General features: G+C 67.7%; 51 protein-coding genes (2 of these 51 only partly in view). 32 read left to right on the plus strand and 19 right to left on the minus strand.

Annotation, left to right across the window (positions count from 1 at the left end):
• From U4Y91_RS10355 to U4Y91_RS10375, 5 genes are all read left to right on the plus strand, one after another.
• Positions 1 to 638 carry the 3' portion of a sugar phosphate isomerase/epimerase gene (locus tag U4Y91_RS10355; protein WP_321804985.1) on the plus strand. It extends 277 nt beyond the left edge of the window, so 638 of the gene's 915 nt are visible here — the last part of the coding sequence; its start codon lies off the left edge, out of view; its stop codon occupies positions 636 to 638.
• Positions 639 to 712: 74 nt separating this feature from the next.
• Positions 713 to 1,726, plus strand: coding sequence for a Gfo/Idh/MocA family oxidoreductase (locus tag U4Y91_RS10360; protein WP_321804986.1), 1,014 nt, complete (start codon positions 713 to 715; stop codon positions 1,724 to 1,726).
• Between the two features lie 89 nt (positions 1,727 to 1,815).
• On the plus strand, positions 1,816 to 2,742 hold the full coding sequence (locus tag U4Y91_RS10365) for a TIM barrel protein (RefSeq protein ID WP_321804987.1): 927 nt from the start codon (positions 1,816 to 1,818) through the stop codon (positions 2,740 to 2,742).
• Positions 2,743 to 2,808: 66 nt separating this feature from the next.
• A complete protein-coding gene (locus U4Y91_RS10370) occupies positions 2,809 to 3,981 on the plus strand; it encodes a Gfo/Idh/MocA family oxidoreductase (RefSeq protein ID WP_321804988.1) in 1,173 nt (390 codons plus the stop codon).
• A 318-nt stretch (positions 3,982 to 4,299) separates the two neighbouring features.
• Entirely contained in the window at positions 4,300 to 5,184 is an 885-nt protein-coding gene (locus U4Y91_RS10375) for a MurR/RpiR family transcriptional regulator (protein ID WP_321804989.1), read from the plus strand.
• Positions 5,185 to 5,246: 62 nt separating this feature from the next.
• On the opposite strand, the gene U4Y91_RS10380 is transcribed toward U4Y91_RS10375, so the two are convergent.
• A complete protein-coding gene (locus U4Y91_RS10380; RefSeq protein ID WP_321804990.1) occupies positions 5,247 to 6,767 on the minus strand; it encodes a CoA-acylating methylmalonate-semialdehyde dehydrogenase in 1,521 nt (506 codons plus the stop codon).
• Positions 6,768 to 6,882: 115 nt separating this feature from the next.
• Here U4Y91_RS10380 and U4Y91_RS10385 point away from each other — a divergent pair, with 115 nt between their 5' ends.
• The 7 genes from U4Y91_RS10385 to U4Y91_RS10415 all read left to right on the plus strand — a co-directional run bounded on the left by U4Y91_RS10385 (position 6,883) and on the right by U4Y91_RS10415 (position 14,311).
• Entirely contained in the window at positions 6,883 to 7,818 is a 936-nt protein-coding gene (locus tag U4Y91_RS10385; protein WP_321804991.1) for a LysR family transcriptional regulator, read from the plus strand.
• A gap of 190 nt (positions 7,819 to 8,008) precedes the next feature.
• Positions 8,009 to 8,236 (plus strand): sulfurtransferase TusA family protein, encoded by a 228-nt coding sequence (locus tag U4Y91_RS10390; protein ID WP_006753156.1) that lies wholly within the window; start codon positions 8,009 to 8,011, stop codon positions 8,234 to 8,236.
• A 292-nt stretch (positions 8,237 to 8,528) separates the two neighbouring features.
• Positions 8,529 to 8,969 (plus strand): peptidase, encoded by a 441-nt coding sequence (locus U4Y91_RS10395; RefSeq protein WP_321804992.1) that lies wholly within the window; start codon positions 8,529 to 8,531, stop codon positions 8,967 to 8,969.
• Positions 8,970 to 9,198: 229 nt separating this feature from the next.
• Entirely contained in the window at positions 9,199 to 9,903 is a 705-nt protein-coding gene (locus U4Y91_RS10400) for a response regulator transcription factor (protein WP_027784223.1), read from the plus strand.
• Positions 9,900 to 11,261, plus strand: a complete 1,362-nt coding sequence (locus U4Y91_RS10405) for a FecR domain-containing protein (protein WP_321804993.1) — start codon at positions 9,900 to 9,902, stop codon at positions 11,259 to 11,261. Before U4Y91_RS10400 ends, U4Y91_RS10405 begins: the two co-directional genes overlap by 4 nt.
• Before the next feature lie 10 nt (positions 11,262 to 11,271).
• Positions 11,272 to 13,659, plus strand: coding sequence for a CHASE2 domain-containing protein (locus tag U4Y91_RS10410; protein WP_321804994.1), 2,388 nt, complete (start codon positions 11,272 to 11,274; stop codon positions 13,657 to 13,659).
• Between the two features lie 37 nt (positions 13,660 to 13,696).
• Complete coding sequence (locus U4Y91_RS10415; protein WP_321804995.1) at positions 13,697 to 14,311, plus strand: DUF4136 domain-containing protein; 615 nt, start codon at positions 13,697 to 13,699, stop codon at positions 14,309 to 14,311.
• 59 nt (positions 14,312 to 14,370) lie between these two features.
• On the opposite strand, the gene galU is transcribed toward U4Y91_RS10415, so the two are convergent.
• Entirely contained in the window at positions 14,371 to 15,255 is an 885-nt protein-coding gene (gene galU / locus U4Y91_RS10420; RefSeq protein WP_044846083.1) for a UTP--glucose-1-phosphate uridylyltransferase GalU, read from the minus strand.
• Positions 15,256 to 15,342: 87 nt separating this feature from the next.
• The gene (locus U4Y91_RS10425) at positions 15,343 to 18,210 is read right to left on the minus strand and encodes a valine--tRNA ligase (RefSeq protein WP_321804996.1); all 2,868 of its coding nucleotides are present in this window, start codon (positions 18,208 to 18,210) and stop codon (positions 15,343 to 15,345) included.
• Between the two features lie 214 nt (positions 18,211 to 18,424).
• Here U4Y91_RS10425 and U4Y91_RS10430 point away from each other — a divergent pair, with 214 nt between their 5' ends.
• The 4 genes from U4Y91_RS10430 to U4Y91_RS10445 all read left to right on the plus strand — a co-directional run bounded on the left by U4Y91_RS10430 (position 18,425) and on the right by U4Y91_RS10445 (position 22,490).
• Positions 18,425 to 20,788: a UvrD-helicase domain-containing protein gene (locus tag U4Y91_RS10430; protein ID WP_321804997.1), complete on the plus strand. Its 2,364-nt coding sequence runs from the start codon at positions 18,425 to 18,427 to the stop codon at positions 20,786 to 20,788.
• Complete coding sequence (locus U4Y91_RS10435; RefSeq protein ID WP_321804998.1) at positions 20,785 to 21,594, plus strand: 5'-methylthioadenosine/adenosylhomocysteine nucleosidase; 810 nt, start codon at positions 20,785 to 20,787, stop codon at positions 21,592 to 21,594. Before U4Y91_RS10430 ends, U4Y91_RS10435 begins: the two co-directional genes overlap by 4 nt.
• A gap of 144 nt (positions 21,595 to 21,738) precedes the next feature.
• A complete protein-coding gene (locus U4Y91_RS10440) occupies positions 21,739 to 22,221 on the plus strand; it encodes a DUF2778 domain-containing protein (protein WP_321804999.1) in 483 nt (160 codons plus the stop codon).
• Positions 22,218 to 22,490 (plus strand): hypothetical protein, encoded by a 273-nt coding sequence (locus U4Y91_RS10445; protein ID WP_321805000.1) that lies wholly within the window; start codon positions 22,218 to 22,220, stop codon positions 22,488 to 22,490. Before U4Y91_RS10440 ends, U4Y91_RS10445 begins: the two co-directional genes overlap by 4 nt.
• A 71-nt stretch (positions 22,491 to 22,561) precedes the next feature.
• Here U4Y91_RS10445 and U4Y91_RS10450 read toward each other — a convergent pair whose 3' ends face one another.
• Positions 22,562 to 23,800 (minus strand): MFS transporter, encoded by a 1,239-nt coding sequence (locus U4Y91_RS10450; protein ID WP_321805001.1) that lies wholly within the window; start codon positions 23,798 to 23,800, stop codon positions 22,562 to 22,564.
• A 410-nt stretch (positions 23,801 to 24,210) separates the two neighbouring features.
• Here U4Y91_RS10450 and U4Y91_RS10455 point away from each other — a divergent pair, with 410 nt between their 5' ends.
• Entirely contained in the window at positions 24,211 to 25,884 is a 1,674-nt protein-coding gene (locus tag U4Y91_RS10455) for a methyl-accepting chemotaxis protein (RefSeq protein ID WP_321805002.1), read from the plus strand.
• Positions 25,885 to 25,902: 18 nt separating this feature from the next.
• Here U4Y91_RS10455 and U4Y91_RS10460 read toward each other — a convergent pair whose 3' ends face one another.
• The 4 genes from U4Y91_RS10460 to U4Y91_RS10475 are packed head-to-tail and all read right to left on the minus strand — an operon-like array spanning position 25,903 to position 30,821.
• Positions 25,903 to 26,778 carry an HlyD family secretion protein gene (locus U4Y91_RS10460; RefSeq protein WP_321805003.1) on the minus strand — a complete coding sequence of 292 codons (876 nt, stop codon included), beginning with the start codon at positions 26,776 to 26,778 and terminating at the stop codon, positions 25,903 to 25,905.
• A 12-nt stretch (positions 26,779 to 26,790) separates the two neighbouring features.
• On the minus strand, positions 26,791 to 26,994 hold the full coding sequence (locus U4Y91_RS10465) for a DUF1656 domain-containing protein (protein WP_011351756.1): 204 nt from the start codon (positions 26,992 to 26,994) through the stop codon (positions 26,791 to 26,793).
• A complete protein-coding gene (locus U4Y91_RS10470) occupies positions 26,991 to 29,192 on the minus strand; it encodes an FUSC family protein (RefSeq protein WP_321805004.1) in 2,202 nt (733 codons plus the stop codon). The genes U4Y91_RS10465 and U4Y91_RS10470 overlap by 4 nt, the downstream gene beginning before the upstream one ends.
• Before the next feature lie 15 nt (positions 29,193 to 29,207).
• On the minus strand, positions 29,208 to 30,821 hold the full coding sequence (locus tag U4Y91_RS10475; RefSeq protein WP_321805005.1) for an efflux transporter outer membrane subunit: 1,614 nt from the start codon (positions 30,819 to 30,821) through the stop codon (positions 29,208 to 29,210).
• 157 nt (positions 30,822 to 30,978) lie between these two features.
• On the opposite strand from U4Y91_RS10475, the gene U4Y91_RS10480 reads away from it, so the two are divergent.
• A complete protein-coding gene (locus tag U4Y91_RS10480; protein ID WP_321805006.1) occupies positions 30,979 to 31,920 on the plus strand; it encodes a LysR family transcriptional regulator in 942 nt (313 codons plus the stop codon).
• A 125-nt stretch (positions 31,921 to 32,045) separates the two neighbouring features.
• Entirely contained in the window at positions 32,046 to 32,210 is a 165-nt protein-coding gene (locus U4Y91_RS10485) for a hypothetical protein (protein WP_321805007.1), read from the plus strand.
• A gap of 56 nt (positions 32,211 to 32,266) precedes the next feature.
• Here the strand turns inward: U4Y91_RS10485 and U4Y91_RS10490 are convergent, their stop codons facing one another.
• Genes U4Y91_RS10490 through wrbA form a run of 4 tightly spaced genes read right to left on the minus strand, consistent with a single transcriptional unit; the run spans position 32,267 to position 35,579 of the window.
• Positions 32,267 to 33,094, minus strand: a complete 828-nt coding sequence (locus U4Y91_RS10490; protein ID WP_321805008.1) for a metallophosphoesterase — start codon at positions 33,092 to 33,094, stop codon at positions 32,267 to 32,269.
• Positions 33,095 to 33,118: 24 nt separating this feature from the next.
• Complete coding sequence (locus U4Y91_RS10495; RefSeq protein ID WP_321805090.1) at positions 33,119 to 34,540, minus strand: FAD-binding oxidoreductase; 1,422 nt, start codon at positions 34,538 to 34,540, stop codon at positions 33,119 to 33,121.
• Between the two features lie 20 nt (positions 34,541 to 34,560).
• Positions 34,561 to 34,962: a DUF2069 domain-containing protein gene (locus U4Y91_RS10500; RefSeq protein ID WP_321805009.1), complete on the minus strand. Its 402-nt coding sequence runs from the start codon at positions 34,960 to 34,962 to the stop codon at positions 34,561 to 34,563.
• On the minus strand, positions 34,959 to 35,579 hold the full coding sequence (gene wrbA / locus U4Y91_RS10505) for an NAD(P)H:quinone oxidoreductase (protein WP_321805010.1): 621 nt from the start codon (positions 35,577 to 35,579) through the stop codon (positions 34,959 to 34,961). Before wrbA ends, U4Y91_RS10500 begins: the two co-directional genes overlap by 4 nt.
• A 148-nt stretch (positions 35,580 to 35,727) precedes the next feature.
• On the opposite strand from wrbA, the gene U4Y91_RS10510 reads away from it, so the two are divergent.
• Positions 35,728 to 37,056: a YihY family inner membrane protein gene (locus tag U4Y91_RS10510; protein ID WP_321805011.1), complete on the plus strand. Its 1,329-nt coding sequence runs from the start codon at positions 35,728 to 35,730 to the stop codon at positions 37,054 to 37,056.
• A gap of 18 nt (positions 37,057 to 37,074) precedes the next feature.
• Here the strand turns inward: U4Y91_RS10510 and U4Y91_RS10515 are convergent, their stop codons facing one another.
• Positions 37,075 to 37,392, minus strand: a complete 318-nt coding sequence (locus tag U4Y91_RS10515; RefSeq protein ID WP_321805012.1) for an Mpo1-like protein — start codon at positions 37,390 to 37,392, stop codon at positions 37,075 to 37,077.
• Between the two features lie 158 nt (positions 37,393 to 37,550).
• On the opposite strand from U4Y91_RS10515, the gene U4Y91_RS10520 reads away from it, so the two are divergent.
• From U4Y91_RS10520 to aroC, 3 genes are all read left to right on the plus strand, one after another.
• On the plus strand, positions 37,551 to 38,006 hold the full coding sequence (locus tag U4Y91_RS10520) for a CBS domain-containing protein (RefSeq protein WP_044846066.1): 456 nt from the start codon (positions 37,551 to 37,553) through the stop codon (positions 38,004 to 38,006).
• Positions 38,007 to 38,145: 139 nt separating this feature from the next.
• On the plus strand, positions 38,146 to 40,080 hold the full coding sequence (locus tag U4Y91_RS10525; protein ID WP_321805013.1) for an MFS transporter: 1,935 nt from the start codon (positions 38,146 to 38,148) through the stop codon (positions 40,078 to 40,080).
• A 262-nt stretch (positions 40,081 to 40,342) separates the two neighbouring features.
• A complete protein-coding gene (gene aroC, locus U4Y91_RS10530; protein ID WP_321805014.1) occupies positions 40,343 to 41,443 on the plus strand; it encodes a chorismate synthase in 1,101 nt (366 codons plus the stop codon).
• Between the two features lie 69 nt (positions 41,444 to 41,512).
• Here the strand turns inward: aroC and U4Y91_RS10535 are convergent, their stop codons facing one another.
• Positions 41,513 to 42,583: a LacI family DNA-binding transcriptional regulator gene (locus tag U4Y91_RS10535; RefSeq protein WP_321805015.1), complete on the minus strand. Its 1,071-nt coding sequence runs from the start codon at positions 42,581 to 42,583 to the stop codon at positions 41,513 to 41,515.
• 238 nt (positions 42,584 to 42,821) lie between these two features.
• On the opposite strand from U4Y91_RS10535, the gene rbsK reads away from it, so the two are divergent.
• The 3 genes from rbsK (at position 42,822) to U4Y91_RS10550 (ending at position 46,125) form a co-directional block, all read left to right on the plus strand.
• Positions 42,822 to 43,751 (plus strand): ribokinase, encoded by a 930-nt coding sequence (gene rbsK, locus U4Y91_RS10540; protein ID WP_321805016.1) that lies wholly within the window; start codon positions 42,822 to 42,824, stop codon positions 43,749 to 43,751.
• Between the two features lie 61 nt (positions 43,752 to 43,812).
• Entirely contained in the window at positions 43,813 to 45,132 is a 1,320-nt protein-coding gene (locus tag U4Y91_RS10545) for an MFS transporter (protein ID WP_321805017.1), read from the plus strand.
• Positions 45,133 to 45,177: 45 nt separating this feature from the next.
• The gene (locus tag U4Y91_RS10550) at positions 45,178 to 46,125 is read left to right on the plus strand and encodes a dihydrodipicolinate synthase family protein (protein WP_321805018.1); all 948 of its coding nucleotides are present in this window, start codon (positions 45,178 to 45,180) and stop codon (positions 46,123 to 46,125) included.
• Between the two features lie 125 nt (positions 46,126 to 46,250).
• Here U4Y91_RS10550 and U4Y91_RS10555 read toward each other — a convergent pair whose 3' ends face one another.
• Complete coding sequence (locus tag U4Y91_RS10555) at positions 46,251 to 47,924, minus strand: electron transfer flavoprotein-ubiquinone oxidoreductase (RefSeq protein ID WP_321805019.1); 1,674 nt, start codon at positions 47,922 to 47,924, stop codon at positions 46,251 to 46,253.
• 178 nt (positions 47,925 to 48,102) lie between these two features.
• Between U4Y91_RS10555 and U4Y91_RS10560 the strand changes: the two genes are divergently transcribed.
• The gene (locus U4Y91_RS10560) at positions 48,103 to 48,879 is read left to right on the plus strand and encodes an SDR family oxidoreductase (protein ID WP_044846058.1); all 777 of its coding nucleotides are present in this window, start codon (positions 48,103 to 48,105) and stop codon (positions 48,877 to 48,879) included.
• A gap of 32 nt (positions 48,880 to 48,911) precedes the next feature.
• Positions 48,912 to 49,343, plus strand: coding sequence for an acyl-CoA thioesterase (locus tag U4Y91_RS10565; RefSeq protein WP_105785343.1), 432 nt, complete (start codon positions 48,912 to 48,914; stop codon positions 49,341 to 49,343).
• A 99-nt stretch (positions 49,344 to 49,442) separates the two neighbouring features.
• Here U4Y91_RS10565 and U4Y91_RS10570 read toward each other — a convergent pair whose 3' ends face one another.
• Positions 49,443 to 49,988, minus strand: a complete 546-nt coding sequence (locus U4Y91_RS10570) for a LuxR C-terminal-related transcriptional regulator (protein ID WP_321805020.1) — start codon at positions 49,986 to 49,988, stop codon at positions 49,443 to 49,445.
• 223 nt (positions 49,989 to 50,211) lie between these two features.
• On the opposite strand from U4Y91_RS10570, the gene U4Y91_RS10575 reads away from it, so the two are divergent.
• Entirely contained in the window at positions 50,212 to 50,916 is a 705-nt protein-coding gene (locus tag U4Y91_RS10575; protein WP_321805021.1) for a CoA transferase subunit A, read from the plus strand.
• 1 nt (position 50,917) lies between these two features.
• Positions 50,918 to 51,559, plus strand: a complete 642-nt coding sequence (locus U4Y91_RS10580; RefSeq protein ID WP_321805022.1) for a CoA transferase subunit B — start codon at positions 50,918 to 50,920, stop codon at positions 51,557 to 51,559.
• A gap of 87 nt (positions 51,560 to 51,646) precedes the next feature.
• On the opposite strand, the gene U4Y91_RS10585 is transcribed toward U4Y91_RS10580, so the two are convergent.
• From U4Y91_RS10585 to U4Y91_RS10595, 3 genes are read right to left on the minus strand one after another with little or no spacing between them, the layout of a single operon-like run.
• Positions 51,647 to 52,360 (minus strand): SDR family oxidoreductase, encoded by a 714-nt coding sequence (locus U4Y91_RS10585; RefSeq protein ID WP_321805023.1) that lies wholly within the window; start codon positions 52,358 to 52,360, stop codon positions 51,647 to 51,649.
• Positions 52,361 to 52,406: 46 nt separating this feature from the next.
• On the minus strand, positions 52,407 to 53,420 hold the full coding sequence (locus tag U4Y91_RS10590; protein ID WP_321805024.1) for a polysaccharide deacetylase family protein: 1,014 nt from the start codon (positions 53,418 to 53,420) through the stop codon (positions 52,407 to 52,409).
• 11 nt (positions 53,421 to 53,431) lie between these two features.
• Positions 53,432 to 53,989, minus strand: coding sequence for an ester cyclase (locus U4Y91_RS10595; RefSeq protein WP_321805025.1), 558 nt, complete (start codon positions 53,987 to 53,989; stop codon positions 53,432 to 53,434).
• A gap of 138 nt (positions 53,990 to 54,127) precedes the next feature.
• On the opposite strand from U4Y91_RS10595, the gene U4Y91_RS10600 reads away from it, so the two are divergent.
• Positions 54,128 to 55,033: a LysR family transcriptional regulator gene (locus U4Y91_RS10600; protein ID WP_321805026.1), complete on the plus strand. Its 906-nt coding sequence runs from the start codon at positions 54,128 to 54,130 to the stop codon at positions 55,031 to 55,033.
• Positions 55,034 to 55,165: 132 nt separating this feature from the next.
• Positions 55,166 to 56,058, plus strand: partial view of an alpha/beta hydrolase gene (locus tag U4Y91_RS10605; RefSeq protein WP_321805027.1) — the 5' portion only. The gene runs 4 nt beyond the window's last position; only the first 893 of its 897 coding nucleotides appear in the window; the start codon lies at positions 55,166 to 55,168; its stop codon lies beyond the right edge, outside the window.

The following is a 56,058-nucleotide window of genomic DNA, read 5'->3' on the forward strand; positions in this document are numbered from 1 at the left end:
CGATCGAGGTCGCGCTCGAGATGGAATGCCCGCTGATGGTGTCCGAATTCGGGCGCGGCGCGTCGCCGGAGCGCTCGGTCGGCGAACGGCCGGGCGCGAACCCGAAGGAGCTGTGCGAAGCCGCGTGGTTCCGTTCGATGGACGAGCTGCTGCCGATCCTCGAGCGCGAACGCATCGTGCTGTCGGTCGAGCCGCATCCGGAAGACTGGATCGAGCAGCTGCAGCCGGCGATCGACATCGTCACGAACATCGGCTCGCCGTCGCTGAAGCTGTCGTACATCGCGCCGCACACGTTCTATTACGGCGACGACATGGCCGCTATGATCGCGGCCGCCGCGCCGATCCTCGCACACGTGCGCGTGGCCGACACGTTCGACCACCGCAAGAGCAGCCAGCTGCGCTACATCGTGAACCCGCCGGGCTCGAACCAGATCCGCGTGCACCAGCATCTCGACATCGGGCAGGGCGAGATCGACTGGGACGTGTTTTTCCGCGCACTCGGCAGCGCCGGCTTCGACGGCGTGATGTCGTCGTGCGTGTTCGCGTGGGAGGACCGCGCGGAAGCGTCGTCGCGCTACATGCGCGACACGATCCAGCGCTACGTCGAACGCCATTTCGAACGGGCGGCCGCGCGCTGACCGGCCGTCGAATCATTGCAGACCGGCGCGGCACGGGCCGCGCCGTCGTTGAACCAAAGACTGGAGATATCCGGATGACCTTGCAAATCGGCGTGATCGGCTGCGGCGCGATCGGCCAGGACCATATCCGCAGGCTCACGCGCACGCTGTCCGGCGCGCGCGTGGTGGCCGTCAACGACATCGATCCGCAGCAGGCGCGCGACGCGGTGACGAAGTACGGGCTCGACGCGGAAATCTACGGCGACGGCCACGAAGTGGTCGCGGCTGCCGACGTAGAGGCCGTGCTCGTCACGTCGTGGGGGCCGACGCACGAAGCGTTCGTGCTCGACGCGATCGCGCACGGCAAGCCGGTGTTCTGCGAGAAACCGCTCGCGGTGACGGCGGAAGGCTGCATGCGCATCGTCGAAGCCGAGGTCGCGCACGGCAAGCGGCTCGTGCAGGTCGGCTTCATGCGGCCGTACGACGAAGGCTACCGTGCGCTCAAGCGCGTGATCGACAGTGGCGAGATCGGCGCGCCGCTGATGCTGCATTGCGCGCACCGCAACCAGTCGGTCGGCGAGCGCTATACGACCGACATGGCGATCACCGACACGCTGATCCACGAGCTCGACGTGTTGCGCTGGCTGCTCGGCGAGGACTATGCGAGCGCGCAGGTCGTCTATCCGAAGAAGACGCGCCATGCGTCCGCGCATCTCGCCGATCCGCAGATCGTGCTGCTCGAAACCGCGAGCGGCGTGCGCATCGACGTCGAGATCTTCGTGAACTGCCAATACGGCTACGACATCCAGTGCGAGGTGGTCGGCGAGAACGGCATCGCGAAGCTGCCCGATCCGCCCGCGGTCGGGCTCAAGCACGCGGCGCGGCAGTCGGTCGAGATCATGACCGACTGGAAGGAGCGCTTCATCGCGTCGTACGACGTCGAGCTGCAGGCGTTCATCGACGGCGTGCGGCAGGGTGCGCTGACCGGGCCGTCCGCATGGGACGGCTATGCGGCGGCGGTCGCGGCCGATGCGTGCGTGCGCGCGCAGCAGAGCGGGGCGGTCGAGCCGATCGCGATGGCCGAACGCCCGGCGTTCTATCGCGGCTGAGCAGGCTGAACACGCTGACACCGGGCCGCGAGCGTGTCCATGCGGCCACGCTCGCGGCCGCGCGCCGCTTTCCTGCGGGACTGACCAACATGACGATGAAGATTGGCTGCGCGCCCTGCTGCTGGGGCGTCGACGACGTGAAGAACCCGCACCTGCCGCCGTGGCGGCAGGTGCTCGCCGAAGCCGCACAGGCCGGCTATTCGGGCATCGAGCTCGGCCCGTACGGCTACATCCCGCTCGAGCTCGACGTGGTGAGCGCCGAGCTCGAACGGCAGCGTTTGAGCATCACCGCCGGCACGATCTTCGACGACCTGGTGTCGCCGGAGAACCTGCCGAACCTGCTGCGCCAGACGCACGAGATCTGCGCGCTGATCACGCGCTTGCCGAAGCTGCCGACGCAGCCGGGCCAGCGCCATGCGGCGCCGTATCTGGTCGTGATGGACTGGGGGCACGACGAACGCGACTACGCGGCCGGCCACGCCGATCGCGCGCCGCGCCTGTCCGCCGAACGCTGGGCGCGCATGGTCGACCACATTCGCGAAATCGCGACGATCGCGCGCGACGAATTCGGCGTGCGCGCGGTGATCCATCCGCATGCGGGCGGCTACATCGAGTTCGCGGACGAGATCGACCGGATCGTCGCCGACGTCCCGGCCGATACGGCGGGCCTCTGTCTCGACACCGGCCACCTGTACTACTCGGGGATGGATCCCGAGACGTGGCTGCGCCGTCACGCGGCGCGGCTCGACTACGTGCATTTCAAGGATATCGACGCGGCCGTGTACGACGCGGTGATGGGCGAACACATCGCGTTCTTCGCGGCGTGCGCGCGCGGCGTGATGTGCCCGATCGGCACCGGCGTGCTCGACTATCGCGCGATCCGTCGCGCGCTCGACGACATCGGCTATGCGGGATACATCACGATCGAACAGGAGCGCGATCCGCGCAATGCCGGCACGAGCCTGCGCGACGTCGCGGCGAGCCGCGCGTTTCTCGCGTCGGCCGGGTTCGCGTAAGCGGCCGTCGGCACGACCCTCTGCACACACTTTGAACACCTGAACACGGACAGGAACACGACAACCATGATCGACGGACAGATTCTGCTCGGACATTCGATTCCCTGGGGCATGGTCGGCGGCGGGCTCGGCAGCCAGATCGGCTACAGCCACCGGTCGGCCGCATTGCGAGACGGCAGCTTTCAGCTCGTTGCCGGCGCATTCGACATCGATGCCGAACGCGGCCGGCAATTCGGCGCGAAGCTTGGCGTCGACGCGAACCGCTGCTATCCCGACTACCGGACGATGTTCGACGCCGAGGCGAAGCGCGCCGACGGCATCCGCGCGGTGTCGATCGCGACGCCGAACAACACGCACTTCGAGATTTGCCGCGCGGCGCTGAACGCGGGGCTGCACGTCGTGTGCGAGAAGCCGCTGTGCTTCACGACCGAGGAGGCCGAGGCGCTGCAGCGGCTGTCGGTCGAGAAGAACCGCATCGTCGGCGTCGCGTACGGCTATTCCGGACACCAGATGATCGAGCAGGCGCGCGAAATGATCGCGCGCGGCGATCTCGGCGAGATCCGCATCGTGCAGATGCAATTCGCGCACGGCTTTCACAGCGAGGGTGTCGAGGCCGCGAGCGCGGCCGCGCGCTGGCGCGTCGACCCGAAGTTCGCGGGGCCGAGCTACGTGCTCGGCGACATCGGCACGCATCCGCTGTACATCTCCGAAGTGATGGCGCCGGAACTGCAGATCAAACGGCTGATGTGCTCGCGGCAGAGCTTCGTGAAGAGCCGCGCGCCGCTCGAGGACAACGCGTTCACGATCATGGAATACGACACCGGCGCGATCGGCTACGTGTGGTCGAGCGCGGTGAACGCGGGCTCGATGCACGGGCAGAAGGTGCGCGTGATCGGCTCGAAGGCGAGCGTCGAATGGTGGGACGAGCATCCGAACCAGTTGCGCTACGAGATCCAGGGGCAGCCCGCGCAGGTGCTCGATCGCGGGATGGGCTATCTGCATCCGCACGCATTGCGCGAAGATCGCATCGGCGCCGGGCATCCGGAAGGGCTGTTCGAAGCGTGGTCGAATCTGTACGCACGCTTCGCGCTCGCGATGGACGCGGCCGATCGCGGCGACGCCCAGGCGTTGCAGAACATCCGCTTTCCGGATGTCCATGCGGGCGTCGAAGGCGTGCGGTGGGTCGAGAACTGCGTGCGGTCCGCCGATGCGGGCGGCGTGTGGGTCGACTATCGGTGAGCAAGCGGTGAGCAAGCGGCGGCCGATGCGCGGCTTCGGCCGGCAGCCAAGGGCGGCGGCGGGCGACCCTCGGCGTTGCCGTCCGCATCCGCGTCGGTAGACGCCCTAATCTTTACGGCTCGGCGACGGCGTTGGAAAATCGTTTCCATTCCGGCCGTGGAGCGTGTGCAGGTGATGATCGAGCGCGTGGGAGCGAGCGTGCGGCGCGGGCCGTGCCGCAAACGTGATTAAATTCGCCCTTCATGCATGTCCATAGGTGAGTCCCGGGCGCACGCGCAGGCGGCGCGCGGATCGGGGCCGTCAACTTCGCGCTATCCGATGAGTTCATCCGAGAAACCACCCGCCACCGTCGAGGCGTTCCTGCAGCATCTGACGCAGGAGTACGACGGCCTCAGCAATCGCCTGAAGGTGATTGCGCGTCACGTGGAAACGCATCGGGACCAGCTGGGCCTGGAAGGCATCCAGTCGCTCGCGGAGGCGTGCGGCGTGCAGCCGTCGGCCGTCGTCCGGTTCGCCAAGCATTTCGGCTTTTCGGGCTTCTCCGAGATGCAGCGGCTGTTCCGCGAGGGGCTGGCCCAGCAGATCGCGCCGGGCCGCGCGTACAACCTGCGGCTGCGCGACGTGATCGAATCGGGCGAGTCGAGCCTGCAGCCCGAGCAGATCGCCGACGAATTCATCAAGGGCAGCATTGCCGGCATGCAGCAGCTGCGGCAGACGCTCGACCCGCACGCGCTCGCACAGGCCGTCGACCTGCTCGCCGACACGCAGGCGATCTGGATTGCCGGCTCGCGCCGCGCGTTTCCGATCGCCGTGTATCTCGACTATGCGCTGCAGCACACCGACAAGCGCATCGGCCTGTTCAGCGCGCTCGGCAGCATGCATCTCGGCCAGATCCGCTCGGTGCGCGAGGGCGACGTGATGATCGTGATCTCGTTCATGCCGTATGCGGAAGAGACGGTGCAGGTCGCGCAGCAGGCCGTGCAGCGCGGCGCGCGCCTGATCGCGATCACCGACAGCCGGATGAGCCCGCTCGCGCGCGAGGCCGAGGTGACGCTGATGGTGCAGGACAGCGAGACGTTCGGGTTCCGTGCGCTGACCGCGACGATGGGCCTCGCGCAGAGCCTGTTCGTCGCGCTCGCGTACCGGCTCGAGCTGTCGTACCTGCCGACCGCCGACGGCGCGCACGGCACGAAGGCTGGCTGACATCGGCTTTCCGTTTGCCTGCCGCCCGCGGGATCGATCGGCGGGCGGTTTGTCGACAACGCTTACTTCGCGGTCGGCATCGCGAATTCGGCGCCCTTGCCGATGCTGGACGCCCAGCGCTGCATCACCGACTTCTGGCGCGTGTAGAAGCGCACGCCTTCCTCGCCGTACGCGTGCATGTCGCCGAACAGGCTCTTCTTCCAGCCGCCGAAGCCGTGCCAGGCCATCGGCACCGGAATCGGCACGTTGATGCCGACCATGCCGACTTGGATGCGCCGCGCGAATTCGCGCGCGATGCCGCCGTCGCTCGTGAAGCATGCGACGCCGTTGCCGAACTCGTGGGCGTTGATCAGGTCGACCGCTTCGCCGAAGTCCTTCACGCGCACGCAGCCGAGCACCGGCCCGAAGATCTCTTCCTTGTAGATGCGCATGTCAGGCGTCACGTGATCGAACAGCGTGCCGCCGGTGAAGAAGCCTGCCTCGCGGCCCGGCACGCGCAGCCCGCGGCCGTCGACCACCAGTTGCGCGCCTTCGCTGACGCCTTGCTCGATATAGCCTTCGATGCGCTTGAGCGCTTCGCCGGTGACGATCGGGCCCATCTCGACTTCCGGCGACATCCCGTCGCCGATCACCAGCTTGCGCGCGCGCTCGGCGACCGCCGGCACGATCTTGTCGGCCACGTCGCCGACCAGCACCGCGATGCTGATCGCCATGCAGCGTTCGCCGGCCGAGCCGTACGCGGCGCCGATCAGTGCGTCGACCGCCTGCTCGATGTTCGCGTCCGGCATCACGACGAGATGGTTCTTCGCGCCGCCGAGCGCCTGCACGCGCTTGCCCGACTGCACCGCGCGCTGCTGCACGTAGGCCGCGATCGGCGTCGAGCCGACGAAGCTGACGGCCTGCACGTCCGGGTGGTCGAGCAGCGCGTCGACCGCACCCTTGTCGCCCTGCACGACGTTGAACACGCCGGCGGGCAGGCCCGCCTGCGTGAGCAGGTCGGCGATGAACAGCGCCGCCGACGGGTCGCGTTCGCTCGGCTTCAGCACGAACGTGTTGCCCGTCGCGAGCGCGACGGGGAACATCCAGCACGGCACCATGCATGGAAAGTTGAACGGCGTGATACCCGCGACGACGCCGAGCGGCTGGCGCATCGTCCAGTTGTCGATGCCGGTGCTGACCTGGTCGGTGAAGTCGCCCTTCAGCAGTTGCGGCACGCCGCATGCGAATTCGATGATGTCGATGCCGCGCGCGACTTCGCCCTGCGCATCCGAGAACACCTTGCCGTGCTCGGCCGTGATGATGGCGGCCAGCGTGTCGCGGTGTTCGTTCATCAACTGCAGGAAGCGGTGCAGCACGCGGGCGCGGCGGATCGGCGGCGTGTCGGCCCAGGCCGGGAACGCCGCACGGGCGGACGCGACGGCGCGCTGCACTTCGTCGTCGCCGGCGAGCGCGACGCGGCGCACCGCGCGGCCGAGCGCCGGATTGAAGACGTCCTGGAAGCGGCCGCTGCGGCCGGCGACGGGGGCGCCGTCGATGTAGTGGCCGACGTCGGCGTCGGACGTATAGGCGGGAACCGTGGTCATCGTGTCTCCTGGGGATGGGAATGGGGGGTGGACGGAACCTAGTCTAGGCAAAGCGGCGGGGCGGGAGAAGGCCGCGCAGCTTGATTCACTGTTCAGAATTCTGAATAATCGATGGATGAATCAGCAAAATGTCCAGGCGCTCTGGCCGCATATCCACTCGCTGACGGTGCTGGCCGCGGCCGGCAGCTTCACGGCCGCGGCGCAGCGGCTCGGCATCAGCAAGGCCGCGATGAGCCAGCGCATCGCCGATCTCGAGCAAGCGGCCGGCGTGCCGCTCGTGCGCCGCACGACGCGCAGCGTGCGGCTCACCGACGCCGGGCAGACGCTGGTCGACAGCACGCGCGACGCGTTCGAATCGATCGGCCAGCACTTCGCGCGCGTGAAGGACCTCGCCGGCGAGCCGCGCGGGCTGCTGCGCGTGACGGCGCCGGTCGCGCTCGGGCGCCAGCAGGTCGTGCCGCACCTGCCCGATTTCCTGCGGGAGCACCCGGGCGTGCATATCGAACTCGACCTGTCCGACCGGCTGCATTCGCTGACGCAGGAGGGCTTCGACCTCGCGATCCGCCATACGACGACCGCGCCGCAAACCCACGTCGCGTGGAAGCTGTGCGACACGCGTTCGCTGCTGGTCGCGAGCCGCGACTACCTCGACGCGCGCGGTGCGCCGCGCCACCCGAGCGAACTCGTCGACCACAGCTGCCTGTGCTACCTGCGCGACAACGAACCGGCCGCCTGGAGCTTCGAGCCGGACGGCCGGCGGCGCCAGCGCGTGAGCGTGCCGGTGCGCGGCAGCTTCGCGGCCAACAACAGCGAGGCGATGCGCGAGGCCGCGCTCGGCGGGCTCGGCATCGCGCTGCTGCCGGATTTCAGCGCGCAGCGCGATCTCGACGCCGGCCGGCTCGTCGCGCTGCTCGACGGCTGGCGGCCGTCGGGCGCGTTCGGCGACCACATCTTCGCGCTCCGGCCGTACAGCCCGGTCGTGCCGAGCGCGGTGCGCGCGCTCGTGCGGCACCTGCGCGAGCGGCTCGCGGGCGGGTTCTCGGGCGCCTGACGGGCGCTTGGCGGGGCGGGCGCGGGACGAGCGCGGGACGAGTGCGGGGCGAGTGCGCGACGGGCGCGGGCGCGCCGCGTCGCGCGGCCGGGCCTGGGCCCGGGCCGCGCGGGCAGGGGCGGCCGCGCTGCGGTAAAATCGCCGCTTCCTCCCGCGCCCGTGTGGCGCGTCATTCGAAGGTCGACAGCCGATGCAGATTCACAAGGAAGTGGACGCGCGCGGGCTCAATTGCCCGTTGCCGATCCTGCGCGCCAAGAAAGCGCTCGCCGATATGGAGAGCGGGCAGATCCTCAAGGTGCTCGCGACCGATCCGGGTTCGCAGCGCGATTTCGCCGCGTTCGCGAAGCAGACGGGCAACGAGATCGTCGAAGTGACGACCCAGGACAAGACCTTCGTGTTCCTGATGCGCCGCCGCTGACGGCCCGCATCCCGCGCCCCTTGCGGCGCCCGCACGCGCACCGCCCACTGCGGCCCGGCCGCGCCCAACGGCGCTACACAAGCGCCAGCGCAGACCCTCGCCCAGGCTCCTGTTCCATTGGAAAGCGCTCCTCTGATGCCTCTGACAATTCTTAAACCTCGTCGCAAGACCGGCTGCGTATACTGACCCGGCCGGTCGTCCGTCTCGGATGGATGCACCGGCCACGGTACGTCATACGAGGCGGGCACGGGGGCCATGCCTGACGCTGCCGTCGTACAAACGGGGAGAGGACATGTCCTTCAGACCAGGGACCATTCGAAGTCCGTCCGCAGCGGAATGCATCGCGCCCGCACGCGCGGCGGGGTTGAGCCGGATCGAGCTCGACCCGCAACGGGATCGCCACGCGCGTGCCGCGCTGGAGGCGTATGCCGATTCGGCGGCGGCCGAGATGCCGTGGCTGGCCGAATCGCTCGACGAACGGCTGCGCGGCGCCGCGCAGGACGACGGCGCGGGCGTCACGTATTGCGGCGCGACGATCGAGCGCGTGTTCGATCTCGCGCAGGCGTGGGCGGCGAGCCAGCCCGACTATGCGGCGCCGGCGTGGGAGCGCGTGCGCGGCCAGCTGGAGCGGATGCTGGGGCAGCCCATGCTGGGGCAGCCCGTGCCGGGGCAGCCCATCCTGCGGCAACCGGAAGCGCCTCCGGTCGCGCGACGGGAAGGATTATTCGAATAAAGGACCGTAGTCCGCGCAATTTCTTGGCGAATTTCATACTACTATGATGAAATCGCCGGTTCATCCGTGCCCTGTTTTTGAGATGTGTTGCCGGGGCGCCGTATCGCGCACGTTGCGCGCTCGGCAAACGACGGCTCACCGGCCGGTGTCGGACGCCGCGCGCGTGCTGCGCGGCAGGATGAGTGCGGGGAGCTGAACTGGACGAATCGATTTCGATTTGCGGGGTGCTATGAGAATTGCTGTACTGGATGACGATCCGGCCCAGACGGATTTCGTCAGTCAAACGCTGACGGCCATCGGCCACACGTGCTATGCGTTCAAGGAAGGCAAGGCCCTGAAGAAGCGTCTGCAGCGCGAGACGTTCGATCTGCTCGTGCTCGACTGGAACGTGCCCGACATGTCCGGCGAGGAAGTGCTCAAGTGGGTGCGTGCGAACCAGACCGAGCACAGCCTGCCGATCATCTTCATGACGAGCCGCGACGACGAGGCGGGGATCACGCAGATCCTCAACGCCGGCGCGGACGATTACGTGGTCAAGCCCGTGTCGGGCCCGATCCTGCGTGCGCGCATCGGCTCGCTGCTGCGCCGCGCGTATCCGGTCAACGCGGAGGCGACCGTTCGCGAGTTCGACCAGTTCCGCTTCGACGTGAACCTGAAGCAGGCCTATGTCGGCGACAAGGCCGTGAGCCTCACGCAGAAGGAATTCGAGCTCGCGCTGCTGCTGTTCCAGCACCTCGACCGGCCGCTGTCGCGCGCGCACATTCTCGATCTCGTGTGGAAGCAGGCGACCGACATCCCGTCGCGCACGATGGACACGCACATCTCGATGCTGCGCACGAAGCTCGGGCTGCGGCCGGAAAACGGCTACCGCCTCGCGCCGATCTACGGCTACGGCTACCGGCTCGAGCGGGTCGGCCAGGGAGAACCGGAGTGACCCGGCGCATCACGCAGCGCACGGCGAGCCTGCGCACGGCGGCACTGCATACGGCGTGCGCGGTCGCGTTTGCGTTCGCGGCGCAGCAGGCCGTCGCGCAGCCGCCCGCTGCCGCGGGCAAGATGGTCGTCTACCGCACGCATGCCGGCGACACGCTGTACGACGTCGCTGCGCGCTACCTGCAGGGCCCGGACGACTGGCAGCTGCTGCAACAGATCAACGGCGTGCCCGCGCCGAAGCGCCTGCAGCCCGACATCGCGCTGAAGCTGCCGGTCGCGCGGCTGCGCAAGGAAAAGCTGACCGCGCGCGTCGTCGCGGTGCAGGGCACGGCCGAGCGCGCGTCCGGCGACGCGTACGCGCCGCTCGTGAACGATGCGACGCTTGCCGAGGGCGACCGCGTGCGCACGGGCGCGAACGGCTTCCTGACGCTCGAACTGGCCGACGGCACGCACATGAGCCTGCCGCCCGACAGCCAGCTCGACCTGAAGACCTTGCGCCGCACCGTGCTGACCGGCACGCTCGATCGCGAGTTCGAGCTCACGCGCGGCTCGGTCGACAGCGAGGTCACGCATCTGAAGAAGCGCGACGACCGCTTCCAGATCCGCTCGCCGTCGGTCGTGGCCGGTGTGCGCGGCACGCGGTTCCGCGTGAACTACGACGCCGCCGGCAACGCGGCGACGCGTGTCGAGGTGCTCGACGGCACCGTCGGCGTCGCGGGCAAGCAGCAGCCGGCCGACCCGACGCTCGTGCATGCGAACTTCGGCAGCGTCACGACGTCGTCCGGCGCGGTCGGCGCACCCGTGCAGCTGCTGCCGGCGCCCGCGCTCACGCATCCGGACAAGGTGCAGGACGAGCCCGACCTCACGTTCGACGTCGCGCCGCTCGAGCATGCGCACGCGTATCACCTGCAACTCGCGCGCGACGCGGGCATGCTCGAACTGTTCAGCGAAACGCGCACGATCTCGTCGCGCGCGGTGTTCCGCGAGGTGCCGAACGGCACGTACTTCGTCCGGATTGCCGCGATCGACGACAACGGCCTCGAAGGCATGCCGCACATTTACGCGTTCGAGCGGCGCCTGATGGCGCTCGATGCGAGCGCGTCGCCCGGCCCGGACGGCTACGAGTTCCGCTGGGCGCCGAACGACGCGGCCAAGGACGCGCGTTACCGGTTCGTGCTGTCGCGCTCGAAGGACCTGAGCGCGCCGGTCGTCGACCAGATGGGCCTGCAGGCGCGCCGGATCACGGTCGCCCACCTGCCGCCCGGCGACTACTACTGGGCGGTGACGGTCGAGGAGTTCGAGGGCGGCAAGTTCTATCAGAAGACGAGTCCGGTCAGCGCGTTCACGTTGTCGCGCTGACCCGCGGCGCATGAAAACCGACTCCGTTTCCCCGCGGCGGCGCCTCGGCCGCCGCTTCCTGATCGAGTGGATCGCGATCGGCTGCCTCGGGATCGCGGTGATTCTCGCGTGCGCGCTCGGCCGGTTGTCGTCGAGCGTCGACGGGCTGATCTACGACCGGCTGCTGATGCTGCGCAGCCTGCCGCTGTCGCCCGACGTCGTCGTCGTCGACATCGACAACCAGAGCGTGTCCGCACTCGGCCGCTGGCCGTGGCCGCGCAGCGTGCACGCGCGACTGCTCGACACGCTGGCGCGTGCGCAGCCGGCCGCGGTCGTCTACGACGTGCTGTTTACCGAGCAGTCGCCGGAGGATCGCGCGTTCGCCGACGCAATGGCCCGTGTGCCGACCTTCCTGCCCGTCTTGCTGAGCCCCGAGCAGGCGGACGGCACGCGCACCGTCGATCCGCCGGTGGCGGAGCTGTCGGCACGCACGATGGGGCTCGGCCACATCAATCTCGAAGTCGATCCCGACGGCATCGTGCGTAGCGTCGCGCTGTTCGAAAGCGACGGACGCGTGCGCTGGCCGCAGCTGATGGTGCCCGTCTACCGTGCGATCCAGGCCGGCCGGCTGCATCCGGTCGGCGGCACGCCCGGCGCGCATGCGCACGACCTGTCGCGCGACGCGACCGGCGACGGCCGCTACCTGATCCCGTTCAGCCGCAACACGCCCGCGTATCCGACGCTGTCGTTCGACGACGTGCTCGAAGGGCGCGTGAAACTCGACGCACTGCGCGGCAAGATCGTCGTCGTTGGCGTGACGGCGTCGGGCCTCTTCGACCGCTTCGCGACGCCGGTGTCGGGCGACTTCGGTCCGCTCGCCGGCGTGTACATCCATGCGAACGTGCTCGACATGCTGACGACCGGCAGCGCGATCGTACCTGCGTCGCGTGCCGGACTCTTCGCCGCATCGCTGCTGCCGCTCGCCGTGCTGCTGGGCGGCTTCCTGATGCTGTCGCCGTGGCGCGCGCTGCTGCTGACGCTGAGCCTGGCCGCGCTGGCCGTCGTCGCGAGCCTGGCGCTGCTGTTCGAGGCGCGCATGTGGCTGTCGCCCGCGCCGGCAATCTTCGGGCTGGTCGCCGTCTACCCGATCTGGAACTGGCGGCGCCTGGAAATGACGATGTCGTACCTGCGCCGCGAGTTGCAGCGGCTGGCCGACGAGCCGCACCTGCTGCCCGAGGCGCCGCGCACGCGCAGCGTCGGCGGCGACGTGCTCGAACGGCAGATGGCGCTGATGGCGCAGGCCGCGCAGCGCGTGCAGGACATGAAGCGCTTCGTGTGGGACAGCCTCGACAGCATGCCGGAGCCGATCTTCGTCACCGACCTGGCTGGCACCGTGCTGATCGCGAACCATGCGGCGAAGCGCTACGGTTCGCGGCTCGCGCTGCCGGTGCCGGAAGGGCGGCCGCTGCGCGCCGCGCTCGGCGAGCTGACCTTCATGAAGACCGTCGACGGCAACGCCGAACACGACGTCACGATCCGCGCACACTGGCCGGCCGCGCTCGACCCGACGCTCGGGGCCGAAGACGAAGCGATGGCGCGCGGCATCGAGGTGCGCGATCGCGACGGGCTCGACCATCTGTTACGCTACGCCCCGTGTACGAACGCGCAGGGCCGCGTGACGGGCTGGATCGCCGGTCTCGTCGACGTGACCGAGCTGCACGCGGCCGAGCGGCAGCGCGAGGAGGCGCTGCACCTGCTGTCGCACGACATGCGCTCGCCGCAGTCGTCGATCCTCGCGCTCGTCGAGATCGAGCGCGATCGCGTCGAAACCGACGCGATGCGCGGGCTGCTCGCGCGGATCGAGCGCTATGCGCACCGTGCGCTGTCGCTCGCCGACGAGTTCGTGCAGCTGGCGCGCGCGGAGTCGCAGGCGTACCAGCTCGAACCGACGAGCCTGGTCGACGTGCTGATCGACGCGAGCGACGAAGTCTGGCCGCAGGCGCAGGCAAAGCGCATCCGCATCGAGACCGACGTCGGGACCGACATGTGCTGGACGCGCGCCGACCGCTCGCTGATCACGCGCGCGTTCGTCAACCTGCTGAACAACGCAGTCAAATACAGTCCGTCCGACACGGTGATCGCGTGTACGCTGACGGTCGAGCATGCATCGAAGCGGATGTTCTGTACGATTCGCGATCAGGGGTACGGCATCGCGCCGGAAGATCTGCAGCATCTGTTCGAGCGTTTCAAGCGGTTCCATGCCGGCGAGCGGCCCGAAATCTCGGGCTCCGGGCTCGGCATGGCATTCGTGAAGACGGTCGTCACGCGCCACGGCGGCAGCGTGACGGTCGACAGCGAAGTGGGTGTCGGCACCGCGGTGACGGTGTCGCTGCCCGCGATCGACGAGCCGTCCGCCTGACAGGGCCGGGCACGACGGCAGGCATTTGGGGGAAGTCATGAGAAAGGAATGGGCAGCGACCGCGCTGGCGGTGTCGCTGTTGACGGGTTGCGCCGGCGTCACGACCGGCGTGAGCGCGCTCGGGCAGCCGAATGCGTTCGCATCCGGTGCGCACGGCTACGATTTCGTTCGCACGGCCGCTCAGGCCGACGATGCCGAATACCGGCAGATCGAGACGCTCGTGCGCGACGAGCTCGCGCATCGCGGCTTCGACGCGCAGCCTGGCCAGGCCGCGGGCTACCGGCTGTCGATCGCGTATGCGACGCAGCCGGCGTCGGTCGCGGCGACGGCCGACCAGTGCGGCGCGGCAAGCAGCGCGTGCGTGACCGTCGACGGACCGGCGCCGTTCGCGCTGCCGTTCGCGGGCAAGGTGTATCGCCACGTGCTGACGCTGCGTTTCGTCGATGCGAAGACGGGCGCCGACGTCTATCGCGTGTCGGCGTCGCTGCGCGATCGCGATGCGCTCACGCAGCAGGCCGCGCCGACGCTCGTGAAGAGCGCGCTCGCGAAGCTGCCGTTCGAGCAGGGCGACGGCTGGCTCGTGAAGACGAAAAAAGACGACGCGGGCGCAATGCCGGGCGTCGTCTCGGTGAAGCCGGCCGCCACGCGCTGACGCGCCGGCCGTGAGGCGAGGGCGGCCCGCCGAGGAGGCGAGGCCGGCCCGTGCCGCGTTCAGGCGGCCGGTTGCCCGTTGCCGCGCGCGCGCAGGTACGCGTCGAAGTCGGTGCCGACTTCCGGGTGGCGCAGTGCGAACTCGACCGTCGCCTTCAGGTAGCCGAGCTTGCTGCCGCAGTCGTAGCGCGTGCCCTGGTACTTGTAGGCCAGCACCTGTTCGTCGGCGAGCAGCGCCTGGATCGCGTCGGTGAGCTGCAGCTCGCCGCCCGCGCCCGGCTTCAGTGCACGCAGGTGCTCGAAGATCCGCGGCTTCAGGATGTAGCGGCCGACCACGCCGAGATTCGACGGCGCGACTTCCGGTTCCGGTTTCTCGACGATCGCCGACATCTTGACGATCGACTCTTCCCACTCCTTGCCGTCGACGATGCCGTACGACTTCGTCTCCGACGGCGGGATCTCTTCCACGCCGATCACCGAGCTGTGATAGTGATCGAACACGTCGACCATCTGCTTCATCACGGGCGGGTTGCCGTCGAGCAGGTCGTCGGCGAGGATCACCGCGAACGGGTTGTCGGCGACGAGCTTCTCCGCGCACAGCACCGCATGGCCGAGGCCGAGCGCTTCCGGCTGGCGCACGTAGAAGCAGTCGACATGGCTCGGCTTGATGCTGCGCACGAGTTCGAGCAGCTTCTCCTTGCCGCGCGCCTCGAGTTCGGCCTCGACCTCGTACGACTTGTCGAAGTGATCCTCGATCGCGCGCTTGCTGCGCCCGGTCACGAAGATCATCTCGGTGATGCCCGCGGCGATCGCTTCCTCGACTGCGTACTGGATCAGCGGCTTGTCGACGACGGGCAGCATTTCCTTCGGGCTCGCCTTCGTTGCCGGGAGGAACCGCGTGCCGAGACCGGCAACGGGGAATACCGCCTTGGTGACTTTCAACATGATCGAACCTTTATTCCTGTAATCGACTTGTCAGACAGCCTATGTTCACGTTCTGATTATAGTGAACGCAAACGACCTTACCGTTTGTTACGCAGGCAACCGATCGAGCTGAGCGCGCAGTTTTTCCAGCGTGCTCTGGAATTCGGCGACGCGCTTCTGCTCCTGTTCAACCACGGCCGGCGGCGCTTTCGCGACGAACGCCTCGTTGCCGAGCTTCGCATTGCACTTCGCGATCTCGCCCGTCAGGCGCGCGATTTCCTTCGACAGGCGCTCGCGTTCGGCCGCGACGTCGATTTCCACCTTCAGCACCAGCTTGTTCGGGCCCACGATCGCGATCGGGGCGCCGTGCGCCTCCTTGTCGAGCGTCGCTTCGTCCGCGAGGATCTGCACTTCGGACAGGCGGGCGAGCGCCTGCACGTACGGCGCGAACGAGCGCAGGCGCTCGGCATCGCCGGCCGCGAGCAGCGGCACCTTGGTCGCCGGCGACAGGTTCATCTCGCCGCGCAGGTTGCGGCACGCGTCGACGATCGCCTTCAGGTCGGCCGCCCATTGTTCGGATGCCTCGTCGATCTTCTGCAGGTTCGCGACCGGATACGCCTGCGTCATCAGCGACGCTTCGCCCTCGGCCTGGCCTTGCGGATAACGGCCGGCGAGCGGCGCGACCTTCTGCCAGAGCGCTTCGGTGATGAACGGGATGATCGGGTGCGCGAGGCGCAGCACCGTTTCCAGCACGCGCAGCAGCGTGCGGCGCGTCGCGCGCTGCTGTTCCGGCGTGCCGTTCTGGATCTGCACCTTCGCGAGTTCGAGGTACCAGTCGCAGTACTCGTCCCACACGAACTTGTAGATGCTGGTCGCGATGTTGTCGAAGCGGTAATCGGCGAAGCCCTTCGCGATGTCGGCCTCGGTGCGCTGCAGCAGCGACACGATCCAGCGGTCGGCCGCCGAGAAGTCGAGGTAGCCGCCGGGGCCGCAGTCGCCCGCGCCGCACACTTCCGGCTTGTCGGCGCCGCAGTCGTGACCTTCGCAGTTCATCAGCACGAAGCGCGTCGCGTTCCACAGCTTGTTGCAGAAGTTGCGATAGCCTTCGCAGCGCGCGAGGTCGAAGTTCACGTTGCGGCCGAGCGTCGCCATCGACGCCATCGTGAAGCGCAGCGCGTCGGTGCCGAACGCGGCGATGCCGTCCGGGAATTCCTTGCGCGTCTTCTTCTCGATGGTGGCGGCCTGCTTCGGGTTCATCAGGCCCGTCGTGCGCTTCGCGACCAGCGTTTCGAGGTCGATGCCGTCGACGATGTCGATCGGGTCGAGCGTGTTGCCCTTGCTCTTCGACATCTTCTGGCCTTCCGCATCGCGCACGAGGCCGTGCACGTAGACGGTGTGGAACGGCACCTTGCCGGTGAAGTGCGTCGTCATCATCACCATCCGGGCGACCCAGAAGAAGATGATGTCGAAGCCGGTGACGAGCACCGACGACGGCAGGAAGTGCTGCAGTTCAGGCGTTTCGTTCGGCCAGCCGAGCGACGAGAACGGCACGAGCGCCGACGAGAACCACGTGTCGAGCACGTCCTCGTCGCGCTTCAGCGCGCCGGTGTAGCCCTTGGCGTCGGCCTGCGCGCGCGCTTCTTCCTCGGCGCGCGCGACGAACACCTCGCCGTTCTCGCCGTACCACGCGGGAATCTGGTGACCCCACCACAGCTGGCGCGAGATGCACCAGTCCTGGATGTTCTCGAGCCACTGGTAGTAGGTGGTCGTCCAGTTTTCCGGCACGAACTTGATCTGGCCGCTGCGCACGACGTCGAGCGACGTTTCGGTGATCGACTTGCCCGGGTTGAACGTGCCTTCCGGCGCCGGCTTCGTCATCGCGACGAACCACTGGTCGGTCAGCATCGGCTCGATCACGACGCCCGTGCGGTCGCCGCGCGGCACCATCAGCTTGTGCGGCTTCACGGAGTCGAGGAAGCCCTCCGCGTCGAGGTCGGCGACGATCGCCTTGCGCGCGTCGAAGCGGTCGAGGCCGCGATACTGCTCGGGGCCGTTGTCGTTGATCTTCGCGTCGAGCGTCAGGATCTCGATCGGCGCGAAGTTGTGGCGCAGGCCGACCTGGTAGTCGTTGAAGTCGTGCGCGGGCGTGACCTTCACGACGCCCGTGCCGAACTCGCGGTCGACGTAGTCGTCGGCGATCACCGGGATCTCGCGGCCCGTCAGCGGCAGCGTGACGAGCTTGCCGATCAGGTGCGCGTAGCGCTCGTCTCCCGGGTGGACCATCAGCGCGACGTCGCCGAGCATCGTTTCCGGACGCGTGGTCGCGACGGTCAGCGAGCCCGAACCGTCGACGAGCGGGTAGCGGATGTGCCACAGGTGGCCGTTTTCCTCTTCGCTCGCGACTTCGAGATCCGACACCGCGGTGAGCAGCACCGGGTCCCAGTTCACGAGGCGCTTGCCGCGGTAGATCAGGCCCTGTTCGTAGAGCGTGACGAACACGTCGCGCACGGCGGCCGACATCTTGTCGTCCATCGTGAAATATTCGCGCGACCAGTCGGTCGACGCGCCGAGGCGGCGCACCTGGCCCGTGATCGTCGAGCCGGACTGCTGCTTCCACTCCCACACGCGCTCGACGAACTTCTCGCGGCCGAGGTCATGGCGCGATACGCCCTGCGCGTCGAGCTGGCGCTCGACGACGATCTGGGTCGCGATCCCCGCGTGGTCAGTGCCGGGCACCCACAGCGTGTTCTCGCCGAGCATCCGGTGGTAGCGGGCGAGGCCGTCCATGATCGTCTGGTTGAACGCGTGGCCCATGTGCAGCGTGCCGGTGACGTTCGGCGGCGGCAGCTGGATCGCGAAATCGGGACGCGCCGGGTCGAATGCCGGGGCGGCATAGCCGCGTTTTTCCCACTCCGGCCCCCATTGGGACTCGATGGTGTGGGGCTCGAAACTCTTCGCAAGCGTGCTGTCGCTCATGGTTGGAAATCTGCCGAAAAATGCGTGAATTGGATGCCGAATCTGACAATTATAAATGGATGCACATCGGCCAGCCATCGCCTTGCCGGCACGGGCCCGTCGCGACGCGGTCGCCATGCCGTTGAAGCATGCCGCCGAATGGATCGGAAACGGCATCGCGCGGCCGACTTATAATGGCGGGTCCGCATTTTTCTCGCACGTCCGCTGCCGCTCCATGCCCGATCTGCTCGCCAATCTGAACCCTGAACAATACGCCGCCGTTACGCTGCCGAACGAACCGGCGCTGATCCTCGCGGGGGCGGGCAGCGGCAAGACCCGCGTGCTGATCACGCGTATCGCGTGGCTGATCCAGCACGGCTACGCGTCGCCGGCCACCGTGCTCGCCGTCACCTTCACGAACAAGGCCGCGCGCGAGATGATGGCGCGGCTGTCGGCGATGATGCCGATCGACACGCGCGGGATGTGGATCGGCACGTTCCACGGGCTGTGCAACCGGATGCTGCGCACGCACTGGCGCGACGCTGGCCTGCCGCAGACCTTCCAGATCCTCGACACGGCCGACCAGCTGTCGGCGATCAAGCGGCTGATGAAGGCGGCGAACGTCGACGACGAGAAATACCCGCCGAAGAACGTCCAGTACTTCATCAACAACGCGAAGGAGCAGGGGCTGCGACCCGACAAGGTCGACGCGTCCGACAACTTCAACCGCAAGTTCGTCGAGCTGTACCAGGCGTACGACCAGCAGTGCCAGCGCGAGGGCGTCGTCGATTTCCCCGAGCTGCTGCTGCGCTGCTACGAACTGCTCGCGTACAACGCGCCGCTGCGCGCGCATTACCAGGCGCGCTTCAAGCATATTCTCGTCGACGAGTTCCAGGACACCAACAAGCTGCAGTACGCGTGGCTCAAGATGCTCGCGGGCGGCGAGAACGCGATCTTCGCCGTCGGCGACGACGACCAGTCGATCTACGCGTTCCGCGGCGCGAACGTCGGCAACATGCGCGACTTCGAAGACGAATTCCGCGTGCGCAACCTGATCAAGCTCGAGCAGAACTACCGGTCGCACGGCAACATCCTCGACGCGGCGAACCAGCTGATCTCGAACAACGCGCATCGCCTCGGCAAGAACCTGCGCACCGACGCCGGCCATGGCGAACCCGTGCGCGTGTACGAGGCGAGCACCGATGCGCAGGAAGCCGGCTGGATCGTCGAGGAGATCCGCTCGCTGATCAACACCGGGATGTCGCGCAGCGAGGTTGCCGTCCTGTATCGCAGCAACGCGCAGTCGCGCGCGATCGAGCACACGCTGATGACGTCGGGCATTCCGTATCGCGTGTACGGCGGCCTGCGCTTCTTCGAGCGCCAGGAAGTGAAGCACGCGCTCGCGTACCTGCGGCTGATCGACAACCCGAACGACGACACCGCGTTCGTGCGTGTCGTGAATTTCCCGACGCGCGGGATCGGCGCGCGCTCGATCGAGCAGCTCGCGGACGCCGCGCGCCTGTACGACTGCTCGATGGCCGCCGCGATTCCGTACGTGACCGGCAAGGCCGGCACGAGCCTCGGCGCGTTCGCGACCCTGATCGCGAAGATGCGCGCCGAGACGCAGCAGATGAGCCTGCCGGAGACGGTCGAATACGTTGTGCGCGCGAGCGGCCTCGCCGATTTCTACCAGGGCGAGCGCGAAGGCCAGGACCGCCTCGAGAACCTGCAGGAACTCGTGAACGCGGCCACCGCGTTCGTCAGCGAGGAAGGCTACGGGCTCGACGCGCCGGCCCGCTCGATTCCGCTGCGCGCGGGCGCGATCGCGGCGCCGGAGCTCGGCGTGGATGCGGGCGATCCTGCGGTCGACGTGCTCGACCCGGCGCCGCTCGGCGACCCCGCGCAGAACCCCGACACGATGACGCCGCTCGCGGGCTTCCTGTCGCACGCGTCGCTCGAAGCCGGCGACAACCAGGCGCAGGCCGGCCAGGACGCGGTGCAGCTGATGACGGTGCACGCGGCGAAGGGCCTCGAATTCTCGGCCGTGTTCATCACCGGCCTCGAGGAAGGGCTGTTCCCGCACGAGAACAGCGTGCTCGAATCGGACGGCCTCGAGGAAGAGCGCCGGCTGATGTACGTCGCGATCACGCGCGCGAAGGAGCGGCTCTACCTGTCGTTCGCCCAGAGCCGGATGCTGCACGGCCAGACGCGCTACAACGTGCGCTCGCGCTTCTTCGACGAACTGCCGGAGCACGTGCTGAAGTGGCTCACGCCGAAGGTCGAGGCCGGCTCGCGCTGGGGCGGCCGCTCGGACAACGCCGGCTGGGGGCGCGACTGGTTCGCGCGGCCGGGCGGCGGCAGCCGCGAGCAGGTCGTCGATGCGGCGGTCACCGCGCCGCTGCCGGCATTCGCGAACAAGCAGCGCGCGGCCGACACCGGGTTCCGCGTCGGCCAGCCGGTCTTCCATACCAAATTCGGCGAGGGCACGGTCACCGCGCTCGAAGGCAGCGGCGCCGATGCGAAGGCGCAGGTGAAGTTCAAGCGGCACGGCGAGAAGTGGCTTGCGCTGGCGGTCGCGAAACTGCAGGCGGTGGAATGATGAGCATCGACATGGTTGAAACGGTATCGACGCGTCCGCTCGGCATTCTGGCCGCGCTGCCCGAGGAACTCGGCGACCTGATCGCCGCGATGCGCGCCGACGGCGTGATGAAGACGATCACGCTCGGCCGCCGCGATTACCACGTCGGCACCGTGCACGGCGCGGCCTGCGTCGTCACGCTCGCGCGGGTCGGCAAGGTCGCGGCCTCCGCCACCGTCAGTGCGCTGATCCATGTGTTCGGCGTGTCCGGCGTCGTGTTCACCGGTGTCGCTGGCGGCGTGTCGCGCACGGTGCGTATCGGCGACGTCGTCGTCGCCGATACGCTGCTGCAGCACGATCTCGATGCGTCGCCGCTGTTTCCGCGCTACGAGGTGCCGCTGCTCGGCATCACGCGGTTCGCGACCGACGCGGCGCTGACGGCCCGCCTGAAGGCCGCGTGCACGCTGTTCGTCGCCGAGGAGGGCGCGCAGTTCGCCGCGCGCTTCGGGCTGGCCGGCGCGATGCTGCACGGCGGGCTGATCATCAGCGGCGACCGCTTCGTGTCGAGCGAGCGGGAAGTCGTCGCGCTGCGCGACGCGCTGCCGGACGCGCTCGCGGTCGAGATGGAAGGCGCGGCGATCGCGCAGGTGTGCGCCGAACACGACGTGCCGTTCGCCATCGTGCGCACGATCTCCGATACGGCCGACGATCACGCGACGCAGTCGTTCTCGCACTTCCTGTCGGCGATCGCGAGCAGCTATTCGTCCGGCATCCTCAAGCGGTTCCTGACGTTGCATGCGACGGAGAATGGTGCAGCCATCGTGTAGGCAAGTACGTCGGGCACGGGCACTGCGATGACGACGAGGCCGTGATGGCTTAAGCTTTCACGGCTGCCGGGGTGTCGTAGCAGCGGGGACGACAGCGTGCTGCACGCAGTCGTATCAAAAAATAACGAAAATGAGAGGGCCCGAATGCCTGTCGAATGTACTTTCTTGCTGAACCGTCAACGTACGTCCATCCTGCATTGCGCGGGTTTTGGGGCAGTCGCCGCATTCAGCGGCAACGGGCGATACGTCAATGATCCGAACTCGACGGCCGTTCCCGACGACGGACCGTTACCGGCAGGGACCTATTACATCGTGGATCGCCAGAGCGGCGGCCGCATGGGGTGGTTGAACGACGTTCGCTCCGATCTGTTTGCCGGTACTCATCGCGCGGATTGGTTTGCGTTGTATCGCAATGATGGTGTGATCGACGACTTGACGTCGATCAACGGCATTCGGCGTGGCCACTTCCGGTTACATCCCGTCGGATACTGGGGCATCAGCGAAGGCTGTATCACGCTGCCGAACAAAGCCCAATTCAATGCGCTTCGCACGTTCCTGAAGTCGCAGGCCGGTGCCACGATTCCGGGCACCGGGATGAAGTACTACGGTCGAGTGATCGTCCAATGAAAGTGCTTGTCCGCCTGCTTGCAGCGATCGTCTTGACGATCCCGGTCTATCTCGGCCTGGCGAATTCCCCGCTGGATGAATGGTTTCAAAGCGGGGCGGGGTGGCGAGCGTTCGAGCCGCTGTTCCGCGTGTTCGAAACGCTCGGTGTTCACGGCCAGGGCGACATCCTGATCAGCACCATGCTCGGCGCCAGCTTCGTGATCGCGATCGCGCTGGTTTGGCTGGGTGCGCGAATGTTCGGTCGCGGCACACGAGAACCCCGGCACTGATAACCGCTCAACGAAACGTTTCGCAAGGTTGTTGAGCCAACGGCCGCGGCACCCAAGCCGCGGCCGTTTCATCACGCCTTCTTGCGCCGGCTGCTTTCGAGGTTCGGCAGGAACACCGTCAGCACGCCGATCAGCGGCAGGAACGAGCACACCTTGTAGACGAACGTGATGCTCGTCGCGTCGGCGAGCTGGCCGAGCACGGCGGCGCCCACGCCGCCCAGGCCGAACGCGAAGCCGAAGAACAGGCCCGCGACCATCCCGACCTTGCCGGGCATCAGCTCCGTCGCATAGACGAGGATCGCGGCGAACGCCGACGCCAGCACGACGCCGATGATCACGCTCAGCACGCTCGTCCAGAACAGGTTCGCGTACGGCAGCAGCAGCGTGAACGGCGCGACGCCGAGGATCGACACCCAGATCACGTACTTGCGGCCGATCCGGTCGCCGACCGGCCCGCCGATCAGCGTGCCGGCCGCGACCGCCGCGAGGAACACGAACAGGTGGATCTGCGCGGCCTGCACCGACAGGTGGAACTTGTCGATCAGGTAGAACGTGAAATAGCTGTTGATGCTCGCGAGATAGAAGTACTTCGAGAACACCAGCAGCACCAGCACACCGATCGCGGCGAGCACGCGGCCCTGCGACAGCGTCGGATGGCCGGCCGGCGCCGCCTTCTTCTTCATCGACGGATGCTTCTTGTACCAGTGGCCGATCTGCGTGAGCACGACCATCGCGACGAGCGCGGCCGCCGAGAACCACGCGATGCTGTGCTGGCCGTGCGGGATGATCACCAGCGCGGCGAGCAGCGGCCCGAGTGCCGAACCAGCGTTGCCGCCGACCTGGAACAGCGACTGCGCGAGCCCGTGCTGGCCGCCCGACGCCATCCGCGCGACGCGCGACGATTCCGGATGGAACACCGACGAGCCGCAGCCGACCAGCGCCGCCGCCGCCAGCAGCGTCGGGAAGTTCGGCGCGGCCGACATCAGCAGCAGCCCCGCGAGCGTGAAGCCCATCCCGACCGGCAGCGAATACGGCTTCGGCCGCTTGTCCGTATACAGGCCGATGAGCGGCTGCAGCAGCGACGCGGTGATCTGGTAGGTCAGCGTGATCAGGCCGATCTGCGCGAACGACAGCGCGAACTGGCTCTTGAGCATCGGATAGATCGCGAGGATCAACGACTGGATCATGTCGTTGAGCATGTGCGAGAAGCTGATCGCGCCGAGCACCGGATAGACGGTACGCGGGGCGGGTGGAGCAGACGGCTGGGCTATGGCGGCGGTGCCGGCGCCCGTATCGAGGCTGGTTTCCATGTGAGCTGAGCGAGTTGAGGTGACGGGACGCGCTCTGATGGGGATCGGCGCGTTCGAATCGTTGTTGCGTCAAAGAAGTCTAATGTGGCGTATCGAGAATGTCAGGCCAAGTTTTGTCGTGATTCGGACATTACTACGACGATTCGGCCCATTGCACCCTTTTTTGGCCGGGTATAACGCTGCGGCGCGTTTGCCTTTCGTCGCGCCGCGCGGGACCGGATCGGTGTTTGTCCGGACTCAAGGCGCGCCGATCGCGGCCGTAGAAGACGCAACGACAACACAGGTGCGCCGCGCCCGGCACCGGCCACGAGCCGGACGGGGGCAGGACGCGCGGCATGACGGGCCATCGCGGGAATGCCGGCCGCCGGAACCGACCTTTCCGGCGGCATGATCAATACGGGGATATATCGATGAAAGCAGCTTCATTGCATCCGCGGCCGGCTGCGGCCGCAGCCGCGGCCGACGCAGCCGCCAGGCCCGCCTCGCGGCACGCGCGTGCAGCCCGGCGCGAACGCCGGACGTGGACCGTCAAGGCGACGTTGCGCGCCGCGTTCGCGATCCTGCTGGCCGGCACGCTCGCGATCGGCGTGTTCTCGCTGTGGCAGATCAGCCGGCTGAACGCGTCGATTGCGTCGGTCTACGAGCAGGGGCACGTCGCGAGCCGGGCGGCGGAGGAAGTGCGTGCCGAGGTGCTGCGCGCGAGCCGCGCGCAGAAGATGCTGCTGACCGCCACCACCGCGAAGGAGCGCGACGACCTGGGCGCCGAAGTCGGCGCGGGGCTCGCGTCGATCGGCCAGGCGCTCGCGACGCTGCAGCATTACGCGGATCCGGCCGATGCGGACGATTCCGCGCGACTGCGCGCGTTCTCGCTGGCGGTCGGCACATGGAGCGGCCATCTGCGCGATTTCGTCGCGCTCGTGCAGGCGCAGCCGCTCGACCTGTCGCAGATGAACTGGCAGGTCGGCACGCAGGACGTGTCGCTGCTGGTCGAGACCGGCAAGCTCGAGAAGCTCGTCGCGATGCTCGTGAAGACGCGCGGCGCGAAGTCGAAGGCGACGCTCGATGCATCTGCAACGATCTTCTCGTCGTCGTTCGCGATGATCGCGGCGATGACGGCCGCGCTGATCGTGCTGGCGATCGCGATCGCCGAACGGGTCGTGCGCCGCCTCGCGTTGCAGCTCGGCGGCGAGCCTGCCCAGGCGAAGGCGATCGCCGCCGACATCGCGCGCGGCGACCTCACGCGGCCGATTCCGCTCGGCCGGCACGACCGCGACAGCATGGTGCGCGCGCTGTCCGACATGCAGTCCGGGCTTGCGGCGACCGTCGGCGAGATCGCCGTCAGCGCCGAGGCGATCGCGGCCGCGTCCGGCGAGATCTCGACCGGCAACCTCGACCTGTCGCGCCGCACCGAGCAGCAGGCCGTCGCGCTCGAGCGCACCGCGGCCAGCATGGAAGAGCTCACGTCGACCGTGCGGCAGAACGCCGAGAACGCGCGTCAGGCGAGCGCGCTCGCGGCCAATGCGTCGGCCGTCGCGGAGGCGGGCGGCGAAGTCGTCGGCCGCGTGGTCGCGACGATGAGCGAGATCGACGACAGCGCGAAGAACATTCGCGACATCATCGGCACGATCGAGGGGATCGCGTTCCAGACCAACATTCTCGCGTTGAACGCGGCGGTCGAGGCGGCGCGCGCGGGTGAGCAGGGACGCGGTTTTTCGGTGGTGGCGGGCGAGGTGCGGCTGCTCGCGCAGCGCGCGGCGACCGCGGCGAAGGAGATCCGTGCGCTGATCGGCGCGTCGGTCGAGCGCGTCGCGAACGGCGCGGCGCTCGCGCACGATGCGGGCCGCACGATGGACGACGTGGTGCGGGCGGTCAAGCGCGTGACCGACATCATCGGCGAGATCTCGGCGGCGTCGGACGAGCAGAGCGCCGGGATCGACGAGATCGGCCGTGCGGTCACGCAGATGGATGCCGGCACGCAGCAGAACGCTGCGCTCGTCGAGCAGGCGGCCGCCGCGGCGAATGCGCTCGACGAACAGGCGCAGGCGCTCAAGTCGCTGGTCGGACGCTTTCGCATCGCGGCGTAGGCGTCCGGCCGTCGACGCTTACGACTTCTTCTGCTGGTCCGGATCGATGATGACCGTGCAGGTCGTGCCCGCCGACAGCACCACGTCGGCCGGCACCTCGTCGATGCGGATGCGCACCGGCACGCGCTGCGCGAGGCGCACCCAGTTGAAGGTCGGGTTCACGTCCGCGACGAGATCGCGGCTTTGCGGGTTGTCGCGGTCGTAGATGCCGCGCGAAATGCTTTCGACGTGGCCCTTCATCACGCCGCCGCTCATCAGCCGCATCTCGGCCGGCGCGCCGACCTTCACACGCGGCAGCTTGGTTTCCTCGAAGTAGCCGTAGACCCAGAACGAATGGCTGTCGACGATCGCGAGCTTCGCCTGGCCGGCCACCGCGTAGTTGCCCTTGAACGTCTGCAGGTTCGTGATGTAGCCGTCGACCGGTGCGACCACGCGCGTGCGTTCGAGGTTGAGCTTCGCGGCGTCGAGCGCGGCGATCGCCTGCTGGTACTGCGCATCGGCGCTCGACGCGCTGTGCGCCGCGTTCTCGCGGTTTTCCTTCGACACGACGAGCGCGTCGAGGTCGGCGCGACGGGCCGCGTCGTCGCGGCGCATCTGCAGTTCCGCGCGGCGGGCGGCGACGGCCGCCTGCGCCTGCTCGACCGCGATCTGGTAGTGCGACGGGTCGATCTGCATGATCAGGTCGCCCTTTTTCACGAGCTGGTTGTCATGCACGGGCAGCTCGACGATCGCGCCCGACACGTCCGGCGCGACGTTGACGATCTCGGCACGAACGCGCCCGTCGCGCGTCCAGGGATCGTCCATGTAGTGCACCCACAGCGAGCGCCCGATCAGGATCGCGACGAGAAGGATGATGGCGGTCGCGACGAAGCCGAAGAGTTTTCTGAGAATCATGATGGTTCGGAATCAACGGTAAACGGCAAGACTCAGTCCGCCGCAAATGCAGACGAGAAGGCACGCGCGAAACAGCGACGGGTGCCAGACTAGACGGTAGAGGCCCGTGTAGGCGAGCAGGCGGTCGACGGCCCAGGTCGCCAGCGCGCCCAGGACGAACATCAGGACCACCGTGGGCATGTAGGCATCGAGAATGGCGATTTCACGCGGCATCATGACGAGGCTCCTTGTTGGGGACGCACGGGGCGGTTGCGGTTGAGCGGCTCGAGCGGCGATTCCGGATCGAGCAGCGCCGTGCGTACGAAATGCAGATGGCTCAGGATGCGCTGCAGCCGGTGGCGCTCCTCGCGCGACGGCGTGAACGCATCGAGCGTCAGCCGGGTCGCGTCGATCGCGGCGTTGACCGCGGCGAGCGCCGCGTCGAAGCGCGCCGCGTCCGGCTTGCGGAACAGCGCGGACAGCGCGGTGCGCATCGTCTCGATTGCGCGGCGCCACGGTGTCGTCGGCGCATAGCGCGGGTCGGACGGCAGCGTCGCCAGCTCCGCGCGCAGGTCGAGCGCGGCATTGCCCGTTTCCAGTACCGCGAACATCCAGCGCAGCGCGTCGCGCTGCACGTCGGGCTGGTCGGCCGACAGCGTGTGCGCCTGGTACATCAGGTCGCGCGCGCCGCTCTCGAAGCGCGTGCGCAATCCGGCCAGCCGTGCGTGGCACGCCGCGACCACCTGGTGGCGCAGGTCGGCGAACAGCCGCTTCTTGTGCCACGGCGCGGTCGGCGGGAACAGCACCGCGAACGCGATCGCCGAGACCAGCATCGACAGCACCAGCGCGAGCGCGTCGTTCATGAAGCTCGTCGGGTCGTAGTGCGTGATGTTGTCGGGGCCGGCGAGGAAGCTGAAGAAGATCAGGTAGCCCATCCCGTAGCCGGCGAGCTTCGGCTTCAGCGTCATGAAGATGCCGATCGCGAGCAGCGGCGCGAGGGCCACGCACAGCAGCGGGAAGCCGTCGATGTGCGGGTAGATGCCGAACGTCAGCAGGAAGCCCGTGCAGACGGCCAGCGCGGTACCCATGCCCATCTGTGCGGACATCGCGGTCGGGCGCGGCGTCGACGACGCGAGCGCGCAGGTCGCGGCGGCAGTCAGCGTCAGCGTCACGCCGCTCGGCCACGCGGTCGCGATCCAGAACCCGCCGAGCACGAGGATCACGGTCGCGGTGCGAATCGCCGCGATCACCATCGCCGTCAGGTTGGTGCGCGGCTCGTAGCGCTCGATCCAGCGCTCGCGCTCGTGCGTCGCGGTCGACAGCGACGCGTAGGTCGCCGCGTATTCGTGCAGGTCCGTGATGAAGCGGTACAGCAGCTCGGTGGCCGTGTCGAAGTCGAGCAGCGGGAAATCGGGCTGCGTCTCGAGCGCGGCGCGCGTCGCGCGGATGCGGCGCGGCAGCGCGTCGCGCCACGCGAGCAGTTGTTCGGCGGCGAGCGCGGCGTCGGCCGACGAGCGCACCGGCTCGCCGTTGCGCGTCAGAAGCGGCGCGATTTCGCGGAAGTACGGCTCGATCGCATCGATCGCGGCCTGCGCGCCGGCGGCGCGCAGCCGGTTCATCAACTGGTGCAGCGCGTGGAAGCGGCTCGATACGCTCATGAACTCGCTGTTCAGGCGCGCGAGACGGCCGCTGCGCATCCGCGTGTCCGGATCCTCGAACACGGCCATGCTGCGCGCCGCTTCGAAGCCGACCACGTCCGCGACGAAGCGCGTATGGATGGTTTCGATGTGCGCGCGGTCGAGCTGGCCCGACAGTGCCGCCGCGACGTAGTCGACGAAGCTGCTGAAGCGCTTGCGCACCGTCGTGCGCATCTGCTCGCCGGTGTACTGCGGAAACACCAGCGCGCTGACGACGCCTGCCGACACGATCCCGACCATGATCTCGGCGACCCGCGTCATCGCGCTCATGAACGCGCCGTCGGGGTGTTGCGATGCCGGCAGCCCGATCAGCGCGGTCGTGTAACCGGCGAGCAGGAAGCCGTAGCTGCGGAAATTGCGGTTGCGCGCAGCGCCGGCCGTGCACAGCGCGACCCACAGCGCGACGGCCAGCAGGAACAGCTGCGGCTGCTGCGGGAACAGCCCGACGAACGTGAGCGTCGCGATCAGCCCGAAGATCGTGCCGGCGACCCGGTAGAAGCTCTTCGCGAGCACCGCGCCGCTTTGCGGCTGCATCACGATGAACACCGTGGTCATCGCCGTCTTCGGCGCGGGCAGGTCGAGCCGCATCGACACGCCGGTCGCGATGAACGCGGCGAGCAGCGCCTTGAACAGGTAGAGCCACGCGGCGCCGTCGCTGCGGGCCCAGTCGCCGAAGGCGGCGTACCAGGCCGCGAGCGGGCCGCCGGCGTGCGTGGAAGCGGGGGAGGAGGCTGACATGACGGTCGCTCCGCGTTACCATGCGGCCGGGGTGGCGGCCGCACCGGCCGAACCGGCCGTCGCGACCTGCGCGGGGCGGGCGACGGCCGCGGCGGGCTTCGCACCCGATGCGGCGGCCGGCGCGGCGGCACCCGCTGCGGACGCGTCGCGGGGCGGATGGCCGCCCCGAACGTCCGTTTCGGTCTGCGTCTCCGTCTCGACGCCGCCGCCGAGCGCGGCCATCAACTGCGCGTGCGCGGCGAGGCGTTCCGCGTCGATGCGGGCCGCCGTCTCTTGCGCGCGCAGCAACTGCTGCTGCGCGACCAGCACGTTCACGTAATCGGTCAGCCCGCGGCGGAAGCCTTCGCGCGACAGCTGGTAGCTGCGGTCGTTGGCGGCCACCGAGCGCGCGGCGTCCTTCTTCTGCGTATCGAGCGAGCGGATCCGCACGACCTGGTCGGCGATGTCCTTGAGCGCACCGACGACCGTCTGGTTGTAGCGTTCGACCGCCTGGTCGTAGCCGGCGTCGGCCGCGCCGAGTTGCGCGCGCAGCCGGCCGCCTTCGAAGATCGGCAGCGACAGCGCGGGGCCGGCCGTCCAGCCGCCGTTCATCGCGCGCAGGAAGTCGGTGAACGGCGCGGTCACGCCGAAGCCGCCGACCGTCGCGAGCAGGTCGATGTTCGGGTAGAACGCGGCTTTCGCGACATCGATGCCGCGAGCCTGCGCGTCGACCGTCCAGCGGGCCGCGACGACGTCCGGGCGGCGCCCGAGCAGGTCGGCCGGCAGCGCGGACGGCAGGCCGGCCGGCGCGTCGAGCGACAGGCTCGGCCGCTTGATCGCGTCGCCGGCGCCCGGGCCCTTGCCCGCGAGCGCGGCGAGCTGGTGGCGCGCGAGCTGGATCGCTTCTTCGTAGCTGTCGATCTGGCGCTCGTAGTCGGGCAGCGTCGATTCGGCCTGGCTGACTTCGAGCTGCGTGCCGAGGCCGGCCTGCAGGCGCTTGCGCGCGAGATCGGCCAGCGAGCGCTGGCGTTCGAACGTTTCGTGCGCAAGGTCGAGCAGCGCGTAGTTCATCGACATGCCGACATACGCGCGCACGACGTTGACCTCGAGCTCGAGCTTCGCCGCCCGTGCGTCGGCCGCGGTCGCATGCGCGGTGTCGAGCGCGCGCTCGGTCGCGTTCTTGTCCTTGCCCCACAGGTCGAGGTGGTACGACAGGCCGAGCGTGCCGGTGTTGTTCCACGTGTCGGTATCGGCGAGCGGCCCCGGGCCGTAGTAGACGTTGTCGGGCCAGTGCTGGCGCATCAGCGACAGATTGCCGTTGATCTGCGGCAGCTCCGCCGAGCGCGCCACGCGCGCCATCGCCTGCGCTTCGCGCACGCGGGCCTCGGCGGCCGCGAGGGTCGGGTTGCCGGCCTGCGCGGCGGCAATCCACGCGTCGAGCTGCGGATCGCGGTACGCGCGCCACCAGTCGGACGCGGGCCAGCCCGCATCGTGATCCGCCGCGCGGATCGCGGCACCGGCATCGAGCGTGTTCGCTTCGATGCGGGCGGACTGCGGCTTGTTGTCGCCCATGCTCGCGCATCCGGCCATTATTAATGAGACTGCAAGAACCGCCAGTGCCAGCGTCCCTTTTGTTGCCGGAGACCGCACGATTTTCTCCCTTTCGGATATAGATGAGTCGGATGCGATTATATTTTTCAGTGATTCCTGAATAAATGGACAACGGTGCAAGTCATTTTTACGAATCCTGAGATAATATTTGTTGGCCTCTGTGCAACAATCCCTCCGGATTCAAACGGGTAATGGGATGGATACGTTACAAAACATGCGGGTCTTCGTCCGCGTGGTCGACGCGGGGAGCTTTACCGCGGCCGCCCAGCAGATGAATTCGACTACCGCCTATGCGTCGCGCGCCGTGTCGGATCTCGAGGCGCACCTGCGCACGCGCCTCCTGAACCGGACGACACGCCGGATCGCGCTGACCGAAGCGGGCGAGCGCTACCTGCAGCGCTGCGAGCAGATTCTCGCGTACGTCGACCAGGCCGAAGCCGAAGCGGGCGACGCGCACGCGCGGCCGTCGGGCAAGCTGAAGGTGCATTGCTTCACGAGCCTCGGGCAGCACTACCTGGTGCCGGCCATCGCGCGCTATCGGCAGCGCTATCCGGACGTGCACGTCGAGCTGACGCTCGCGCAGCGGATGCCCGACCTGCTCGACGAGGGGTACGACGTCGCGATCGTGGTCGGCCGCGACCTGCCGGATTCGGGGCTCGTGTCGCAGCGGCTCGGCGAGAGCTACAGCGTCGTGTGCGCGTCGCCGGGCTATATCGACGCGCACGGCTTGCCGCAGACCCCGGCCGATCTCGAGCAGCACGTCTGTCTCGGGATGGTCGCGCCGGGCTTTCATTTCGACGAATGGTCGCTGTCGGGGCCGCGGGGCGACGAGGTGGTTCCAGTCACGGCGCCGCCGTTCCGCGTGAACGTCGCCGAGGCGCTCGCGGTGGCCGTGCGGGAAGGGATGGGGATCGGCGGGTTGCCGCTCTATTCGGCGATCGGCGGGCTGCGCAGCGGACACATCGTGCGCGTGATGCCCGAATACCGGTCGCACGTGATGAACATCTATGCGTTGTATCCGTCGCGCCAGTACCTCGACGCGAAAATCCGAACCTGGGTCGATTTCCTGCGCGACGAGCTGCCGGCCACGCTGGAAGCCGACGAAGCCGCGCTCGCGCAGTTCACGGCTGCGACATGAGCGCGCGGTCGAGCGCAATCTGACGAGATTTGTCCTTCACGCAACATTTTTTTACCAACGGACAGCGGACAGTTTGATACTGTTTCAATCATCGAGATTTGGAACTGCCCACACCCGGAGTCGCAATGGATACGCAACTGATGATCGGCCTTGGAGTTTTGCTTGGTGCGGCTGCTGCCGCCGCGGCGACGCGCGATCTGCTGCGCGCGATGAAGGCGCGGATGAAGCCGGTGCCGGTGCCGGTGCGGGTGCGCCCGTCGTCGAACGGCTCGCGCCGGGCCGATCGCTGATCGGGCGGCCTTTCAGATCGGGGAGGGCCGCATCACGCGGCCCGATGGCTTGGCGCTCAGCCGAGCTCGACCACTTTGTCCCACGCAAACGCGGGATTTTCCAGTTCGCCGGTGCGCCGGCGGATATAGCCGCGCGGGTTGCACACCACGCGCGTGCCGCTGTCGGTCACGTAATCGAATGAAGTATGCGTGTGGCCGTGGATCCACAAGTCCACGGGCGGCCGCACGAGTTCCGCCATGTCCGTGACGAATCCCGCCGACGCCAGGTCTTCCGCATAACGCTCCGCCAGCGAGCGCAGGTGCGGCGCATGATGCGTGACGACGATCGTGCGGCCCGCGAACGGTGTCGCGAGCCGTGCTTCCAGCCACGCGCGGCCTTGCCGGTGCAGCGCGATCGCGTCGGCCGGCGTGAAATCCCGCTCCGGGGCTGCCGCCGCATGCAGGGACGCATCGTGCGGCCACGTCACCTGGATCAATCCCTTGAAATCGAGCATCACGCGCATGGCCGCGTCGATCGCGCGCGCGACGCTCGCCGCGTCGGCGCCGAACAGCGAGAAATCGGTCCACAGCGTCGTACCCAGCACGCGAAAGCGCTGCGCCGGATCGACGTACACGCCGTTGTTCAGGTAATGCACGTGGTCGATCGTGTGCGCGGCGTCGCGCATCGCGGTTTCGAGCGCGCCGAATTCCCCGTCGTAGTATTCGTGATTACCCGGCACGTAGATCACCGGCACGTCGGGATCGAACGTCTCGGCGGCCCAGCGCAGGCCTTCCGCGTGATTGTGGATATCACCGGCCAGCACGACGAGATCCGCGTCGGCATGCGCGATCGTGTCGGGCTGGTTGCATTCGAGATGCAGGTCGGACAGGACGCGAACTCTCATGGGCATCGCTCCGGGATGGGGGCTTCAGTGCAGGACCTTGCCGGGATTCATCAGCCCGCGCGGGTCGAGCGCGGTCTTCAGCGTGCGCATGAGCGCCGTTTCGACCGGCGACTTGTAGCGCTGCGCGTCGTCGATCTTCAACTGGCCGATCCCGTGCTCCGCGCTGATCGTGCCGTGGTGACGGTGCACGTTGTCGTAGACGATGCGGTTGATCGGCTTCTGGAGTGCCGCGAGGAACGCCTTCGGGTCGCCGCCTTCGGGCGTCTGCACGTTGTAGTGCAGGTTGCCGTCGCCGAGGTGGCCGAACGTGACCATCCGCGCGCCCGGCGCGGCCTGCTGGATCGCCGCGTCGGTTTCGTCGATGAAGCGCGCGATCGACGAGATCGGCACCGCGATGTCGTGCTTGATGTTGAGACCTTCGTCGGCCTGCGCGAGCGGGATGTGTTCGCGCAGGTCCCAGAACGCGCGCGATTGCGCGAGATTTTCCGCGACGACCGCGTCGACCACGAGCCCCGCCTCGAACGCCTCTTCCATCAGTTTTTCGAACAGCGCGCGCGCATGCGTTTCGCTTTCGTTGTCCGACAGTTCGAGCAGCACCGTCTGCGCATGCGTGCGGTCGAACGGATAGCGCAGTTGCGGATAGTGCTTGCCGACCAGCTGCATGCAGAAGTCGGACATCAGCTCGAAGCCGGTCAGCAGCGGGCCGGCCGCGCGTTGCGCGAGCGCGAGGAAGTCGAGCGCCGCGTGCGGTGACTCGAGCGCGGCCAGCGCCGTGACCTGCGCGGCCGGCAGCGGATGCAGCTTCAGCACGGCGGCCGTGATGATTCCGAGCGTGCCTTCGGCGCCGATGAACAGGTCGCGCAAGTCGTAGCCGGTGTTGTCCTTGCGCAGCCCGCGCAGGCCGTCCCAGATCTCGCCCTGCGGCGTCACGACCTCGAGTCCGAGGCACAGCTCGCGTGCGTTGCCGTAGCGCAGCACCGCGGTGCCGCCCGCGTTGGTCGACAGGTTGCCGCCGATCGTGCAGCTGCCTTCGGCGGCGAGGCTCAGCGCGAACAGCCGGCCGCCTTCGCGGGCGCGCGCCTGCACGTCGGCGAGGATCACGCCGGCGTCGACCGTGATCGTGTTGTTGTGCGGATCGAGGGCCCGCACGCGGTTCAGGCGCGCGAGGCTCAACACGGCCTGGCCGCCGCTCGCGTCGGGCGTCGCGCCGCCGGCGAGCCCCGTGTTGCCGCCCTGCGGCACGAGCGCGACGCCGTGCGTGTTGGCGAGCCGGACGAGCGCGGCGACTTCCGCCGTATCGGCCGGTTTCAGCACCGCGCACGCACTGCCCTTGTAGCGGCGGCGCCAGTCGGTCAGGAACGGTTCGGTGTCGTTCGGCTCGGTCAGCACGTAGGTGGCGCCGATCGCGTCTCGGCAGGCGGATACGAAGGCTTCGGAAGAAATCATCACGTTCGGTCGCGTAAGGGTCAGGACGCGGCGCGCTGCTGCTTCGCCGCGCGCTTGAACGGCGCGACGTAGGCCAGCGCGGCCACGAAGAAGCCGACGGCGAGCGCGGTCTCGCACCAGCCGAGCGTCGCGGACAATCCGCGGTCGGACATGCCGCGAACGATGCCTTCGGCGAAATAGACGAGGATCAGCATGCTCGCCCACTGCATCGTATAGATGTTACGCCGCCAGACGCCGGGCAGCGCGAGCGCGAGCGGCACGGCCTTGAGCATCAGCGCCGAGCCGCCCGGGCGCAGCGGCGCGAGCCACAGTTCCCACGCGAGCGACAGCGCGATCAGCGCGACGAGGCACGCGGCCGCGGCCAGCGCGTAGCGCGGCCGGGCGGTGACGGGGGGACGGGCGGGACGGGCAGGCGCGTTCATGCGGCCTCGGCAGCCTGGGCGTCGGCGAGGGCCGCTGCCGCACGCGCGAGCCGCACGCCAAGCGCGGCCGCGAGCGCCTTTTCGTCCGCCGACAGCCCCGCGGGCCCGCTGCGATCGTGCTGCGACACGTGCGACGCGCCGTACGGCGTGCCGCCGGTGCGCGTCGTGCTGAGCGCGGATTCCGTGTACGGGATGCCGACGATCATCATCCCGTGATGCAGCAGCGGCAGCATCATCGACAGCAGCGTCGACTCCTGGCCGCCGTGCAGGCTGCCGGTGGACGTGAACACGCAGGCCGGCTTGCCGGTCAGCGCGCCCGACAGCCATTGCGGCGTCGTGCCGTCGAGGAAATACTTGAGCGAGGCGGCCATGTTGCCGAAGCGGGTCGGCGAGCCGAGCGCGAGGCCCGCGCACTCCTCGAGATCGCGCACCTCCGCATACGGCGGGCCGTCGTCGGGGATGTCGGAGGCGGTGGCTTCGCAGACCGTCGAGACGGGCGGCACGGTTCGGATGCGGGCCTGCATGCCGGGCACGCTGTCGATGCCGTTCGCGATCGCGAGCGCGAGATCGCGCGTGGCGCCGTGGCGGCTGTAATAGAGGACGAGGATGTCTTTCATGGGCGACGGGGCCGCATGCGGCCGCGCGGATGCCCGGTGCAGTCGGCCCCTGCTGGATCGAGCGGCTATTATAGGGGCTGAAGTCGTCGCGCAGCGCGGCGGCGGCGCGCCGTCGGGCGCGCGGCGTCAACCGAGAAGGAGAAGCCGTTTGCCGAAGTTGAGCGTCGATCTCGACACCCTCAAGCGCCTCGCGCAGTTCGCGGCCCGGCGCAGCGCCGAGGATCGCATCCCGCAAGTGGCGGGCAGCCTCACGTTCACGACGATGCTGGCACTCGTGCCGCTCGTGACGGTCGCGTTTGCGCTGTTTACCGCGTTCCCGATGTTCGCGTCGTTCCAGATCTCGCTGCAGGGGTTCCTCGCGGATCACCTGATGCCCGCGCAGTTCAACGTCCAGATCTTCAAGTACCTGAACCAGTTCGCGTCGAAGGCCAAGGGGCTGACGACGGCCGGCCTGATCGTGCTCGTCGTCACGTCGGTGATGACGATGATGACGATCGAGTCCGCGTTCAACCTGATCTGGCGGGTGCGCAAGCCGCGGCCGTTCGCGCAGCGCGTGCTCGCGTACTGGGCGCTGATCACGCTCGGGCCCTTGCTGTTCGGCGTGAGCCTGTCGATCTCGTCGTACCTGTTTACGCAGTCGCTGGCGTTCACCGGCGCCGCGCCGTCGACGTCGATCGTCGAATGGCTGCTCGCGTTCGTGTCGCTGCCGCTGACCGTGCTCGCGTTCACGCTGCTGTACGTGTATCTGCCGAACTGCACGGTCGCATGGCGCGACGCGGTGATCGGCGGGCTGTTCGCGGCCATCGCGTTCGAGCTCGCGAAGCGCGGCTTCGGCTATTACGTGCGGCGCATTCCGACCTATACGGCCGTCTACGGCGCGTTCGCGGCGCTGCCGGTGTTCCTGTTGTGGGTGTATCTGAGCTGGTTCATCGCGCTGCTCGGCGCGATGGTGGCGTCCGCGCTGCCGGCGATCCGCGTCGGCCAGTTCCATCGCATCCACTATCCGGGCAGCGACCTGCTCGACGCGCTCGAATTGCTCGCGCGGCTGGCCGAGGCGCGCGCGATCGGCAAGGCGGGCTATACGGCGATGCGGCTTGCGGCCATGTTGCGCTGCGACATGGAAACCGCGCAGCGGCTGCTGTTGACGATGGAGGAGCGGGAATGGATCGCGCGGCTGGACAGCGGCGAACTCGCGCCGCGCTACATCCTGCTGGCGAATCCGGAGCAGTTGACGCTGGCGCAGCTGTTCGACGTGCTGGTGATCGACCGCACCGAACTGACCTACCAGCTGCAGCGACGCAGCAGCCACGTCGAAGGCGCGGCATTGCTCGAGGTCCTGTCGAACGACCGGTTCGACGTATCGCTTGCTTCGCTGATCGCCGCGCACCGGCTTGCAGGTGCGCCGGCAGCAACCGTGCCCGGGCCCGTGCCCGGCGGGGCGCCCGACCCGCACGCGCGGCCGCCGAAAACGGCGTGACGCGGTGCCGGACGGGCGTTACAGCGGAATCTTGCCGGTGCAGATGTCCTTGAACATCACCCAGTCGCCCATCAGGCTGTAGATCGGGTGCCGGAACGTGGCGGGGCGGTTCTTCTCGAAGAAGAAGTGTCCGACCCACGCGAATCCGTAGCCGCACACGACCGCCGCCGGCAGCCACGGCCAGTGGCCCGTCGCGATCGCCATCGCGACGCAGCCGATCACGCCGAGCGAGCCGATGAAGTGCAGCCGGCGCGACGCCAGGTTCTGGTGTTCGTTCAGGTAGTACGGGTAGAAATCGGCGAAGCTGGCGAATTGCTCCGTATGCGTATGTGCCATGGCCGTCTCCTCGGGCCGCCGTCCATGGAGTCATTGTGCGGCGGCCGGCCCGTGTCCGCAAGCGGCGGCGGCCGCGCCGCGTGGGCCTGAGCTTTCCTTTTGACAGGCTTTCCGATAGGATCGAAAGCGGTTTTGCATTCAAGCATGAGGGGACTACGATGCGCGTCAGCGATATTCTGAAAGTGAAGGGCAACACGCTGTTTACGGTGACGCCCGATAAGCCGCTGCGCGAAGCGGTCGACACGATGGCCGAACACGATATCGGTTCGCTCGTCGTGATGGAGTACGGTGATCTCGTCGGGATGCTGACGTTCCGCGAGATCATCCTGCGCCTGCACGTGAACGGCGGCGCGATCGGCGACGTGCAGGTGCGCAAGGTGATGGACGAGCCGCTCACGTGCACGCCGGAAACCGACGTCAACGAAGTGCGCCGGATGATGCTCGAGCGCCATGCGCGCTACATGCCGGTGCTCGACAAGAAGGTGCTGATGGGCGTCATTTCGTTCTACGACGTCGCGAAGACGGTCGTCGAGGCGCAGAGCTTCGAGAACCGGATGCTGAAGGCGTACATCCGCGACTGGCCGGAATCGGAAGCCGAAGCGCAGAAGCCGTGAAACGCGTCGCGCCCGGTGCCATGACGCGCGGGCGCTGCCATTCGGCGTACGGCGGCGCAGGTTCAGCCTGCGCCGCCGTTTTTTCGACAACACCACAAGGCCCGCGCAGCTTCGCCCAGACGATGCGCGCGTATTCCGCATGAGCGATCACACGCAAGTCTCTTCCGCATCGCGCGGCGAACGGCGCGCCCACGCGTCGCAGTTCGACCTGTTGCGCCAGCGCCGTTTCGCGCCGTTCTTCACGACCCAGTTCCTGGGCGCGCTGAACGACAACGTGTTCAAGATCGGCTTCACGTCGCTCGTCACCTATCACACCGCGCGCTTCTCCGGCGTCGACGCGAAGACGGCCGCGTTCCTGATCTCCGCGATCTTCATCCTGCCGTTCGTGCTGTTCTCGGCCACCTCCGGCCAGATCGCCGACAAATACGACAAGGCGACGCTCACGCGCTTCGTGAAGACCTTCGAGATCGTGCTGATGCTGGTCGGCGCGGCCGGTTTCGTCACGCACAGCGCGACGCTGCTGTATCTGTGCACGTTCATGATGGGGATGCACTCGACGCTGTTCGGCCCCGTCAAGTATTCGTACCTGCCGCAGCATCTCGGCGACCACGAACTGGTCGGCGGCAACGGCCTCGTCGAGATGGGCACGTTCATCGCGATCCTGATCGGGACGATCATCGGCGGCGCGGCCGCGGGCATCGAAGGCAGCGGCGAGCGCGTGCTCGCCGTCAGCGTCGTCGTCATTGCGCTCGCGGGGCGGCTCGTCGCGCAGCGAGTGCCGCCGACGCCCGCGCCGCAGCCCGATCTCGTGATCAACTGGAACCCGTTCAGCGAAACGTGGCGCAACCTCGGGCTCGCGCGGCAGAACCGCACCGTGTTCCTGAGCCTGCTCGGCATCTCGTGGCTGTGGTTCGTCGGCGCGACGTTCCTCACGTCGTTCTTCAATTTCGCGAAGGACGTGCTGTCCGCGAGCCCCGACGTCGTCACGGTCCTGCTCGCGACGTTCTCGGTCGGGATCGGCCTCGGCTCGCTGCTCTGCGAGCGGCTGTCGCAGCGGCGCGTCGAGATCGGCCTCGTGCCGCTCGGCTCGATCGGCATCAGCGTGTTCGCGATCGAGCTGTATTTCGCGAGCCGCTCGCTGCCGTCGCCCGGGCATTTGCTGTCGGTCGGGGAATTCCTGGCCGGCGCGCGTCACTGGCGCATCCTGGCCGACCTGTTCCTGCTCGCGATGTTCGGCGGCTTCTACAGCGTGCCGCTGTATGCGCTGATCCAGAGCCGCAGCGCGCCGACCCACCGTGCGCGGATCATCGCCGCGAACAACATTCTGAACGCGCTGTTCATGATCCTGTCGGCCCTGATGGCGATGGGGCTGACCAAGGCCGGTGTCGACATCCCGGGCCTGTTCCTCGTCACCGCGCTGCTGAACGTCGTGGTCGCGACGTATATCTACCTGCTCGTCCCCGAGTTCCTGCTGCGTTTCGTCGCGTGGGTGCTGGTGCACACGTTCTACCGGATTCGTCTCGTACATGCAGAGCGGATCCCGGAAGAGGGCGCGGCCGTGCTCGTATGCAACCACGTGAGCTACGTCGATGCGCTCGTGCTGGCGGCTGCGAGCCCGCGGCCGATCCGGTTCGTGATGGATCACCGGATCTTCAAGACGCGCTTCGCGAGCTGGGTGTTCCGGCATGCGAAGGCGATTCCGATCGCGCCGCGCCACGAGGATCCCGACATGCTCGCGCGCGCGTACGACGCATGCGAGGCCGCGCTGAAGGACGGCGAACTCGTGTGCATCTTCCCCGAGGGCAAGCTGACCAAGACGGGCGACATCAACACCTTCCACCACGGCATCACCGAGATCCTGGGCCGCACGCCGGCGCCCGTGATTCCGATGGCGCTGCGGGGGCTGTGGGGCAGCTATTTCTCCCGTCATGCCGATGCGCGCATGCCGCGACCCATCAAGCGCGGCGTGATGAGTCGGCTGACGCTCGCGGTCGGCGAGCCGATCCCGTCTTCGGTCGCGACGCCCGAGGCGCTGCAGGCGGCGGTGACCGAGCTGCGCGGCGCGCGGAAGTAGGCAGGGCGGGCCCGGCGGCTTCGTATCGGGCAGCACACGGCTGCAAACCGGCCGGTTCGACCGGAACGGCGCGGGTCGACGATTCTCGCGCCGCGCCGTCTCCGTGGCCGGCCAGTATGGTCTGAACGGTTCACGCGGCCCGCGGGTCCGGGACGGCTGGCATAATAGCGGTTTACCTCTTTTTCTCGACCGGCAAACGATCGGCCTGCCAGCGGCCCCGGCAGCGCATCGGTTTGTCCATTTCTCTTTGGGCGGTTCCATCATGTCCGGCAATACCCTCGGCACGCTTTTCACTGTCACGACCTTCGGCGAATCGCACGGTCCCGCGATCGGCTGCGTGATCGACGGCTGCCCGCCGGGAATGGGGCTGACCGAAGCCGACATCCAGGTCGAGCTCGATCGCCGCAAGCCTGGCACGTCGCGGCACGTGACGCAGCGTCAGGAAGCCGACGAGGTCGAGATCCTGTCCGGCGTGTTCGAAGGCGTGACGACCGGCACGCCGATCGCGCTGCTGATCCGCAACACCGACCAGCGCAGCAAGGATTACGGCAACATCGTCGAGACGTTCCGCCCCGGCCACGCCGACTACACCTACTGGCAGAAATACGGCATCCGCGACTACCGTGGCGGTGGCCGCTCGTCCGCGCGCCTGACCGCGCCGATCGTCGGCGCGGGCGCGGTCGCGAAGAAGTGGCTGCGCGAGCGCTTCGGCGTCGAAGTGCGCGGCTACATGAGCGGTCTCGGCGAGATCGACGTGCCGTTCGTCGACTGGTCGCAGGTCCGCGAGAACCCGTTCTTCTCGCCGAACGCGGCGATCGTTCCGGAGCTGGAAGCCTACATGGACGCGCTGCGCAAGGACGGCGATTCGATCGGTGCACGCATCGACGTCGTCGCGTCGGGCGTGCCGGTCGGCTGGGGTGAACCGGTATTCGACCGGCTCGACGCGGACATCGCGAAGGCGATGATGAGCATCAACGCGGTGAAGGGCGTCGAGATCGGCGCGGGCTTCGACAGCGTCGCGCAGCGCGGCTCGGTGCACGGCGACGAACTGACGCCGGCCGGCTTCGTCGGCAACCATGCAGGCGGCGTGCTCGGCGGGATTTCGACGGGGCAGGACATCACCGTGTCGATCGCGATCAAGCCGACGTCGAGCATCCGCACGCCGCGCCGTTCGATCACGAAGTCCGGTGAAGAAGCGACGGTCGAAACCTTCGGCCGCCACGACCCGTGCGTCGGCATTCGCGCGACGCCGATCGCCGAGTCGATGCTCGCGCTGGTGCTGATCGACCACGCGCTGCGCCATCGCGCGCAGTGCGGCGACGTCGAGACGCCGACGCCGAAGATCGCGGGCAGCGCGACCTGATGCAACGGAGCCGGCACTCGCCGGTTCGACCGATTCGATGCGAAACGGGGCGCCTGCGGCGCCCCGTTTTCATTGGGCCGCCGCATCCGGCGGCGCGGCCGACTCGCGCACCCGCAGCTCCGGCAGTACCGCACAACCGGGCCCGGCTGCGCCGTTTTCGAGTGCGTCGAGCAACGCGCGGGCGGCCTTGCGGCCGATCGCGTCGGTGTCGACCCACATCGTCGTCAGCGCCGGCCGGATTTCGCGAGCCAGCGCGACATCGTCGAACCCGGTGATCGACAGCTGCGAAGGCACGTCGATGCCCAGTGCCTGCGCCTCGAGCAGGGCGCCGAGCGCGAGTGCGTCGTTGCCGCAGATCACGGCCGTCGGGCGCGTCGCGCCGCTGTCGGCAATCGCGCGCAGGCTCGCCCGCCCGAACGCGATCGTGGCCGCACCCTCGTGCTGGTGGATCGGCCTGACCGCGAGCCCGCGCGCGGCGAGCGTATCGTGAATGCCGCGCAGGCGGGCCTGCACGCGGTCGTTGTCGGCCGAAGGCTGCATGATGATCGCGAAATCGCGATGCCCGAGCTCGAGCAGGTGCGTCGTCAGTCGCGCGAATGCCGCGCGGTTGTCGAAGCCGACGCAGCAGTGCGGGCTGTCGTCGCGGTAAGCATAGGTGACGACATACGGCACCCGATGCAGGTCGAGCAGTTCGAACAGTTCCGGCGGATAGGCTTCACCGACCAGCGATACCGCTTCGACGCCGCGCGACAGCATCGCGCGCACCTGCGCGAGCGCCTGCGCCGGATCGTAATTCGAGCAGCCCAGGAACAGGGTGATGCCGTGCTCGGCCATGACCGCCTGCATGCCCGCTACCTGCGATGCGAACACCTGGTCGTCGAGCGTCGGGATGATCGCCCCGGTGATGTGGGTGCGCGTGGAGGCGAGTGCGCGGCCGGCTGCGTTGGGAATCCAGTTCAGCGCACGTGCAGCGTCGCGCACGCGCTGCTGCACGTCGGCCGAGACCTTGCCGGGATCGTTGTAGACGCGCGAAACGGTCGCGGTCGACACGCCGGCGAGTTTCGCGACGTCGCCGAGCACGGACCGGCCGCTGCCGCGGCGCGCGCGCGCCGTGCCACCACCGGATGAAGGCGTACTCATCGGTCATCCCCGAGCGCGGCTGCCCTGCAGGCCCCGCGTATGGTCAAAAACGCCATCGTTTACCCTCGATTCATCGTGGTCCCGCTTGCATTCCCGGTCTCGCCTGTGAGAATGTAAGCGCTATCTTGATGTTACTCCGTATTATGTCAGACACAGATTTCAACCGCATTGTGAAGTTTTCGTCGACGATGGCCGCTCAGGCCATTTTGTCGGCCGAAAATGTAAGCGGTTACATTCGATGATGACCCACACCAGACCACCCCGAATCGCTGTCGTCGGCAGCATCAACGTCGACCTCGTCACGCATGCGCCGCGGCTGCCCGTGCCGGGCGAAACGCTGCTCGGCACCACGTTCCAGACTGTTCACGGCGGCAAGGGGGCGAACCAGGCGGTGGCCGCCGCGCGCCTCGGTGCGTCGGTCGCGATGATCGGCTGCGTCGGCAACGATGCGTTCGGCGCACGTCTGCACGACGCGCTGGCGGCGGAGCGCATCGACGTGACGCATCTGCATCGGATCGACGGAGAGGCAACCGGCGTCGCGACGATCACGGTCGATGCGCACGGGGCGAACAGCATCGTCGTCGTGCCCGGTGCAAACGCGCGCCTCGATGCCGAATTGATCGACCGGGCGTGCGACGCGATCGCCGGCGCGGCGCTGATGGTGTGCCAGCTCGAGGTGCCGATCGAGACCGTCGCGCGCGCCATCGGCAGTGCGATCGCGCATCGCACGCCGGTGCTGCTCAATCCGGCGCCGGCCCGGCCGCTGTTCGACGCATTGCTGGCCCGCATCGACTATCTCGTCGTCAACGAAACGGAAGCGGAGTCGCTGACCGGCATTGCCGTCGGCGACGACGCGTCGGCGGTGCGGGCCGCCGAAGCGCTGCGCGCGAAGGGTGTCGGCAACGTGCTGGTCACGCTGGGCGCGCGCGGCGTCTGCTGGCGCGGAAGTGCAGGGAGCGGCCGCCATCGGGCGATGGCGGTGGTCGCCGTCGATACGACGGCGGCCGGCGATACCTTCGTGGGCGGCTTCGCGGCCGCCCGGGCGAGCGGCGCGTCGATGGACGACGCGATCGCGTTCGGACAGCGTGCGGCCGCGATCAGCGTCACGCGTTACGGCGCACAGACGTCGATTCCGACACGCGAGGAAGTGAAGCGTGGGGCCGCATAGATTCCGCGACGACGGAACAGACCGAGGCCCGGAAACCATTCAGGACATGGAGACAAACGCAATGAACGAGAATCATGCTGTTCCGACTGCGCCGCCACGTATCCGGCGCGGACAACGTATCGCGCTCGCGCTGCTGATGGCGAGCGGGATCGTCAACTATCTCGACCGCGGCACGCTGGCCGTCGCGAGTTCGGCAATCCGGGGCGATCTCGGGCTGTCGCTCTCGCAGATGGGGTTGCTGCTGTCGGCGTTCTCGTGGAGCTACGCGCTGTGCCAGTTCCCGGTCGGCGGACTCGTCGATCGCATCGGGCCGCGCCGGCTGCTCGGCATCGGGCTGATCATCTGGTCGCTCGCGCAGGCAGCGGGCGGCATCGTGTCCACCTTCGGCTGGTTCATCGTCGCGCGCATCGTGCTGGGCATCGGCGAGGCACCGCAGTTCCCGTCGGCGGCGCGGGTGGTGAGCAACTGGTTTCCGGTGCGTGCACGCGGTACGCCGACCGGGATCTTCAACGCGGCGTCGCCGCTCGGCACCGCACTCGCGCCATTGCTGCTGGCGGTGCTCGTCGCATCGTTCAACTGGCGCTGGGCATTCGTCGTGACGGGGGCGCTCGGCCTCGTCGTCGCCGTCGTCTGGTTTGCGTTGTATCGCGATCCGGCACGCGCGCAATTGACCGCGGCGGAACGCGGGTATCTCGATACCGATGCGCAGACTGCCGTCGCGATGCCGAAACTGACCTTCGCCGACTGGCGCAGCCTGTTTTCGCACGGCACGACCTGGGGCATGCTGCTCGGGTTCTTCGGTTCCGTGTATCTGAACTGGGTCTACCTGACCTGGCTGCCGGGGTACCTGACGATGGAGCGTCACATGAGCCTCGTGCGCACCGGGTTTGCGGCATCCGTGCCGTTCCTGTGCGGGTTCGTCGGTTCGCTCGTTGCCGGCTGGCTCTCGGATCTGGTGACGCGCCGCAGCCGCTCGCCGGTCGTGAGCCGGCGCAACGCGGTGGTCGTCGCGATGCTTGGGATGGTCGCGTTCACGATTCCGGCCGCGCTCGTGCAGAGCAACACGGTCGCACTCGCATGCATCTCGGTCGTGATCTTTCTCGCCAATGCGGCGTCGGCATGCTCGTGGGCGCTCGCGACGGCGGCCGCCCCGCCGAGCCGTGTCGCATCGCTCGGCGCGATCCAGAATTTCGGCGGTTTCATCGGCGGTGCGCTCGCGCCGATCCTGACGGGGGTCATCGCGCAGAGGTGGTCGTTCGTGCCGGCGCTGCTGACGGCGGCGGCAATCGCATTCGCCGGCGCGATGGCTTACCTGCTGCTGGTGCGCAAACCGATTCCCGAGCAGTCCGCGAGCGCAGCGCCCGGACCGCTGCCGGCCTGAGCCCGGCGGCTACACCCCAGTATTCACTGAAGGAAGGAGAAACAGATGCAACCACATCGGCAATCGACCGCGACCATCGAGGGGATCGTACCGGTGATGCTGACGCCGTTCGACGACGCCGGCGCGATCGACTACGCGGGCCTCGAGCGACTCGTCGAATGGTATCTGGCGCACGGCGCGGATGCGCTGTTCGCGGTCGCGCAATCGAGCGAGATGCAATTCCTGAGTCTTGCCGAACGTGCGGAACTCGCGCGTTTCGTGGTCGAGCGGGTGGCCGGGCGCGTGCCCGTCGTCGCGTCCGGGCACATCAGCGACGATCTGGATGCGCAGGTCGCCGAGCTGCGTGCTGCGGCAGAATCGGGTGCGCAGGGCGTCGTGCTCGTGACCAACCGCCTCGATCCGCAGCGCAAGGGCAGCGCGGCGCTTCTCGACCATCTTCACAAGCTGCTCGCCCGGTTGCCGTCGGATCTGCCGCTCGGTTTGTACGAATGTCCGGCGCCTTATCGGCGACTGCTGTCCGATGACGAACTGCGTGCGTGCATCGACACGGGCCGCTTCGTGATGTTGAAGGACGTGAGCTGCGATCTGGAGACGGTGAAGCGACGCGTCGCACTCGCTGCGGGGTCGCCGCTGAAGATCCTCAATGCGAACGCCGCGATCGCATGGGATGCGATGAAGGCGGGTTCGGCCGGTTTCAACGGTGTGTTCACCAACTTCCATCCCGACCTGTACCGATGGTTGCGCACGCAGGGCGGCTCGGATCCGGCGCTGGCCGACGAGTTGTCGACGTTCCTGGTGCTCTCGGCGGTGTCGGAAGCGCTGGGCTACCCGGCGCTTGCGAAGATCTATCACCAACGGATCGGCACGTTCGGATCGATTCGTTGCCGTGCGATCGACTACGACGTGCGCGAGCGGTTCTGGGCGCTCGACGCGGTGCTCGACAAGATCGTGTCCGGTACCGAGCATTTCCGTCAGCGGATCGCGGCGCGTTAGCACAGCCTATGCGGGCGCGGTGCATGAGTCGCGCGCCCGATGGAGGGCCGGGCGGCGTCGAACGTCGAACGTCGAACGTCGAACCGACGAACAAAACGCCGCGCGAGGCGGCGTTCTTCGGCAGGTTACATGTTCGGGTAATTCGGCCCGCCGCCGCCTTCCGGCGTGACCCACACGATGTTCTGCGTCGGGTCCTTGATGTCGCAGGTCTTGCAGTGCACGCAGTTCTGCGCATTGATCACGAGGCGATCGCTGCCGTCGTCGTTCTTCACGAATTCGTACACCGCCGCCGGACAAAAGCGCGCCTCCGGTCCCGCGTAGGTCCGCAGGTTCACGTTCACCGGCACGCTCGCATCTTTCAGCGTCAGGTGCGCCGGCTGGTTCTCCTCGTGGTTCGTGTTCGAGATGAACACCGACGACAGCCGGTCGAACGTCAGCTTGCCGTCCGGCTTCGGATACTCGATCGGCGTGCATTGCGATGCCGGCTTCAGCATCTCGTGGTCCGCATGCTTGTGATGCAGCGTCCACGGCACGTTGCCGCCCATCACCTTCTGCTCGAGCCCGACCATCAGCGTGCCGAGGTACAAGCCCTTCGCCATCCACTGCTTGAAGTTGCGCGCGCGGTACAGCTCCGTGTACAGCCACGATTGCTTGAAAGCGTCCGGATAGGCGTTGAGCTCGTCGCTGTGGCGGCCGGCCTGCAGCGCGTCGAACGCGGCGTCGGCGGCCAGCATGCCGGTCTTGATCGCCGCGTGGCTGCCCTTGATCCGTGATGCGTTCAGGAAACCCGCGTCGTCGCCGATCAGCGCGCCGCCCGGGAACACCGTCTTCGGCAGCGACAGCAGGCCGCCGGCCGTGATCGCCCGCGCGCCGTACGACACGCGCTTGCCGCCTTCGAGGAACGCGCGGATCGACGGATGCGTCTTGTAGCGCTGGAACTCCTCGAACGGCGACAGGTACGGGTTCGTGTAGCCGAGGCCCACCACGAAGCCGACCACGACCTGGTTGTTGTCCATGTGATACAGGAACGAGCCGCCGTACGTATCGGACTTCAGCGGCCAGCCGGCCGTGTGGATCACGAGGCCCGGCTTGTGCTTGGCCGGATCGATTTCCCACAGTTCCTTGATGCCGATCCCGTACGCCTGCGGATCGGCGTTCGCGTCGAGCCTGAACTTCGAGATCAGTTGACGGCCAAGATGACCGCGGCAGCCTTCGGCGAACAGCGTGTACTTCGCGTGCAACTCCATGCCGAGCTGGAAGTTCTCGGTCGGCTCGCCGTCCTTGCCCACGCCCATGTTGCCGGTGGCAACGCCCTTCACCGAGCCGTCGTCATTGTAGAGAATCTCTGCGGCCGGGAAGCCCGGGAAGATCTCGACGCCGAGCGCCTCGGCCTGTGCCCCAAGCCAGCGCGTGACGTTGCCCAGCGAGATCACGTAGTTGCCGTGGTTCTGGAAGTTGGCGGGCAACGCCCAGTTCGGCGTCGTGACCGCGCTCTTTTCCGACAGAAACAGGAAGCGGTCTTCCGTCACCTCGACGTTCAAAGGCGCGCCTTGTTCCTTCCAGTCCGGAAACAGCTCAGTGATCGCGCGCGGGTCCATCACCGCGCCCGACAGGATGTGCGCGCCGATCTCGGAACCCTTCTCGAGCACGCACACGCCGATCTCGGTGCCTTTCTCGGCGGCCAACTGCTTGAGCCGGATCGCGGCCGACAGCCCGGCCGGGCCGCCGCCGACGATCACGACGTCGTATTCCATCGATTCGCGCGGGCCGTATTGCTCGATGAGGCTTGCGGGGGTCATTGGCGTTCCTCTAACCGTTAGAATGCTTTTATTCGGGAGCGTATTGTCTGCGAAACGAAACGCTTGCCGCAACAGCATGCGGATAGATTAGCACGATCGTTCTATTTTATGTGCTAGGGTTATGCTGCGTGGGACAGGGCGCCCGCAGCGGCGAAACGACATCGAAAGGGGATGTGCAATGGGTCGATCGATCAATCTGGAAGGCAAGGTCGCGTTGGTCACGGGCGCATCGAGCGGCCTCGGGCAACGCTTTGCGCAGGTGCTGTCGCAGGCCGGCGCGAAGGTCGTGCTCGCGAGCCGCCGTGTCGAGCGCCTGAAGGAGCTGCGCGCGGAGATCGAGGCGGCGGGCGGTGCCGCGCACGTCGTGTCGCTCGACGTCACCGACGTGCAGAGCATCAAGGCGGCCATCGCGCACGCGGAGACGGAAGCCGGCACGATCGACATCCTCGTGAACAATTCGGGCGTCTCGACGATGCAGAAGCTCGTCGACGTCACGCCGTCCGATTTCGAGTTCGTGTTCGACACCAATACGCGCGGCGCGTTTTTCGTCGCGCAGGAAGTCGCGAAGCGGATGATCATGCGCGCGAACGGCAACGGCAAACCGCCTTACCGGATCATCAACATCGCGTCGGTGGCCGGCCTGCGCGTGTTTCCGCAGATCGGGCTGTATGCGATGAGCAAGTCGGCGGTCGTGCAGATGACGCGCGCGATGGCGCTCGAATGGGGCCGCCACGGGATCAACGTCAACGCGATCTGTCCGGGCTATATCGATACCGAAATCAATCATTACCTGTGGGAAACCGAGCAGGGCCAGAAGCTGCAGTCGATGCTGCCGCGCCGGCGCGTCGGCAAGCCGCAGGATCTCGACGGGCTGTTGTTGCTGCTCGCGGCCGACGAGTCGCAGTTCATCAATGGCTCGATTATCTCCGCCGACGATGGCTTCGGCCTCGCCTGAGTGGATGACATTCAGCAACAAAGAAGACTGCAATGAGCGAATATTCCCCCGTATTTGAAATGTCGATGCCGATCCGCTGGGGCGACATGGATGCGTTCGGCCACGTGAACAACACGGTTTATTTCCGCTACATGGAACAGGCGCGGATCTCGTGGTTCGAGGAACTCGGCATCGCGGGCGGCAACGGCGAGGGGCACGGGCCCGTGATCGTCACGGCGTCGATGGAGTTCCTGAAGCAACTGCACTATCCGGGCGACGTGATCGCGAGAATGTCGGCCGCGAAGCCGGGCCGCAGCAGCTTCGACACCGGTTTCGAGCTGACGCGCGCGGACGATCCGCAGCACGTCTATGCGCGCGGCAACGCGCGCTGTGTGTGGGTCGACTACGCGCTCGGCAAGTCGGTGCCGCTGCCGCAACTGCTGCGCGATACGATCGAGCGCGCGCTCGCGGCGAAGGTCGGCTGAGCGCGGCAGCGCCGAAGCCGGCGCCCGGTGCGTCGCCATTTCCCGATGATCTCCCGAATCGGCCGCTTCGCGCGGCCGATTGCCATTCCGGGGCGCGTTTTACTGGCCGAGCAGGCGCTGCAGCAGCTCCGGCGTATTGTTCGTGCCGTACTTGCGCATCAGCCGCGCCCGATAGATGTCGACCGTGCGCGAACTGATGTCGAGCACGCGCCCGATCTGCTTGCTGGTCTTGCCGGTCGCGAGCTGCGCGGCGATCTCGCGTTCGCGCGGCGTCAGCTCGACGGCGACCCGGCGCGTCGCGCTCAGGTCCTCGAAGGTCCAGACGCCGGCCGCGAGCGGCGCGGTACGGTCGAGCGCGCGGCCCGTCACGTGGCACCAGAACAGCTCGCCGTCGGCCCGCTTCATGATTCTGTCATCGGCGTAGATGCCGTTCGCGATCATCACGCGCGAGATGCGCTCGCCGATGCGCTGGAATTCGTCCGTCGACGGATAGAGCACCTCGTACGACTTGCCGATCAGATCGGCCCGCGCGCAGCGGAAGATCGACGCGAGCGCGTCGTTGCAGTCCTCGATCACGCGGTCGCGCGACATCACGAGGCCGAGCGGCGCGAGGTGAAAGGCAGTCTGGTAATCGAGAGCGGGCATGGCGCGGGCAAGCGGAGGCAAATGCTTATGTATTTTTGCGTATTGTGCCGTATCGGCGTCACATCGTACCCTTTCAGGCATCTCGCGGTGGTTTGCCGCGATATAAAAACAGCGCGCCTCGACGCAGGTATCGCCGTGCATGCATAGAATGATGCGGCGGGCTTGCGGCCCAGTGGGCGCGTGAACCGGTTTTGCTGGTTTCCATAGAGGAAGGGACATACAGATGAACAAAGTCTATCCAAGCGCGGCCGCCGCGCTGGAAGGGATCGTCCGCGACGGACAGACCTTCGCGGTGGGCGGCTTCGGCCTGTGCGGGATTCCCGAGGCGCTGATCGCGGCGCTGCGCGATTCCGCCGTCAAGGGCATCACCTGCATCAGCAACAACGCAGGCGTCGACGGCTTCGGTCTCGGCCTGCTGCTGGAAACGCGCCAGATCAGGAAGATGATCTCGTCGTACGTCGGCGAGAACAAGGAGTTCGAGCGCCAGTACCTGGCCGGCGAACTCGAGCTCGAATTCACGCCGCAGGGCACGCTTGCCGAGAAGCTGCGCGCGGGCGGCGCCGGCATCCCCGCCTTTTTCACGAACACCGGCTACGGCACCGTGATCGCGGAAGGCAAGGAAACGCGCCAGTTCGGCGATCGCCACTACGTGCTCGAGCCGTCGCTGACGGCCGACGTCGCGCTGGTGAAGGCATGGAAGGCTGACAAGTCCGGCAACCTGATCTATCGCCGCACCGCGCGCAACTTCAACCCGATGTGCGCGATGGCGGGCAAGATCACCGTGGCGGAAGTCGAGGAGATCGTCGAGAACGGCGAACTCGATCCGGATCATGTCCACACGCCGGGGATCTTCGTGCAGCGCATCGTGCTGAACGCGACGCCCGAAAAACGCATCGAACAACGCGTCGTACGCGCGAAAGGAGACTGACATGGCCTGGAATCGTGACCAGATGGCCGCGCGCGCGGCGAAGGAACTGCAGGACGGCTTCTATGTGAACCTCGGCATCGGCCTGCCGACGCTCGTCGCGAACCACGTGCCGGAAGGCGTCGAAGTGTGGCTGCAGTCGGAGAACGGGCTGCTCGGCATCGGCCCGTCGCCGACCGAGGACGAGGTCGACGCCGACCTGATCAACGCCGGCAAGCAGACCGTCACGACGCTGCCGGGCTCGTCGATCTTCTCGTCGGCCGATTCGTTCGCGATGATTCGCGGTGGCCACATCAACCTCGCGATCCTCGGCGCGATGCAGGTCAGCAAGAAGGGCGACCTCGCGAACTGGATGATCCCGGGCAAGATGATCAAGGGGATGGGCGGTGCGATGGACCTCGTCGCGGGCGTGAAGCGCGTCGTCGTGCTGATGGAGCACGTCGCGAAGGGCGACCAGCACAAGATCCTCGACGAATGCAACCTGCCGCTGACGGGTGTCGGTGTGGTCGACCTGATCATCACCGATCTCGGCGTGATCGAAGTGACGCCGGCCGGCCTGAAGGTGCTCGAGCTCGCCGACGGCGTGAGCGTGGAAGAGATCCAGGCGAAGACGGGCGCACCGCTCGACGTGAGCGCGGTCGCGTAAGCGCCGGCCTTTCGTCTCGACGCTCGACGCCCCGCGTTCCCCGGTGGAACGCGGGGCGTTTTGTCATGACCGCATACGTCACGCGAATCACGCGATCGCGCCGCCGCCGTCGATCAGCACCGTCGAGCCGGTTGCATAAGGTGTTGTCGCCAGATACACGATCGCGTTCGCGACGTCCTCCGGCTGGCCCACGCGGCGTGCCGGGAGGCGCTGCGCGGCGCCCGCGTACATCGCGTCGCGCGCATCGGGGGCGAGCTTGTCCCACAGCGGCGTCGCGATCAGGCCCGGTGATACGGTATTCACCCGCACGGGCGACAGCTCGAGCGCAAGGCCGCGGGCGAGCGCCTCGAGTGCTGCGTTGATGGCCCCCTGCAGTACCGACGATGCGTTCGGTCGCACGCTGAGGTAACCCGACACGAACGTCAGCGAACCGCCGGGTGCGATATCGATCGAGCGTGCGACGCGGTATGCGCCCCAGAACTTGCTGTCCATCGCGGCCTGCGCGTCGGCAAGCGGCAGTGCGCGGACCGCGCCCGTGGCGGTCTTCGCGGCCGAAATCACGACGTGGTCGAACTGGCCGGCGCGCGCACAGAACGCATCGACGGCTGCCGTATCCGTGATGTCGAGCGCTTCGGTGCGTACTTGCGCGCCCGGCGCGGCATCTGCATTGACCCCGGCCGGGTTGCGCGATGCGATCGTCACGACAGCGCCGAGTTGTGCGAATGCGGTCGCGGCGGCGGCACCGATGCCGGAACTGCCGCCGACGACGAGTACCTTCTTTCCGTGGAGTGAGTCGTTCATGGTGGTCCTTCCGAGGTGGGGAGGTGAGGAGGTGAGCGCAATCCGGTCAGATCGTTTCGGTTTCGCGCAACGTCGACGGGCTGCGCAGGGCAAAGCGGGCGATGTCGTCCTTGCGCATGAAGGCAACGCCCGGATGCGATCGAGCGTAGTGCAGGAATGCGTCCCAGGCGCGGACCATCTGCGGCGTGCCGCTGATCCGGTCGTGCGCGCTGATCGACATCAATCGCCGCCGCTGGCCGGCTTCCGCGTACAACTGGTCGAAATCGAGCTTGATCTGCTCGAGAAACATCGTCGGCGAGTAGTTGCGGCCTTCGATCAGCAGGATGTCGTTGTTGCGCAACGTGTATGGAACGACCACGAAATCGCGGCCGTCGACGGTTTCGATGAAGGGCTCGTCGCGGCTGACGTCGTCGATGTGATACACGTAGCCGAGTTCCTGCAGCAGCGGCAGCGTGTGCGGTCCGCGCCGCAGCCAGTTGCAGTTGTAGCCGATCGGGCGCCGTCCCGTCGCCGCTTCGACCATGTCGCGGGCTTCGGTGAGGAAGCGGCGCTCGTCGTCGCGGCTCATCGCGAATTGCGACCGCCAGGTCGGGCCGTGCGCGGCCGCTTCGTGGCCGCGCGACACGATCTCGCGTGCCAGTTCGGGATGCCGGCGCGCGGCTTCCCCGATCATGTGCGACGTGACCTTCACGCCATGCCGGTCCCACAGGTCGAGAAGACGCGGGATCCCTTCACGGTAGCCATATGCGAACCACGTGGCCGAGGCGAGGTCGACCGGGACCGACGGTGGAAATTCGACGGACGGGAACGGGCTGTCCGCGCCCCTCGGCGGTTGTCCGCCGGCCTCGAACTGCATCGAGATCGAGATGACGAGCCGCGTGTTGTCCGGCCAGAACCCGCTGGCGTTGGTCCCTGCAGCACCCGAGATCGGCGCGGCAGTTGCCGACCGGGAGGCACCCGCGGCCATCGCGATGCCGGCGGCCGCCCCGGCGCCTGCTTGCGCAAGAAACTTGCGGCGCGCCGGACGCATCGCCGAAGAATCGTAGTCGCTGTCAGTCATCGTCCCCTCCGTCAGCCGACGAGCCCGAGCTGACGCATCAGCGTCAGGTTGTCCTCGATGTGCCAGTTTTCGGCTATCCGGCCGTGGTCGATGCGGTAGACGTCGGTCGCGATGAAGTCGATCGCCTGTCCGCTTCCGATCGTTCCATTGAACGTGCCGGTGAAATGGCCGCGAAAGTGCAGGTGCACGACGACACGGTCGCCCGCCACGATCATCTGTTCGATGTCGCAATGCAGGTCCGGGATGGCCGTGCGCATCGTCCTGGACGCCGCGAGTGGCCCCGCCACGCCTTGCTCACGGCCGGCCGGCAATGTCCGGTCGACGAAATCGACCGCGAGCGCGGTCCGGGCGAGGGTCGCATCACCGGTATCCCAGAATGTGCCGTAGCGACGCGCGGCGAGGATCTGCGCACGCGCCTGCGTAGCCGGCACGTCGGTCGCGACGGTCAGACTGTGTGGATCGAGAAGGTCGGCGGCGCGGGCCGCGACAGGCGACAGCGCAGCGACGCAGGCCGCTGCAGCGATGACGCGGGTGATCGGGCGCGCGATCGAAGGAAGGTGGATCGACATGGTTTCGGATGTCCTGTGAATGGCGTCGCGGGACGACGCGGAACAGGTATGGTAGGTTTCCGTTCTGAACCCAAATACGGTCTAAAAGCGAATGGATTATTCGAAAAAAGGAAAGGTCGACGCGAGGCGGGTGCCGCGATGCTGATCGACGATCTCCCGGCGCTCGATACCTTCGCGAGAATCGTGTCGGCCGGCAGCCTGTCCGCGGCGGCGCGCGAGCTGGACTTGTCGCTGTCCGTCGTCAGCAAGCGGCTCGCGCATCTCGAGTCGCAGCTCGGCGTGCGTCTGCTGCACCGGACGACGCGACAGCAGACGCTGACCGACGACGGTGCGCAGTTCCATGCGCAGGTGCTGCGCATCCTGGCCGAGGTCGATCGCGCCGAAACGCTGATGAGCGATCGTCGCGGCACGGTCAGCGGCGTGCTGCGCCTGACGGCGCCCGGCGAACTCGGCCGGCTGCGGATCGCGCCGCTCATCGCCGCGTTTCAACGGCAACATCCGGAGTTGACCGTGCACCTGATGCTGACCGACGCGATCGTGGATCTGCTCGCGCAGGACATCGACGTTGCCGTGCGGATCGGCAGCCTCGCCGATTCGACGATGATCGCGCGCGAGCTGGCGCCGAATCATCGCGTGCTTTGCGCGTCGTCGAGCTATCTCGCCGTGCACGGGCTGCCGGCCCATCCGGCCGAGCTTCGCATGCACCGATGCATCGTGATGGGCGACCAGCCGCGTGCGGAGTGGCGGTTCGACGGCGTACAGGGCGCGGTTGCGGTCGAGGTGACGGCCGCGCTGCTGACGAACGACGGCGGTGCGGCTCGTACGTTGGCGCTGGAGGGCGCGGGCATCGCGCTGAAGTCGATCTGGGACGTCGGTGCCGACCTCGACGCGGGCCGGCTCGTCCGCGTGCTGCCGGCATTCGCCGCGCCCGCGGCACCGCTTCATGCGGTCTATCCTGGCGGGCGTCACCTGCCGTTGCGCGTGCGGGCATTCGTCGACTTCCTGCGCGAGCAGTTGCGCGCCTCGTGGCGCCGCGGCGCGTGAGCCGTTGCGAACGATGCGCCGGATGACCGCAGGCGCGTGACGCCCCGCCGTTAAGAAGCGGTTTACAATCGTTTGCATCGGGCGGCGCAAGCATTGCCGGCCACACCGTCCACGTTCGACAGGATGCCATCGATGCCAACAACCTCAGCGAATCCTCCGGTTCCCCGTCAGCGACGCGTGCAGTGTGCGAGCGCCGCAGGCCTTCACCACATCGCCTATACCGAATGGGGCGACCCCGCCAATCCGCGCGTGCTGGTCTGCGTGCACGGCCTGACCCGTTCGGGGCGCGACTTCGACCGGCTCGCCGCTGCGCTGTCCGATGCGTATCGCGTCGTCTGCCCCGACGTCGTCGGGCGCGGGCGCTCCGACTGGCTCGCCGATCCGCGGCTTTATGCGATTCCGCAATATGTGGCCGACATGGTGACGCTGATCGCGCGGCTCGACGTCGAGTCGGTCGACTGGTTCGGCACGTCGATGGGCGGGCTGATCGGCATGGCGCTCGCGGGGCTGCCCGGTTCGCCGCTGCGCCGGATGATCGTCAACGACGTCGGCCCGCGCATCGAGCCCGATTCGCTGACGCGCATCGGCGAATACCTCGGCGTGCAGCCGCGCTTCGCGACGGAGCAGGAGGGCATCGACTATCTGACGTCGCTGTCGCTGCCGTTCGGCGCGTTGAGCGGTGACGAGTGGCGCGAGATCAATGGGCCGTTGCTGCGCACGCTGCCCGACGGCGCCTGGACGATGCGCTACGATCCGCGCATCGCGGAGCCGTTCAAGGCGACGACGCCCGAACTGGCCGCGCTCGGCGAGGCCGCGCTGTGGCGCGCGATCGAGACCACCGACGCGTCGCTGCTGGTCGTGCGCGGCGAGCATTCCGACCTGCTGTCGCGCGACACGGCGGCCGAGATGGTGCGGCGCGGCCGGCACGTGACGCAAGCCGAGATCCAGGACGCGGGCCATGCGCCGGCGTTCATCAGCGCCGACCAGATTGCGCTCGCTCGCCGGTTTTTCGTCGAAGGCGGCGC

It is taken from the genome of Burkholderia sp. BCC1993 (assembly GCF_905339865.1).
In the GTDB taxonomy this organism is placed as follows: Bacteria; Pseudomonadota; Gammaproteobacteria; order Burkholderiales; family Burkholderiaceae; genus Burkholderia.

What these genes read in the sequence shown, in the direction of transcription:
- aroC (WP_321805014.1), top strand. Translation starts at nt 40,343, where the DNA reads ATGTCCGGCAATACCCTCGGCACGCTTTTCACTGTCACGACCTTCGGC.
- U4Y91_RS10380 (WP_321804990.1), bottom strand. Translation starts at nt 6,767, where the DNA reads ATGACCACGGTTCCCGCCTATACGTCCGACGCCGACGTCGGCCACTAC.
- U4Y91_RS10465 (WP_011351756.1), bottom strand. Translation starts at nt 26,994, where the DNA reads ATGATGCCGCGTGAAATCGCCATTCTCGATGCCTACATGCCCACGGTG.
- U4Y91_RS10560 (WP_044846058.1), top strand. Translation starts at nt 48,103, where the DNA reads ATGGGTCGATCGATCAATCTGGAAGGCAAGGTCGCGTTGGTCACGGGC.
- U4Y91_RS10385 (WP_321804991.1), top strand. Translation starts at nt 6,883, where the DNA reads ATGAATCAGCAAAATGTCCAGGCGCTCTGGCCGCATATCCACTCGCTG.
- U4Y91_RS10565 (WP_105785343.1), top strand. Translation starts at nt 48,912, where the DNA reads ATGAGCGAATATTCCCCCGTATTTGAAATGTCGATGCCGATCCGCTGG.
- U4Y91_RS10360 (WP_321804986.1), top strand. Translation starts at nt 713, where the DNA reads ATGACCTTGCAAATCGGCGTGATCGGCTGCGGCGCGATCGGCCAGGAC.
- U4Y91_RS10500 (WP_321805009.1), bottom strand. Translation starts at nt 34,962, where the DNA reads ATGAACGCGCCTGCCCGTCCCGCCCGTCCCCCCGTCACCGCCCGGCCG.
- U4Y91_RS10460 (WP_321805003.1), bottom strand. Translation starts at nt 26,778, where the DNA reads ATGATTCTCAGAAAACTCTTCGGCTTCGTCGCGACCGCCATCATCCTT.
- U4Y91_RS10365 (WP_321804987.1), top strand. Translation starts at nt 1,816, where the DNA reads ATGACGATGAAGATTGGCTGCGCGCCCTGCTGCTGGGGCGTCGACGAC.
- U4Y91_RS10415 (WP_321804995.1), top strand. Translation starts at nt 13,697, where the DNA reads ATGAGAAAGGAATGGGCAGCGACCGCGCTGGCGGTGTCGCTGTTGACG.
- U4Y91_RS10440 (WP_321804999.1), top strand. Translation starts at nt 21,739, where the DNA reads ATGCCTGTCGAATGTACTTTCTTGCTGAACCGTCAACGTACGTCCATC.
- U4Y91_RS10570 (WP_321805020.1), bottom strand. Translation starts at nt 49,988, where the DNA reads ATGCCCGCTCTCGATTACCAGACTGCCTTTCACCTCGCGCCGCTCGGC.
- U4Y91_RS10600 (WP_321805026.1), top strand. Translation starts at nt 54,128, where the DNA reads ATGCTGATCGACGATCTCCCGGCGCTCGATACCTTCGCGAGAATCGTG.
- U4Y91_RS10520 (WP_044846066.1), top strand. Translation starts at nt 37,551, where the DNA reads ATGCGCGTCAGCGATATTCTGAAAGTGAAGGGCAACACGCTGTTTACG.
- U4Y91_RS10395 (WP_321804992.1), top strand. Translation starts at nt 8,529, where the DNA reads ATGTCCTTCAGACCAGGGACCATTCGAAGTCCGTCCGCAGCGGAATGC.
- U4Y91_RS10555 (WP_321805019.1), bottom strand. Translation starts at nt 47,924, where the DNA reads ATGACCCCCGCAAGCCTCATCGAGCAATACGGCCCGCGCGAATCGATG.
- U4Y91_RS10575 (WP_321805021.1), top strand. Translation starts at nt 50,212, where the DNA reads ATGAACAAAGTCTATCCAAGCGCGGCCGCCGCGCTGGAAGGGATCGTC.
- U4Y91_RS10590 (WP_321805024.1), bottom strand. Translation starts at nt 53,420, where the DNA reads ATGACTGACAGCGACTACGATTCTTCGGCGATGCGTCCGGCGCGCCGC.
- U4Y91_RS10480 (WP_321805006.1), top strand. Translation starts at nt 30,979, where the DNA reads ATGGATACGTTACAAAACATGCGGGTCTTCGTCCGCGTGGTCGACGCG.
- U4Y91_RS10545 (WP_321805017.1), top strand. Translation starts at nt 43,813, where the DNA reads ATGAACGAGAATCATGCTGTTCCGACTGCGCCGCCACGTATCCGGCGC.
- galU (WP_044846083.1), bottom strand. Translation starts at nt 15,255, where the DNA reads ATGTTGAAAGTCACCAAGGCGGTATTCCCCGTTGCCGGTCTCGGCACG.
- U4Y91_RS10435 (WP_321804998.1), top strand. Translation starts at nt 20,785, where the DNA reads ATGATGAGCATCGACATGGTTGAAACGGTATCGACGCGTCCGCTCGGC.
- U4Y91_RS10370 (WP_321804988.1), top strand. Translation starts at nt 2,809, where the DNA reads ATGATCGACGGACAGATTCTGCTCGGACATTCGATTCCCTGGGGCATG.
- U4Y91_RS10375 (WP_321804989.1), top strand. Translation starts at nt 4,300, where the DNA reads ATGAGTTCATCCGAGAAACCACCCGCCACCGTCGAGGCGTTCCTGCAG.
- U4Y91_RS10430 (WP_321804997.1), top strand. Translation starts at nt 18,425, where the DNA reads ATGCCCGATCTGCTCGCCAATCTGAACCCTGAACAATACGCCGCCGTT.
- U4Y91_RS10470 (WP_321805004.1), bottom strand. Translation starts at nt 29,192, where the DNA reads ATGTCAGCCTCCTCCCCCGCTTCCACGCACGCCGGCGGCCCGCTCGCG.
- U4Y91_RS10445 (WP_321805000.1), top strand. Translation starts at nt 22,218, where the DNA reads ATGAAAGTGCTTGTCCGCCTGCTTGCAGCGATCGTCTTGACGATCCCG.
- U4Y91_RS10525 (WP_321805013.1), top strand. Translation starts at nt 38,146, where the DNA reads ATGAGCGATCACACGCAAGTCTCTTCCGCATCGCGCGGCGAACGGCGC.
- U4Y91_RS10535 (WP_321805015.1), bottom strand. Translation starts at nt 42,583, where the DNA reads ATGAGTACGCCTTCATCCGGTGGTGGCACGGCGCGCGCGCGCCGCGGC.
- U4Y91_RS10485 (WP_321805007.1), top strand. Translation starts at nt 32,046, where the DNA reads ATGGATACGCAACTGATGATCGGCCTTGGAGTTTTGCTTGGTGCGGCT.
- U4Y91_RS10450 (WP_321805001.1), bottom strand. Translation starts at nt 23,800, where the DNA reads ATGGAAACCAGCCTCGATACGGGCGCCGGCACCGCCGCCATAGCCCAG.
- U4Y91_RS10595 (WP_321805025.1), bottom strand. Translation starts at nt 53,989, where the DNA reads ATGTCGATCCACCTTCCTTCGATCGCGCGCCCGATCACCCGCGTCATC.
- U4Y91_RS10490 (WP_321805008.1), bottom strand. Translation starts at nt 33,094, where the DNA reads ATGAGAGTTCGCGTCCTGTCCGACCTGCATCTCGAATGCAACCAGCCC.
- U4Y91_RS10425 (WP_321804996.1), bottom strand. Translation starts at nt 18,210, where the DNA reads ATGAGCGACAGCACGCTTGCGAAGAGTTTCGAGCCCCACACCATCGAG.
- U4Y91_RS10455 (WP_321805002.1), top strand. Translation starts at nt 24,211, where the DNA reads ATGAAAGCAGCTTCATTGCATCCGCGGCCGGCTGCGGCCGCAGCCGCG.
- U4Y91_RS10585 (WP_321805023.1), bottom strand. Translation starts at nt 52,360, where the DNA reads ATGAACGACTCACTCCACGGAAAGAAGGTACTCGTCGTCGGCGGCAGT.
- U4Y91_RS10390 (WP_006753156.1), top strand. Translation starts at nt 8,009, where the DNA reads ATGCAGATTCACAAGGAAGTGGACGCGCGCGGGCTCAATTGCCCGTTG.
- U4Y91_RS10400 (WP_027784223.1), top strand. Translation starts at nt 9,199, where the DNA reads ATGAGAATTGCTGTACTGGATGACGATCCGGCCCAGACGGATTTCGTC.
- rbsK (WP_321805016.1), top strand. Translation starts at nt 42,822, where the DNA reads ATGATGACCCACACCAGACCACCCCGAATCGCTGTCGTCGGCAGCATC.
- wrbA (WP_321805010.1), bottom strand. Translation starts at nt 35,579, where the DNA reads ATGAAAGACATCCTCGTCCTCTATTACAGCCGCCACGGCGCCACGCGC.
- U4Y91_RS10550 (WP_321805018.1), top strand. Translation starts at nt 45,178, where the DNA reads ATGCAACCACATCGGCAATCGACCGCGACCATCGAGGGGATCGTACCG.
- U4Y91_RS10410 (WP_321804994.1), top strand. Translation starts at nt 11,272, where the DNA reads ATGAAAACCGACTCCGTTTCCCCGCGGCGGCGCCTCGGCCGCCGCTTC.
- U4Y91_RS10580 (WP_321805022.1), top strand. Translation starts at nt 50,918, where the DNA reads ATGGCCTGGAATCGTGACCAGATGGCCGCGCGCGCGGCGAAGGAACTG.
- U4Y91_RS10495 (WP_321805090.1), bottom strand. Translation starts at nt 34,540, where the DNA reads ATGATTTCTTCCGAAGCCTTCGTATCCGCCTGCCGAGACGCGATCGGC.
- U4Y91_RS10515 (WP_321805012.1), bottom strand. Translation starts at nt 37,392, where the DNA reads ATGGCACATACGCATACGGAGCAATTCGCCAGCTTCGCCGATTTCTAC.